This is a genomic window from Actibacterium sp. MT2.3-13A (assembly GCF_018139985.1).
Taxonomy (GTDB): Bacteria; Pseudomonadota; Alphaproteobacteria; order Rhodobacterales; family Rhodobacteraceae; genus JAGSOU01.
In genome coordinates, this window is the sequence record NZ_JAGSOU010000019.1 from 1 (window position 1) to 52,305 (window position 52,305).

40 protein-coding genes and 1 pseudogene are annotated in these 52,305 nt (G+C 69.6%); 26 read left to right on the forward strand and 15 right to left on the reverse strand.

The annotated features are described in order from the left end of the window. Positions 1 to 425, forward strand: a pseudogene (locus KCI33_RS14850) (peptidase); the annotation flags it as partial. 44 nt (positions 426 to 469) lie between these two features. On the opposite strand, the gene KCI33_RS14855 reads toward KCI33_RS14850, so the two are convergent. Further along, on the reverse strand, positions 470 to 2,905 hold the full coding sequence (locus KCI33_RS14855; protein WP_212525591.1) for a calcium-binding protein: 2,436 nt from the start codon (positions 2,903 to 2,905) through the stop codon (positions 470 to 472). 401 nt (positions 2,906 to 3,306) lie between these two features. Between KCI33_RS14855 and KCI33_RS14860 the strand changes: the two genes are divergently transcribed. Both KCI33_RS14860 and KCI33_RS18070 read left to right on the forward strand, forming a co-directional pair. Then, complete coding sequence (locus tag KCI33_RS14860; protein WP_212525592.1) at positions 3,307 to 4,062, forward strand: Stf0 family sulfotransferase; 756 nt, start codon at positions 3,307 to 3,309, stop codon at positions 4,060 to 4,062. Between the two features lie 22 nt (positions 4,063 to 4,084). Then, positions 4,085 to 5,581 (forward strand): glycosyltransferase, encoded by a 1,497-nt coding sequence (locus KCI33_RS18070; protein WP_212525593.1) that lies wholly within the window; start codon positions 4,085 to 4,087, stop codon positions 5,579 to 5,581. Here the strand turns inward: KCI33_RS18070 and KCI33_RS14870 are convergent. Both KCI33_RS14870 and KCI33_RS14875 read right to left on the reverse strand, forming a co-directional pair. Beyond that, complete coding sequence (locus KCI33_RS14870) at positions 5,570 to 9,700, reverse strand: glycosyltransferase family 2 protein (protein ID WP_212525594.1); 4,131 nt, start codon at positions 9,698 to 9,700, stop codon at positions 5,570 to 5,572. The two genes, KCI33_RS18070 and KCI33_RS14870, sit on opposite strands and share 12 nt — an antisense overlap. 77 nt (positions 9,701 to 9,777) lie before the next feature. Beyond that, positions 9,778 to 11,676, reverse strand: a complete 1,899-nt coding sequence (locus KCI33_RS14875) for a glycosyltransferase (RefSeq protein WP_212525595.1) — start codon at positions 11,674 to 11,676, stop codon at positions 9,778 to 9,780. Positions 11,677 to 11,826: 150 nt separating this feature from the next. On the opposite strand from KCI33_RS14875, the gene KCI33_RS14880 reads away from it, so the two are divergent. From KCI33_RS14880 to KCI33_RS14890, 3 genes are all read left to right on the forward strand, one after another. Further along, the gene (locus KCI33_RS14880; protein WP_212525596.1) at positions 11,827 to 12,534 is read left to right on the forward strand and encodes a sulfotransferase; all 708 of its coding nucleotides are present in this window, start codon (positions 11,827 to 11,829) and stop codon (positions 12,532 to 12,534) included. Between the two features lie 47 nt (positions 12,535 to 12,581). Then, positions 12,582 to 13,298, forward strand: coding sequence for a sulfotransferase (locus KCI33_RS14885; protein WP_212525597.1), 717 nt, complete (start codon positions 12,582 to 12,584; stop codon positions 13,296 to 13,298). Between the two features lie 105 nt (positions 13,299 to 13,403). Next, positions 13,404 to 14,165: a Stf0 family sulfotransferase gene (locus KCI33_RS14890; RefSeq protein WP_212525598.1), complete on the forward strand. Its 762-nt coding sequence runs from the start codon at positions 13,404 to 13,406 to the stop codon at positions 14,163 to 14,165. Between the two features lie 119 nt (positions 14,166 to 14,284). Here the strand turns inward: KCI33_RS14890 and KCI33_RS14895 are convergent, their stop codons facing one another. Next, positions 14,285 to 14,869, reverse strand: a complete 585-nt coding sequence (locus KCI33_RS14895) for a hypothetical protein (protein ID WP_212525599.1) — start codon at positions 14,867 to 14,869, stop codon at positions 14,285 to 14,287. 325 nt (positions 14,870 to 15,194) lie between these two features. On the opposite strand from KCI33_RS14895, the gene KCI33_RS14900 reads away from it, so the two are divergent. The 4 genes from KCI33_RS14900 (at position 15,195) to KCI33_RS14915 (ending at position 19,199) form a co-directional block, all read left to right on the forward strand. After that, on the forward strand, positions 15,195 to 16,142 hold the full coding sequence (locus KCI33_RS14900) for a hypothetical protein (RefSeq protein WP_212525600.1): 948 nt from the start codon (positions 15,195 to 15,197) through the stop codon (positions 16,140 to 16,142). Between the two features lie 16 nt (positions 16,143 to 16,158). Then, on the forward strand, positions 16,159 to 17,046 hold the full coding sequence (locus KCI33_RS14905; protein ID WP_212525601.1) for a hypothetical protein: 888 nt from the start codon (positions 16,159 to 16,161) through the stop codon (positions 17,044 to 17,046). Between the two features lie 87 nt (positions 17,047 to 17,133). Beyond that, positions 17,134 to 18,258 (forward strand): FkbM family methyltransferase, encoded by a 1,125-nt coding sequence (locus KCI33_RS14910; protein WP_212525602.1) that lies wholly within the window; start codon positions 17,134 to 17,136, stop codon positions 18,256 to 18,258. Beyond that, the gene (locus tag KCI33_RS14915) at positions 18,258 to 19,199 is read left to right on the forward strand and encodes a sulfotransferase (protein ID WP_212525603.1); all 942 of its coding nucleotides are present in this window, start codon (positions 18,258 to 18,260) and stop codon (positions 19,197 to 19,199) included. Before KCI33_RS14910 ends, KCI33_RS14915 begins: the two co-directional genes overlap by 1 nt. A gap of 49 nt (positions 19,200 to 19,248) precedes the next feature. Here the strand turns inward: KCI33_RS14915 and KCI33_RS14920 are convergent, their stop codons facing one another. Further along, positions 19,249 to 20,544, reverse strand: a complete 1,296-nt coding sequence (locus KCI33_RS14920) for a hypothetical protein (protein WP_212525604.1) — start codon at positions 20,542 to 20,544, stop codon at positions 19,249 to 19,251. Between the two features lie 303 nt (positions 20,545 to 20,847). Between KCI33_RS14920 and KCI33_RS14925 the strand changes: the two genes are divergently transcribed. The 4 genes from KCI33_RS14925 to KCI33_RS14940 all read left to right on the forward strand — a co-directional run bounded on the left by KCI33_RS14925 (position 20,848) and on the right by KCI33_RS14940 (position 25,532). Next, entirely contained in the window at positions 20,848 to 22,635 is a 1,788-nt protein-coding gene (locus KCI33_RS14925; protein ID WP_212525605.1) for a glycosyltransferase, read from the forward strand. Beyond that, a complete protein-coding gene (locus KCI33_RS14930) occupies positions 22,635 to 23,786 on the forward strand; it encodes a glycosyltransferase family 1 protein (protein WP_212525606.1) in 1,152 nt (383 codons plus the stop codon). Before KCI33_RS14925 ends, KCI33_RS14930 begins: the two co-directional genes overlap by 1 nt. Before the next feature lie 13 nt (positions 23,787 to 23,799). Continuing rightward, positions 23,800 to 24,765, forward strand: a complete 966-nt coding sequence (locus tag KCI33_RS14935) for a GDP-mannose 4,6-dehydratase (RefSeq protein WP_212525607.1) — start codon at positions 23,800 to 23,802, stop codon at positions 24,763 to 24,765. Positions 24,766 to 24,848: 83 nt separating this feature from the next. Continuing rightward, on the forward strand, positions 24,849 to 25,532 hold the full coding sequence (locus KCI33_RS14940) for a hypothetical protein (RefSeq protein ID WP_212525608.1): 684 nt from the start codon (positions 24,849 to 24,851) through the stop codon (positions 25,530 to 25,532). 18 nt (positions 25,533 to 25,550) lie between these two features. On the opposite strand, the gene KCI33_RS14945 is transcribed toward KCI33_RS14940, so the two are convergent. Then, entirely contained in the window at positions 25,551 to 26,345 is a 795-nt protein-coding gene (locus KCI33_RS14945) for a sulfotransferase domain-containing protein (RefSeq protein ID WP_212525609.1), read from the reverse strand. A gap of 143 nt (positions 26,346 to 26,488) precedes the next feature. Here KCI33_RS14945 and KCI33_RS14950 point away from each other — a divergent pair, with 143 nt between their 5' ends. Then, positions 26,489 to 28,423 (forward strand): GSCFA domain-containing protein, encoded by a 1,935-nt coding sequence (locus KCI33_RS14950; RefSeq protein ID WP_212525610.1) that lies wholly within the window; start codon positions 26,489 to 26,491, stop codon positions 28,421 to 28,423. A 36-nt stretch (positions 28,424 to 28,459) separates the two neighbouring features. Here KCI33_RS14950 and KCI33_RS14955 read toward each other — a convergent pair whose 3' ends face one another. Beyond that, the gene (locus KCI33_RS14955; RefSeq protein ID WP_212525611.1) at positions 28,460 to 29,353 is read right to left on the reverse strand and encodes a hypothetical protein; all 894 of its coding nucleotides are present in this window, start codon (positions 29,351 to 29,353) and stop codon (positions 28,460 to 28,462) included. A gap of 359 nt (positions 29,354 to 29,712) precedes the next feature. On the opposite strand from KCI33_RS14955, the gene gmd reads away from it, so the two are divergent. The 3 genes from gmd (at position 29,713) to KCI33_RS14970 (ending at position 33,898) form a co-directional block, all read left to right on the forward strand. Further along, complete coding sequence (gene gmd / locus KCI33_RS14960; protein ID WP_212525612.1) at positions 29,713 to 30,837, forward strand: GDP-mannose 4,6-dehydratase; 1,125 nt, start codon at positions 29,713 to 29,715, stop codon at positions 30,835 to 30,837. 617 nt (positions 30,838 to 31,454) lie between these two features. Continuing rightward, positions 31,455 to 32,423, forward strand: coding sequence for a GDP-L-fucose synthase (locus KCI33_RS14965; protein WP_212525613.1), 969 nt, complete (start codon positions 31,455 to 31,457; stop codon positions 32,421 to 32,423). Positions 32,424 to 32,449: 26 nt separating this feature from the next. Continuing rightward, a complete protein-coding gene (locus KCI33_RS14970; RefSeq protein ID WP_212525614.1) occupies positions 32,450 to 33,898 on the forward strand; it encodes a mannose-1-phosphate guanylyltransferase/mannose-6-phosphate isomerase in 1,449 nt (482 codons plus the stop codon). Positions 33,899 to 33,925: 27 nt separating this feature from the next. On the opposite strand, the gene KCI33_RS14975 is transcribed toward KCI33_RS14970, so the two are convergent. The 3 genes from KCI33_RS14975 to glf form a co-directional block, all read right to left on the reverse strand. Beyond that, a complete protein-coding gene (locus tag KCI33_RS14975) occupies positions 33,926 to 34,237 on the reverse strand; it encodes a hypothetical protein (protein ID WP_212525615.1) in 312 nt (103 codons plus the stop codon). Between the two features lie 10 nt (positions 34,238 to 34,247). Beyond that, positions 34,248 to 35,381 carry a DUF2793 domain-containing protein gene (locus tag KCI33_RS14980; RefSeq protein ID WP_212525616.1) on the reverse strand — a complete coding sequence of 378 codons (1,134 nt, stop codon included), beginning with the start codon at positions 35,379 to 35,381 and terminating at the stop codon, positions 34,248 to 34,250. A 95-nt stretch (positions 35,382 to 35,476) separates the two neighbouring features. Then, entirely contained in the window at positions 35,477 to 36,580 is a 1,104-nt protein-coding gene (glf, locus tag KCI33_RS14985; protein ID WP_212525617.1) for a UDP-galactopyranose mutase, read from the reverse strand. Between the two features lie 213 nt (positions 36,581 to 36,793). Between glf and KCI33_RS14990 the strand changes: the two genes are divergently transcribed. Then, positions 36,794 to 38,761 carry a VWA domain-containing protein gene (locus KCI33_RS14990; RefSeq protein WP_212525618.1) on the forward strand — a complete coding sequence of 656 codons (1,968 nt, stop codon included), beginning with the start codon at positions 36,794 to 36,796 and terminating at the stop codon, positions 38,759 to 38,761. 57 nt (positions 38,762 to 38,818) lie between these two features. Here the strand turns inward: KCI33_RS14990 and KCI33_RS14995 are convergent, their stop codons facing one another. Beyond that, the gene (locus KCI33_RS14995; RefSeq protein ID WP_212525619.1) at positions 38,819 to 39,475 is read right to left on the reverse strand and encodes an ABC transporter ATP-binding protein; all 657 of its coding nucleotides are present in this window, start codon (positions 39,473 to 39,475) and stop codon (positions 38,819 to 38,821) included. Positions 39,476 to 39,489: 14 nt separating this feature from the next. Continuing rightward, entirely contained in the window at positions 39,490 to 40,632 is a 1,143-nt protein-coding gene (locus tag KCI33_RS15000) for a sugar transporter (protein WP_349252214.1), read from the reverse strand. A gap of 348 nt (positions 40,633 to 40,980) precedes the next feature. On the opposite strand from KCI33_RS15000, the gene KCI33_RS15005 reads away from it, so the two are divergent. Then, a complete protein-coding gene (locus KCI33_RS15005) occupies positions 40,981 to 41,709 on the forward strand; it encodes an ABC transporter permease (RefSeq protein ID WP_212525620.1) in 729 nt (242 codons plus the stop codon). Here the strand turns inward: KCI33_RS15005 and KCI33_RS15010 are convergent. Next, a complete protein-coding gene (locus KCI33_RS15010) occupies positions 41,699 to 42,694 on the reverse strand; it encodes a glycosyltransferase (protein WP_212525621.1) in 996 nt (331 codons plus the stop codon). The genes KCI33_RS15005 and KCI33_RS15010 overlap by 11 nt on opposite strands. A gap of 167 nt (positions 42,695 to 42,861) precedes the next feature. On the opposite strand from KCI33_RS15010, the gene rfbC reads away from it, so the two are divergent. From rfbC to rfbA, 4 genes are read left to right on the forward strand one after another with little or no spacing between them, the layout of a single operon-like run. Continuing rightward, complete coding sequence (gene rfbC / locus KCI33_RS15015; RefSeq protein ID WP_349252215.1) at positions 42,862 to 43,431, forward strand: dTDP-4-dehydrorhamnose 3,5-epimerase; 570 nt, start codon at positions 42,862 to 42,864, stop codon at positions 43,429 to 43,431. Further along, positions 43,428 to 44,465, forward strand: coding sequence for a dTDP-glucose 4,6-dehydratase (rfbB, locus tag KCI33_RS15020; protein WP_212525623.1), 1,038 nt, complete (start codon positions 43,428 to 43,430; stop codon positions 44,463 to 44,465). Before rfbC ends, rfbB begins: the two co-directional genes overlap by 4 nt. Then, positions 44,462 to 45,313 carry a dTDP-4-dehydrorhamnose reductase gene (rfbD, locus tag KCI33_RS15025; RefSeq protein WP_212525624.1) on the forward strand — a complete coding sequence of 284 codons (852 nt, stop codon included), beginning with the start codon at positions 44,462 to 44,464 and terminating at the stop codon, positions 45,311 to 45,313. The genes rfbB and rfbD overlap by 4 nt, the downstream gene beginning before the upstream one ends. A 1-nt stretch (position 45,314) precedes the next feature. Further along, entirely contained in the window at positions 45,315 to 46,196 is an 882-nt protein-coding gene (gene rfbA, locus KCI33_RS15030; RefSeq protein WP_212525625.1) for a glucose-1-phosphate thymidylyltransferase RfbA, read from the forward strand. A 131-nt stretch (positions 46,197 to 46,327) separates the two neighbouring features. Here the strand turns inward: rfbA and KCI33_RS15035 are convergent, their stop codons facing one another. Together KCI33_RS15035 and KCI33_RS15040 are read right to left on the reverse strand one after the other, a co-directional pair. After that, positions 46,328 to 47,380, reverse strand: coding sequence for a ParB/RepB/Spo0J family partition protein (locus KCI33_RS15035; RefSeq protein WP_212525626.1), 1,053 nt, complete (start codon positions 47,378 to 47,380; stop codon positions 46,328 to 46,330). A gap of 118 nt (positions 47,381 to 47,498) precedes the next feature. After that, complete coding sequence (locus tag KCI33_RS15040) at positions 47,499 to 48,890, reverse strand: AAA family ATPase (RefSeq protein ID WP_212525627.1); 1,392 nt, start codon at positions 48,888 to 48,890, stop codon at positions 47,499 to 47,501. A 420-nt stretch (positions 48,891 to 49,310) separates the two neighbouring features. On the opposite strand from KCI33_RS15040, the gene KCI33_RS15045 reads away from it, so the two are divergent. Then, positions 49,311 to 50,357: a replication initiator protein A gene (locus tag KCI33_RS15045; RefSeq protein WP_212525628.1), complete on the forward strand. Its 1,047-nt coding sequence runs from the start codon at positions 49,311 to 49,313 to the stop codon at positions 50,355 to 50,357. A gap of 166 nt (positions 50,358 to 50,523) precedes the next feature. Beyond that, positions 50,524 to 52,305, forward strand: a 1,782-nt coding sequence (locus tag KCI33_RS15050) for a M10 family metallopeptidase (RefSeq protein WP_212525629.1), incomplete at its 3' end; no start/stop codon positions are given.

The following is a 52,305-nucleotide window of genomic DNA, read 5'->3' on the forward strand; positions in this document are numbered from 1 at the left end:
TCGGCGGCGGCGCCGGCAACGACACGCTGTGGGGCGGGGCCGACGGCGATTCGATCTACGGCGGCAACGACGATGACGCACTGGGCGGCGGCGGCGGCGACGACAATGTCTGGGGCGGCAATGGCGACGACCTGCTGCGCGGCGGCGCGGGCGACGACACGCTGGGCGGCGGCGCGGGGGCCGACACCTTCGTCTTCGCCGCCGGCTCGGAGCGCGACCTCGTGCTGGGCTTCACCGACGACGTGGACACGCTGCGCCTGGACGACAGCCTGTGGAGCGGCACCCTGACGGCGGCCGAGGTGGTGACAAATTTCGCCACCGTGTCGGGCGGCAACACGGTGTTCGACTTCGGCGGCGGCGACCTGCTGGTGCTGCAGGGCGTCACCAACCTGTCGATCCTGGCCGACGATATCGACATCGTCTGACGGAAATTTCCCGCGCGACCGGCCCCCGGCCGCGCGGCACCTCCTCAGGCGAACAGGAAATCCGAGCCGTGCAGGCTGGCGGGATCGATCCCGTCGAGCAGGATCGTGCCGCCGCCGTAATCGATGGCGGCGCCGCCGGGCACGGCGCGCAGCGTCAGCGCCCCGAAGTTCGGAACGGGCAGGGCGATGCGGTCCTCGCCGGGGGTGAAATCGGTGATCCGGTCGATCCCCGCGCCGGGCGCGAAGATGAAGGTGTCGGCCCCCGCGCCGCCGGTCAGGCGGTCATTGCCGGCCTCGCCGATGATCCGGTCGTCGCCCGCCCCGCCATCGGCGGCATCCGCGCCCTCGCCGGCCCAGAGCGTGTCGTCGCCGCCCTCCGCGTCGAGCCGGTCGCCGCCCGGCCCGCCGAACAGCAGGTCGTCGCCGTCGCCGCCCCAGAGCACGTCCGCCCCGCCGACCCCGCCCAGCGTGTCGTCGCCCGCCCCGCCATGGGCGGTGTCGTCATCCGCCCCGGTCCAGACCTCGTCATCGCCGTCCCCGGCCCAGATCTCGTCGTCGCCCGCGCCGCCGCCCAGCCTGTCGTCGCCCGCGCCGCCATAGGCGGTGTCCTCGCCATCCCCGGCCCAGAGCGTGTCGTCGCCGGGGCCGGCGCCGATCCGGTCGGCCCCCGCGCCGCCATAGAGCAGGTCGCCGCCGAGGCCGGCCCAGACCTGGTCATCGCCCGCCCCCGCGCCGATCGTGTCATTGCCGGCGCTGCCATAGACGGTGTCGCGGCCCTCGCCGGCCCAGGCCGTATCATGGCCGATGCCGGTCCCCATCCGGTCGGCCCCCGCACCGCCATAGAGCAGGTCGCGGCCCTCGCCGGCCCAGAGCTCGTCATTGCCGGCGCCGCCGAACAGGGTGTCATGCCCCGCCCCCCCGGTCAGGCGGTCGGCCCGGGGGGTGCCGGAGATCCGGGCGCCCGCCGGGCCGGGCGAGAGCACCAGCACCCGGTCGGGGCCGCCGAGCCCCGCGCCGAAGATGTCGGCGGCGGTCAGCGGCGCGCCGTCCCGGCTGTGCAGGCGGATCTCCTGGCCGCCATAGGTGACGCGCGCCCCCCCGGACCAGGAGCGCACCGTCAGCTGCGAAAGCGCGCGCAGCATGGGCAGGCCGCCGAGGTCCAGCCGGTCCAGGCCGGGCTCGAAATCGACGATCCGGTGCGGGGCGCGGGCGCTGCGGATCACGAAGATATCGGCCCCCGCGCCGCCCGCCATCACCGTGCCGCCGGGGCCCGAGACCAGGATGTCGTCGCCGCCGCCGCCCGCCAGCGTGTCGCGGCCGGTCCTGCCGGCGACGATCTGGTCGTCCCCGGGGGTGCCAGAAAGGCGGCTGTCGCCGCCGCCGCCGTCGCGGAGGACATCGCCGAGACCGGCGAGCGGAACCGAGAACAGCCCGATCCCGGGCCCTTCGGAGGCGACGTAGATGTGCAGCGCGCCGCCCGCCCGCAGCGCCTCAATGTCGGCGATGTCCTCCAGCCCGTCGCCGGGGACATGGCGCAGGCTGTCGAGATGCAGCAGCGTGCCATCGGGCAGCAGGGTGAACAGGCTGAGCCCGTCGTCGGCGCCCCCGGCCAGCACGAGGACATGGCCGTCCACCTCGATCACCTTCAGCGCCTGCACCCCGCCGAAGCGCGTGTCCCGCGTGTCGAGCACATGGTCGGTGGCCTGCAGCTCGCCCGCGGCGGTCAGGCGCATCACGCTGAGCGAGGAGCTGCCGGCGGCGGCCAGCACGATCCAGGTGGCGCCATGGGCGGCGATCACCTCCATCGCGGTCGGGGCGTTGACGCCCAGCCCCTGGGCCATGCCCAGCCCGTCGGTCAGCTGCAGCGCGCCGCTGCCGGTGTTGATCAGGTAGCTGCTGATCCCCTGCCGCCCGAGATCGGCGGCCAGCAGGAAATGCCGCCCGCCGACCGTCACCGCCTCCAGCCCGGCGGCCGCGTGCAGCGGGGCAGGGGTGCTGCCGGGCGGGCGCGACAGGCCCGCGCCGGCGGCGCGATAGGCGGCCAGCTGCCCGCTGCCCTCGTCGGCGAGGTAGAGCGTCGCCCGCCCGCCCGGCCGGGCCCAGAGCATGGCCGAGATCCGCGCGGTCGCGCCCTCCAGCCCGGGTGTCGCGGTCAGCGCGCCGAGGCGGCCGTCCTCTTCCAGCGCGTAGCCCGCCAAGCCGGAGCCGTCGCCGCCGAAGACGAGGACGGAACGGCCATCGGCCCGGATCACCTCCAGCTCGCCGGCCACGAGCGGGGCGAGGCGGGCGGGGAAATGGCGCGCGCTGGCCAGCGCCGGCCGCCCGCCGCCGTCCAGCGCATAGCCCGACACCCCGCCATTGGCGCCCGTCGTCGCGAACAGGACCGGGCCGCCGGGCAGCCGGACGATCTCCAGATCGCGCAGGTCGGTATCCAGCGCGATGTCGCCCGAGCCCCGGTGTCCCTCCCGCCGCAACTGCATGCTCTTGCCCCCTTGATCACGCATCGCCCGGGAGGGTGGGCAGGGGGCCGGGCCGAAGGGGCGCGGAAATCCGGCAAAACCGCGGCCTTTGCCCCGAGTTTTCGTAAAAATCCATCGACCGGCATGAGGACCGGAAACAGGCTGGTAAGAGATATTATGTGAATAGGATGCCGGCGCGGGAACATGGCCGCCATGACGAGGCGCGGGGGCGGCGCGTCACCCCGGTCCGGCTCACCGGCTTCGGTGCAACGCGCGCCATCCGCGCGCCGGTCCGCCCGGCGAAAGCCGGAGCGGCCGGGGCGTTCCGAGCCGGCCACTATCGGCTTGATCGCCCCTGCCCGCTATCCCATAGTCGCCGCGCATCGGAACACGGCACAGCCAGGCAGAAAGCTGAACGATACATGGGCACAGAGCAGGAGAGCGGCCAGAAGGGGGCAAACCGGCGCTTCGTCATCATGGGCCTGCCGCGCAGCGGCACCACCTACCTGATGACGCTGCTGAACGCGCACCGCGACATCTATTGCAGCGGCGAGCAGTTCAACCCGCATGCGATCATCGGACCCCGCGACCGCAACGACCGCCTGAAGGCGATCACCCGGCGCGACCGGGAGGCGGTGCCCTTCATGAACAGCTTCTTCGCCCGGCACGAGGCCGAGGGCTATGCCCGGGTCGGCTTCAAGTTCATGATCGGGCACAATATCCGGGTGCTGCGGCGGCTGGAGCAGGACACCGGCATCACCCTGATCTACGTGCACCGCAAGAACAAGCTGGCGCAGGTCTCGTCGCTGATCAAGGCCGCGCAGAGCCAGAAATGGGCGCAGCACCGCGCCGATTCCCATGTCTCGCGCAAGATCAAGGCCGGGCCGCGGCAGATCAGCCACCGCTGGCACGAATACGCCACCTTCGACCATCTGTTCATGCCCTGGTTCGAGGCGCGGCCGCATCACAAGATCGCCCTCGAATACCGCGAGATGTTCGCCCCCGGCTTCGAGGCGCGGATCTGCGATTTCCTGGGCGTGGCGCCCGACCCCGGCATGAAGAGCCCGCTGGTCAAGCAGGGCAGCAACCGCATCCTGGACCGCTTCGAGGAGCCCGAGAAGATCGAGGCCTATTTCCGCGAGCTGGGGCTGGCCGCCTGGCTCGAGACGGAACTATGACCTCCGGCGGCCGCGCGCGCGCATGAAGATCCTCTATTACAACTGGGTCGATTACCTCGACGACGAGAACCGCGGCGGCGGGGTCTCGGTCTACCAGCGCAACCTGCTGCGGGCGCTGGACGGGCAGGACGACCTGCAGGCGGCGTTCCTGTCGTCGGGCATCTCCTACGATCTCGCGGGCGGGCGGCCCCGCTGGGCGCCGGTGCGCCACGGCCCCGCGCGCGACCGCGACCGCCGCTTCGAGATCGTCAATTCCGGCGCGTTGTCGCCGGCGCATCACTCCTTCGGCAGCCCCGCCCAGATCGAGCACCCGGCGACCGAGGCGGCCTTTTTCGATTTCATCGAGGCCACCGGCCCCTATGACGTGGTGCATTTCAACAATCTCGAGGGGCTGCCGGCGCGGGTGCTGGAGCTGAAGCGGCGCTGGCCGCAGACCCGGGTGATCCTGTCGCTGCACAATTACTACCCGTTCTGCCCGCAGGTGAACCTGTGGCACCGCGAGCGCGAAGCCTGCCGCGATTTCGACGCCGGGCGCAAATGCGCCGACTGCCTGCCGCACCGGCCCGACCCGCGGCTGATCCGGCTGGCCAACGCGCTGGCCTTCCGGCTGAAGCGCGCCGGGATCCGCCCCGGCACCCGCGCCTTCGACGCGCTGTTCCGCCCCACCCTGCGGGTGGGCGGGCGGCTGGCGCGCCTGCCCGGGCGCCTGCGCCGCCTGCTGCGCGGCGCGCCCGCCGCCGCCGCGCCGGGGCCCGGCCCCGCGCGCGAGCGCGCCGCCGCCTTCGCCGCGCGCCGGGCCGAGATGGTGCGCCTGATCAACGCCCATTGCGACCGGGTGCTCTGCGTGTCGGACCGGGTGGGGCAGATCGCCCGGCATTACGGCATCGCGCCGGAGCTGGTGCAGACCAGCTATATCGGCACCGAGGAGGCGCGCAAATTCGGCCAGACCGCGCCGCGCCCGGCGCTGCTGGGCGCGGACGGCACGCTGCGCCTGGGCTACCTGGGCTACATGCGGCGCGACAAGGGGTTCTTCTTCCTGCTCGACGCGCTGGAGGCGTTGCCCGAAGACATCGCCGCGCGGCTGCGGCTGGTGGCGGCCGCGCGCCGCGGCGACGCCGCCACCATGGCCCGGCTGGAGCGGCTGCGCCCGCGGCTGGCCGAGCTGACCCATGTCGACGGCTACAGCCACGACGATCTGGATCGGCTGCTGGCGCGCGTCGATGTCGGGCTGGTGCCGGTGCTGTGGGAGGACAACCTGCCCCAGGTCGCGATCGAGATGCACGCCCGCCACATCCCGCTGCTGACCTCCGACATGGGCGGCGCGCAGGAGTTGGGCCACTGCCCGGAAATGGTCTTCCCGGCCGGCAGCGCGGCGGGTTTCGCCGAGCGGGTGGCGGCGATCCTGGAGGGTCGCGTCACCGCGCGGGACTACTGGCGGAACGCCGTGGCGCCGGTCGAGATGCCCGCGCATCTGCGGGAGCTGCGCGCGGTCTACGGCGCCCCGGCCTCAGCCCGCTGACCCGGACAGCCGCGCCCGGACGAAATCGCAGTCCCGCCAGGGCACCGAGATCTCGGGGTCGTGGATCACGTCGCGCCCCTCGGAGACCAGGGCGAGGTATTTGCGGTATTCCTCGGCATCGTTGAAATGCTGCCGGCGCGAGACCTCGGCCCGGGCCTTGCGGCGGAAATCGGCGTTGTACTTGAAATGCGCGAACAGCAGCTCGCGCGGCGACAGCTTCACGTCGCCCAGGAAATGGAGCCCCGCCGAGAGCCGCATCCAGGGCTGGTAGCGCAGGAGCGCGATCTTCTGGGCCACGAACAGATCGGCGCGCGATCCCGGGATCAGCCTGTGGCGCAGCGCGCTGGTCCAGGTCGGCATGTTGGAATAGGGCCCCTGCCCCGGCCAGCGGGTCAGGAAGGGCACGCGATCGACGAAGCCGGCCTCGGCGAAGGGATCGCCGCTGGCGAAATCGGCCTCCTCCAGCCGGCCCTGCGGATACATGTCCAGCATGAACAGGCGCACGGCCTCGGCGGTTTCGAAATCGGGGCCGGCCAGCAGATCGGGCAGGCTGCCGCCGGGGCCGTCCTGCCAGACCAGCAGCTCGTCGGCATCGGCCACCAGCGACCAGCGCCCGACCCGGAAGGCCGACAGCAGCGCCTGCTGCCAGGCCACCCCGTAATGCGACAGCCGGTAATCGGTATCCACCGAGAACAGCGCCACGTCGGGCTGTTCGGCGAGATATTCCAGCGTGCCGTCGTCCGAGCAATTGTCGGCGATCAGGAAGCTCTCCACCCCCAGACGGCGGTAATGGGCCAGGAAATGCGGCAGCATGAACATCTCGTTGCGCATGCAGGCCACCACCGCCACCGGGGCGGTCCTGGCGCGCTCCAGCCGGTCCTGCGGGCCGATCATCTCCAGCGCGTTGCTCTGGTAGCCCAGTGTCACCGGCTGGTAGCTGGGCCAGATCTTCTTCGGGGTCAGGCGGTCGCCCTCCAGCAACTCCATGGCTGCGGCCTGCGGCGCGTGGGCGTCGAGATGCACCAGCTTGACCGGCGCGGCGCGGCTGGCGTCGAAGCCGTTGACCCAGAGCGAGACCGGGGTCGCCCCGGCATGGGTGCGCCGCCGGATCGAGATCCGGTAATCCTCGTCCGCCGGTCGGATGCCGCGCAGCGCCAGCAGATCGCCCAGGAGCTTGTCCTCCATGAAGGAGACCTGGATCAGCTGCCGCCCCTCGGGGCTGTCGGCCGCCGCCAGCGCCGCCGCCATCGCCCGGCGGCTGAGCGTGTAGCCCGAGCCGCCATCGGCATAGGTCGAGGGTTCGGGCGATTTGTCGAGCTCCATCCGGCCGCGCGCCGAGGTCGCCTTCTGGCAATGCCAGGCGCGGTCCATCTGGCCCGGCCTGCGGGTCAGGATGCGGCCGTAATAGTCGAACTTGCGGTAGCTGAGGCTGTGGAAGAACTCGGCCGGGTTCAGGAAACAGTCGTCGTCGATCTTCAGCATGTAGGTGAAGGCGGTGTTGTCATGCACCCAGCGGATCGCGGCCAGCGTCTTCTGCGGCAGCCCCTCGTAATCGTCGGGGGCCGCGACATGCACCACGTCGCCCTCGCGCCGGCCGTCGCCGTCGCCCACGATCACCACATAGGGCACGCCCACGGTCCTGAGCAGCGACAGCCAGCCCGCGCGCATCGCCGCGACCCGGCTGTCGAGATTGGGCCTGCAGGAGAACACCGTGACGATGGTGTCCAGGATCGGCGAGGCATGCGGCCAGCGCGCCACCCCGTCGGGCGGCAGCGGCGGCTCGTGCCGGGCGCATTCGGGGAACAGCGTCAGCGCCTCGCCGGCCAGCGACGGGCCGCCCGCGCGCGCGGTCTCGCGCAGCCCGTAGAAGGCCGAAAGCACCGCCGGGGCCCAGGACAGGCGCTCCAGGCTGTCCTCGGGCAGCGCGGCGCGCATCTGCGCGATATGCTCCAGCAGCCGCGCCGCCGGCTCCTGCGCGCCGAAGCGGACCAGCGCGTTGATCAGCCCCAGCCCCAGCCCGATCCCGAGGAAGCGGCTGCGCGGCCCGGCCAGCACGCTGAGATCGGCGGCCAGCGCGTCGATCTCCCAGTCGGCGGGCGGCTGGCCCGGCGCGGCCACCCGCGCGGCCAGCGACACCACCCGGCGGCTGACGCTGTGCTGCAGCCGGTAATAGGGTGCGCGCGGCACCTCGGCATAGCCCTCGGCCATGGCCTCGGCCGCCTCCCGCGCCAGGGCGGCGCCGCCCTCGGGCGCGCCGGGAAAGGCCATGTGGCGCAGCGCCGCCTCGCCGGGCGCGACCCCCGCGAGGCGCAGCGCGGCGGGCGTGGGGGCGGCATCGGGGGACGCGGCGATGCCCGCCGGCCCCAGCAGCTCGCGCCGCAGCCGCGGCGCGTCGGGATTGCCGGCGCGCTCGAACAGCGTCAGCGCCGCGGCGAGAGCCTCCCTGGCCGCCGCCCCGTTTCCGGCCTCGGGCGGCCCGGCATGACCCCGGATCACCCCGAAGGCCTCGCGCGCGGCGTGGAGGTCGGCCGACAGCCATAGCCGTCCGGCCGCGACCGCCTCGTCCACGGCCTCCCAGAACTGCCGCGACAGCCCGTAGCTGCGCAGCGCGCAATCGCAGACATGGCGCTGCAGGTGATCGGTCAGCCGGTCGCGGGCGGCCAGCAGGTGCACCGTGGCGCGGGTCAGCGCCAGGCAGGGGGTGCGGCCCCAGTAATCCCCGGCCCGCCGGTCGACGAAGCCGGTGAAGCCGTAGACCAGATCCTCGCGGTCCGTCCCGGCCAGGTGCGGGGCGTCCAGCGCGGCGCGGATCACCCAGGCCACCGCCGGGGTCACGACCCAGCCGCCCGACGGCTCGCCCAGGTTCCACAGCAGCTCCCGCACCCCGCCGATCTCTCCCTTCATCCACAGGAAGGGCAGGATCGCGCTGTCATGCCAGGGCTCTCCGCGGGGCGCGAAATCGGCCAGGCCCGCCTCCTCGGCCAGGGCGAAGAGACCGGCGAAGGCGTCGCGCGTGCAGAAATATTCGCTGAACATCAGCAGCAGCAGGCGCCGCCCGGCGGGCGGCAGGTCGGTGTCGCGCAGCAGCGCCACCGGATCGGCGCCGGGATCGGCGCGCAGGGTCTCGGTGATCCGGGCGTGGGCCTGCCGGACGGCCTCCTCCCCGGGGTCGGGGGCGGCGCGGGCGACCAGATCCTCGGGCACCACCGCCTCCAGCGCCGCCGCGGCGCCGGCGCCGGGATTGAGGAAACCGTGCAGCCCGTAGAACTCGGCCACGCCGGCCAGCGCGGCGCGCGCCCGGGGCGAGAGCCGCGTCTCCAGCCCGGCGAAGCGCACATGCTCGGCCACCTGCATGGCGGCAAGGGCGTCGCCCTGCAATTCGGCGCGGGTCAGCACGCGGTCGATGCGCGCGGCGATCTCGTCGCGGGTGATGCGCAGGGCGCCGCCGCAGGCGCGGCCGTCCGCGCGCCGCAGCTGCAGCTCCAGCGCGGCGTCGCCGGGCACCGCCTCCCAGACCCGCCCCGGCAGGATCGCGCGCAGGTCGGTCGCGGCGCCGCGACCCGGCCCGGCGGGCCGCGGGCGCGCGATCACCGCGCAGGCCAGCGCGCCGCCGGAGACCTCCAGCCGCAGGTCGCGCGCCTCGGCCTCGGGCAGGCCGACCTGGCCGCGGATCTCCAGCCGGTCGCTCAGCGTCAGCCCTTCGCGGGGCCGCGCGCCGCTGTCGTCGATCTCGACGCTGCCGGCCGAGATCCCGCCCTGGAAATCGACATAGCCGATCCGGTGCAGATCGGGGAAATGCGCCCGGCGCAGCGGGCCGGAGGAGAAGCGGAACAGCCGGCCGCCGTCCAGATGCACCGCGACCTCGGGCGGGGTGAAACGGATCTCCACCTGCACGCCGTCGCGGGGCAGCTGGACCTTGCGCGGGCGCTCGCGCGACCAGTCCTCGGCGCCGGAACCGCGCCGGTTGCACACCGCCAGCCCCTCGTCGGCGCGCAGCGACAGGTGGAACAGGATCTCGCGCTGTTCGCGGTCGTAGAAGGAAATATTCGCGAAAGGGTCAGCCGAGAAATCCGCGCGGTAGAAAAAACGGGCGCCGTCATGGGGCTGAAAGGTCATCATCGGAATACGGATCCTGAACTGGCTAAACCGGCCTGAACCGGGTTATGGAGCCTGCCCCGGGGGGATGCAACACGGCTTTAGCCGCCGGTTCCGCGCGCGCGCACCGCGCCCAGGATCCACGCCGTCCGCCTGTCGATGTAAGGGTCCAGCGCGCCGCGTTCGCGCGCGATCCCGCGGCGCCGGGCCTGCCAGGCCACCCCCAGGGCGAAGCGCAGCCGCGCCCGCCTTGAGGGGTGGTTGGCGAAGCTCAGCTTTTCCCAGGCCGCCCGCGCCCAGAGCCGCCTCCGCCAGCCCGGCGGCAGGGCCGCCGCCCGCTCCGGGCCCAGGTCCGCCGCCAGCGCGTCCAGCGCCCGGGCCAGGTCGCGGGCCGCGATCGGCGCGCGCCACAGCGCCCGCGCGGCCGGCGCCTCCGACACCTCGACCCCGGGCGTGGCGAAATAGAACGCGCGCCGGGCGGCAAGCGCGGCGCGCAGCGTCACCTGCCATTCGGGAAAGGCCCCGGCGCCGAAGCCGATCCCGGCCTCCCGCAGGAAGGCGCGGCGGAAGATCTTGGCCGAGGGGTGGGCGTGCAGGACCGCCGCCTCCGCCCCGCCCAGGCGCAGCGGGCCGGTCGCCGGGCCGTCCGCCGCCTGCCCGCGCATGTCGTGAAAGCCGCTGTGCACATGTCCCTCGCCCAGCCCGACGCGGAATTGCGACAGGCCGAAATCGGCCTCGGCGCGCAGCATCCTGTCGGCCCAGTGTTCCAGCGCCCAGGGCATCAGCCGGTCGCCGGCATCGAGGAAGACCACCAGCTCGCCGCGCGCCCGCGCCAGCCCGTGGTTGCGCGCCGGCCCCGCCCCCTGCCCCTGCCCGGGCTGCACCAGCACCTGCCCGGCCAGGCCCGCCCGCCGCAGCGCGCGCTGCGCCTCGCCGGCCCGCGCGGCCCCGTCGCAGACGATCAGCAGCTCGAAATCGGGCATCAGCTGCGCTTCCAGCGACGCCAGCGTGTCGGCCAGCAGCTCCGCGCCGCCGCCGAAGGGCACGATCACGCTCAAGGGCAGCGCGCCGGCGATCGTCCGGCCCCAGGCGGCCGAGATGTCGGCGTCCCAGCCGGGGCTGTAGCGCAGCCCGTGGCGGGCGAGGAAATCGCGGCAGGCGGCGGCGAAGCGCACCCGGCGGGCGGGCGTGCGCAGCGCGGTGGAGCGTTCGAACATCAGCCGGGTGGCGATGCGCTCGAACCCCTCCTCTGCGCCCGGCTTGTCCGCGCCCGCCATGATCGCGCGCAGCGTCTCCAGCACCGAAAGCTGCTCGAACACCTGGTCGCTGTCGGTGGCGGTGATCTGCCCCTCCCGCCCGCGGGTCTGCAGATAGAGCGGCTCGGGCAGGTGCAGCAGGTGATCGGTGCGGCAGGCGGCGCGGTAATAGAAGGCGTGATCCTCGAACCAGGTGCCCTCGTCGAAGCGCAGCCCCTCGATCAGGGACCGGCGATAGAGCTTGTTCCAGGCCGAGGGGAAATGCCGGATCACCTCGCGCCAGTCGCCCAGGGAATAGCGCCGCGGCGCGGGATGGCCGGCCAGATCCGGCGCGCCGTGGATCGCCGAATGGGTGGTCGAGCCGCCGTCGGGATGGCAGAAGCGGATGGCGCAGGCCACCCAGTCGGCGCCGCTGTCCTCCAGCGCGCCATGCAGCCGGGCGAGGTAGTCGGGCGCCACCCGGTCGTCGCTGTCGACAAAGGCGATGAAGGCGCCGCGCGCCAGATCCAGCCCGGCATTGCGCGCCCCCGACAGGCCGCGGTTCTGCTGCGCGACGAAGCGGAAGCGGGCGTCGTCCCCGGCCGCCGCGCGGGCCCGCGCGGCGCTGTCGTCGGTCGAGCCGTCATCGACCACGATCACCTCGAAATCGGCCAGGCTCTGGCCGCGCAGGCTGTCGAGGCAGGCGGCCACATGGCCGGCCACGTTGTAGACCGGCACGATGACCGAGATCAGCGGCGCCGTCATCTGCGGCGCCTCGGGGGCTGGGGGGCGGCTCTCATGAGGGTTGTTTTCCCCCAGGCCGCGGCAGGGGTAAAGGGCATTTCCGGATTGAGAAGCCCCCGGCCCCTCTGTAGGTATGACGGGAACGGCCGGAACGGCCAAAAGGAGTTGCGCATGACCGGGCAGACCCCCCCCCTGCACGCCCCCGGGGATGGCCATGTCTTCATCGTCACCTACGGGCGCTCGGGCTCGACGCTGCTGCAGAACCTGCTCAATTCCATCCCCGGCTACTGCATCCGCGGCGAGAACAACAACACGCTCTATCACATGGCCCGGGCCTGGGAGGCGGTCAGCGCCTCCGAGGAGATGCGCGGCCAGCGCCGGAGCGGCCAGCCCACCACCCGCGAGCATCCCTGGTACGGCGCCGAGCTGGTGGACCCCGACGTGCTGGGCCGCGACCTGGCCGAGACCTTCCGGCGCGACGTGCTGCGCTCCCCCCCGGGCACCCGCGTGGCCGGGTTCAAGGAGATCCGCTTTCACCTGGCCGGGGCCCATACCGGGGCCTATCTCGATTTCATCGAGCGCTTCTTCCCCGGGTCGCGCTTCGTCTTCAACACCCGCGACCACGCGGCGGTGGCGCGCTCGGGCTGGTGGGCCAGCATGGAGCCCGCGGCCGTGAAGCGCGAGCTGGAGACCGCCGAGAAGGTCTTCGCGCGGATGCGCGACCGGCTCGGCGACCGCGCGCTGGCGCTGCATTACGACGATTACGTGGGCCGGCCGCAGGCGCTGAAACCGCTGTTCGATTTCCTCGACGAGCCCTTCGACGCCGCCCGGGTGGCCCAGGTGATCCAGCGGCGGCTGACCCATTCGGGGACAGACTGAGCCGCGCCCGCGCCGGAGTGCAGAACAACCATGCCAGACCGAATGAAATGAAGAAATTTCCCTCTCTCTACAGGCCCGCGGACGGCTATGTCTTCATCGTCACCTACGGGCGCTCGGGTTCGACCCTGCTGCAGAACCTGCTCAATTCCATCCCCGGCTACTGCATCCGCGGCGAGAACAACAACACGCTCTATCACCTGGCCCGGGCCTGGGACACGGTCGCCCAGGCCAGGGAGATGCAGGGGCTGCGCAAGCGCGGCGCGCCCTCGGCCCAGACCCATCCCTGGTACGGCGCCGAGCTGACCCGCCCCGAGCACTACGGCCGCACCCTGGCCGATGGCTTCGTGCGCGAGATCCTGCGCCCCGACCCGGGCACCCGCGTCGCCGGGTTCAAGGAGATACGCTTTCACCAGGATGAGAAATTCTTCCGCCAGTACATGAGTTTCATGCACCGCTTCTTTCCCAAGGCGCGGTTCATCTTCAACACCCGCGACCACGCGGCGGTGGCCCGTTCGGGCTGGTGGGCCGAGAAGGACCCCGCCGAGGTCGCCGCGCAGCTGACCCGGGCCGAGAAGCTCTATGACGCCTATGCGCGCGCCTTTCCCAAGAAGTCGCTGCAACTGCGCTACGAGGATTACACCGGCAATCCCGACGGGCTGCGCCCGCTGTTCGACTTCCTCGGCGAGCCCTTCGACGAGGCGATGGTGGCCCGGGTGCTGGGCCAGAAGCTGGACCACCTGAAAAGCGGAACCGCCGCGGGCTGAGGGCCGGAGGGCTCAGGCCCTGTCCGGCTGCTCTGCGCTATCTTGTCCCCCATAAGCAGAGCCGGTAGGGTTCGGCAACGAACTAAAAGAGCAGTGTATAAGAGCATGAGCAGCCCGTTCATCATCTGGACCATGCGCCGTACCGGCGGCACGACATTGACCGGTCTGCTGATGGGGCTGTCCGAACGCCCCAAGGTCGAACACGAGCCCTTCAACCGGGATCGTGCCTTTGGCTGGGTGCCGGAGCAGTGGAGGGAAACGCACGACCGTCAGGCACTCGGCATCGCGATGTCCCGGGCGCTGCGCAACAGGCCGCTGATCAAGCATTGCTACGAACTCGCGGCAGCGCCCATCAACTCCGCGTTACTCGAGGCGGCCTGCCGCGAATCCTATTGCCACATCGTACTGGACCGGCGCGCCGAGGTGGACCGAATCCTGTCGCTCGAGTTGGCCAAGATCACCGGAGCCTGGGGGCCCAAGCAGGCTGCCGAGCGCTACAGTCGGTTCGAGAGTGGTGAAGCGCAGGCCGCGTCGATCAATATCGCGGCCGCACTGAAGCACATGGCCAAATGTCAGCAGAACCGCAAAAATCTGGACACACTGTTCAAGCGTGCAGGTGTAACGCCCTATGTGGTTTATTTCGAGGATCTCTACAGCAATCCGGATTCCGGGCGGGCCGAGGTCGGCAAGCTGCTCGACTTCATAGGTCTCGATCCGGCGGCTATCCCCGATTACGAGCAGCGCCTCACCAATGCATTACTGCACAAAGGGCAGAACTCAGCCCGGATGATGGAATGCATTCCCAATATCGATGAAGCGCGCAGCCGCCTCCAGGAGGCGTTCGAGCATTACGATTTCCGTTTTTGAAAGCAGCACGATCCGGCTCCGATAACGCCCACCCACCGTAGGGTCGTGGAACAAGGCGAGACGAAACCTGACCCGGGACAAAAATTCCGGGTTGATGGCACGGCGCTGCCGGCGCGGGGCTACGCCTGGCCGCCGAAGCTCGACAGGGTGGCCGGCTGGCTGCGCTGGCCGCGCGCGGCGGGCAGGACAAAAAACCGCAAATCGCGGATCGCGAGAGCGAAATCCCGTTTCGGCAGACGCATGACAAGGGTGTGGAAGGCGGGCTCCCGGCTCAGGAAATCGGCCGCGTCCACGGTATGCAGAACCGTTCTGACGACCCTGTCCTCCGCCCCCTTCAGGCTGTCCTGCAAGACCGTGTCGCCGATTTCTCCGTTCCGCGTGCTGCGGATGACCAGCGGGAAATCCTCGGCCGCGCCGCCTTCCAGCTCGACGGCCATGCCCAGCACGTCGCCGGGGGCGAACAGGGCCTTCCCAAGCGAGAGGTTGAAGGAGAACCAGCGCGGCGGTTTGGCGACACGGGCCTCGACCCGGACCAGCAGGCCCGGCCCGGACGTCAGCTTCAGCGCCGCCTCGCCCCCGCTCGTGTCCCAACTGAAATAGACCCCGGGAACGATCGGGGCGTCGGTTTCCAGGCGTTCTGGAAGGGACGCCTCCCGCAGGGCGGCGATGGTTTGTGCAGCGAACTGTTCGGAGGGATGTGTCACGCGGGATATCCTGCCTTCACGTTTCTTCGGACGGGTCCGGGCTGTTGCCTGCGGCCGGCCCGGCGCCGACTTTGCATGGCGCCGGCGGCGTTGTCGAGGGCGCGGCACGGCGGCGGGCGCGCGATTTGCAGAGCTTATCTGGACCAACGGCCCAGGTTGTGCTTTCAGTGAGGGCATTGCATGGCCGGAATTTTTCGCATGCCAACAGGAAATGCCAATGCCCCAGACCCGCCCCTCCGAACCGTCGATGTCCCAAACCGATGCGGAGCCTCTTGTCGTTGCAAATCCTGATAACCGGGCCCTCCCCGAGAGCCTGGAAAAGATCGTGGCAACCGCCGACCCGGCCCGGCGCCTCGTCCTGTTCGACGATATCGAAAAAGCCCTGGCCGCCCGGCCCGGCGCGCCTGTGCTGGTGCTGCTGAGCGCGCCGGCCAGGAGCCTTCTGGGCGCAATGCAGGCGGGAACGCGCCCCTCGGCCGCCCTGCGCCGCTGGATGGCGGCGGCCGAGGCGCAGCTCGCCGTCCTGCGCCGCGCGCGGCGGCATATCATCGCGCTGGAGCACGACGCGCCGTCGACCGATCCGCAGGGCTGCGCCGAGATGCTGGCGGCGCGTTTCGGTGCGCGCTTCGCGGCGCCCGCCGCGGGCGCCGTCCCCGCGCCGGACGCCCCGCTCCTGGCGCTGATGGCGGAGGTGCTGCTGGACAGCGATCCGCGGGCGCGGGCGCTGGCCGACGAGATCGAGGCCATGTTGGCCTGCGCGCAGGCGCCCCTGGAGATCGGCGCGGCACAGATCGACCGGGCTTTCGCCGCCCTGCAGGAGCAGGACACCGCCCTCGCCGAGCTGGAGATGGAGCGCGAGCTGCTGCGCGACGGCATGGCGCAGGGGCTGGAGCAGCTCGATCGCGCGACGGTGGACACCCGGCTCGAACATGCCGCGACAGAGGCGGCCGCGCGGCAGATGGCGGCGCTGAACGACACCCGCCTGCTGCGCGAATCCGTGCTCGGCGCCGCGCTGCTGGAGCGCGCCGCCCTGCTCGAGGCGCGGGAGGCCGAGATCGCCGCGCTGAAGGCCCAGGCGCAGGCCGCCGCCGAGACCCATGCCGGGGAGAGCGCCGCGCTGCGCGCCCGGCTCGACGCGCAGGCGCAGGACCTGAAGGCGCGCCAGGACGAACTGGAGGCGGCCCGGTCCGAGCTGGAGGCCGTCTACGCGTCGCGCTCGTGGAAGGTCACGAGCCCCATGCGGGTCGCGCGCCGCGGCCTCGGCAAGGGCTGAGTGCCCGCCGCGCTCCATGCTCCAGACCCCGACATATCTGTCGCGCAGGCCGCGCCTGTTCATCGACGTGCAGCACGGGCTGTGCAACCGGCTCCGGGCGATGGCCTCGGCGGCCTCGATCGCGGCGCGCACCGGGCGCGAGCTGGTGGTGATCTGGCGCCCCGACCACCATTGCGCGGCGCGGCTGTCGGACCTGCTGGCCTATGACGGGCCGGTGATCGAGGACGGCACCGCCGAGCTGTGCCGCCGGCACGCCGCGGCGGTCTGGAATTACATGGAGATCGAGCCGGGGTCCTGTTTCCAGGCCCCCATTCTGGCCGGGGACGACCAGCATGACGGGCAGGATGTCTACATCCGCTCGGCCTATACGCTGAACAGCCCGCACCGGCGCCTTGCCGATGAGCAGCGCTTCCTGCGGGCGCTGCGGCCGACCGGGCCGGTGCTGGAACTGGTGGCCGGGGTGCGCCACCCCAACCGGGTGGCCGCGCATGTCCGCATGGGCACCGGGCCGGCGCATGATCACCTGAGCTATGAATCCCCCGAGAACTGGCCCGCGCATCGCCATGCCGAGCTGACCGCCTGGCGGCAGAAAAGCCATGCCCGCCACTTCATGACCCGGATCGACGCGCTGATCGCCGAGGGCCGGGCCGAGACGATCTTCCTGGCCGCCGACCTGCCCGAAACCTACACCCAATTCGCCGAGCGCTATGGCGCGCGGCTGGCCTTCCTGCCGCGCGACCGCTTCGACCGTTCGGTCCGCCAGCTGCAATACGCGCTGGCCGATCTGCTGCTGCTGACCGCGGCCGATCTCTTCCTGGCCAGCTCCTGGAGTTCGTTCTCGGAACTCGCGCAGCGCCTGGCCCGCCCGGGCCGCCCCTTCGAGCAGAGCGGCCGGGATTTTTGAGCCTCCCCGCGCATTGCAAATGCGTCCGGGATATGGCCTAACTCTCTATCGGCATTCTGCCCGTTCCTACCCCGGTGGTGAAAAAACATGCCCGACCAAGCATATGCGCCCCTCCCCGCCGCGCTGATCATTCTCGGCCCGCCGGCCCCGGAGGCGCTGGAGGCGCTCCTGGCGGAGGGCATCTCCCGCGTGGTGCTGGTCGAGCCCGACCCCGACCGCGCCGCCCGGCTGGAGATCCGGTTCGGCGACCGGCCCGGCCTCGAGGTGGTCGCCGCGGCGGTGGCCGGGCAGGAGGGGCCGGCCGAGCTGGCCGAGTTCAATTTCCCCGGCCTGCGCAGCCTCCATGCCCCCTCGCCGGCCCTGCGCAGCCTGCTGCCCGGCCTGCGCGTGCGGGCGCGTCACGCGGTCGAGGCGATCACCCCGGCCGGGCTGCTGGCGCGCCTCGGCGATCTGCCGCGCCCGGCCCATCTGCGCATCGACGCCCCCGGCTCCGAAGCGGCGATCCTGCAGGGGCTGCAGGCGGAAGGCGCCCTGGAGCGGTTCGACCGGATCTGGCTGCGCTGCGGCGCCGAGCCGATGTTCGAAGGCGCCCGCGACTGCCGATCCGTGCAGGACTGGGCGCACGCGCAAGGTTTCGAGACGGCCGGAATCGACGCCAGCGATCCGGACTGGCCCGTCCTGTCCCTTGCGTTCGATCAACGCGGACATGAGTTGAAAGCCCTGCGCCAGCGCAGCGCCGAGCTGGAGGCGCAGGCCGGCGCCCTGACCGAGCAGCTGCACCAGCGCGACGCCGCGCTGGCCGAGGCGCAGGCCGCGGCCGCGGCCGGGGCGCAGCGCAGCGCCGATCTGGAGGCGCAGGCCGGCGCCCTGACCGAGCAGCTGCACCAGCGCGATGCCGCGCTGGCCGAGGCGCAGGCCGCGGCCGAGACGGCGCGGGCGGATCTGGCGGTGGCGCTGCGCATGCAGGTCCTGGCGCAGTCCGACCTGCAGGACCTGCAGGAACGCTACCGCGCCTCCGAAGAGGCGCGCGCGACCCAGGCCGAACTGCTTCGGAAGCTGACGCCCCGCCTGCAACAGGCCGCGCAGCAGCTGCAACAGCTGGCCCTGGCCGAGGACACCGCCGAACCGGAAGCGCTGACCGCGGACAAGCCCAGGCCCCGGAGCAAGCAGGCCCCCCCGCGCAAGCGCGCCAAGGCAGAGTACAAGGGCTGATGCGAACCCCGCCTTCCGCCGACACCCTGCGCCACAATCTCGAAGAGGCGCTCGACCTGCTCAAGGATTACGCCCCGGAGCCGCTGCCGCAGGCGCGCCTGGTCGAGCCGCTGCCCAGCCTTCTGGAACAATGCGAGACGCTCTGCGCCGCGCTGCCCGAGACCGAGCCGCTGCGCAGCGTCCACCACATGGCCTGCACCGGCGGCACGCTGCTGTCCAAATGCCTGGCCGTCATGCCCAATGTCACCCTGCTCAGCGAGATCGACCCGCTGAGCACGTTCATCCTGCCCAAGCGGCACGAGGCCCGGCGCTTCGCGCCGTCGGATGTGATCTACGGCGCGCGCACCGCCCTGCGCCCGATCGACGACGCCACCGCCGAGGCCGTGTTCGCCGCGTCGATCGAGGCGCTGCACGGCGCGCTCTGTGCGCAAGGGCAGCGCCTGGTGCTGCGCGACCATGCCCATTCCCAATTCTGCACCGACACCGATTTCGCGCAGCGCCCCACCCTGCGCGAGATGCTGGCGCGCCGCCAGCCGGTGCTCTCCGTGGTCACGGTGCGCCACCCGCTGGATTCCTTCCTGTCGCTGCACGCCAATGGCTGGAGGAATTTCGCCCCCTTCACGATCGAGGAATACGCCCGCCGCTACGCCGCCTTCCTGGCCCGCCACGACCGCATCCGGGTCTGGCGCTACGAGGATTTCCTCGACGACCCCGACGGCGTGCTGGAACAGATCTGCGCCGCGCTGGACCTGCCCTTCGTCGCGGGGGCCGAGGATCTTCTGAGCCTGGTTTCGCTGTCGGGCGACAGCGGGCGCTCGGCCAACCGGATCGGCCGGCGGAAGCGGCGCGAGGTGCCCGAAGAGATCCGCCGGGAGGCCGCGCAGAGCGCCGCCTACGCGGAACTTTGCGACACCCTGGGATATGCCCCCGAAACCGGCTGAAAGGGCCGGGCCGCCGGCCGTCGCCCCATGAAGCCCACCCGCCGGCGTCTCACGCCGCGCCCTGCGCGCGCGCGGCGTTCAGCGCGCGCTCGAAATATGCGACGACCGCATGCCCGTCCCCGAGCTCGGCCCGCGCGGCCTCGAGCGCCTCATGCAGCACGCTCGCGGCCTCCAGCCGCGGCAGAACCCCGCCCGGATCGAGCTGCAGCCGCGCCGCCACGGCCCGCAACAGAAGCCGCGCATTGGCCCCGGCGTCGGCCCGTGTCCGGCCGGCCAGCCGGTCCAGCCAGTCGCCGCCTTCGGGGAGGGGATCGGCCGGGCCGGCCGCCGGCGCGGCGCGGCGAAGCGGCGGGACCGGCGCGCGTGGCGTCTGCGCGGGCGCCATGCGGTCGATGGCCTCGAAGATGCTGTCCTTCGGATGATCGAGAAGCCGGGCGCTCAGCGCCTTCATCGCCGGGCCGTGGAAAAACACCGGGGTGCGGCCCAGACGCGCGAATTTCTCGAATATCCTGCTGTATGCCTGCACGCCTTGCGGCGGCACCAGCAGGTTCACGATGAACGGGTCGGCATGGAAGAAACCGTCGAAGGTCTGGAACAGGAACCAGGACTCGTTCGCGGCCCGCGCATTGGCCTGGGACCGTTCGAGCGCCCACCAGCAATCATAGGCAAGATCCGGCCGGCGCTGCACATGCGTCTGTATCCGGGGCATCCAGACCCCGGACAGGAAGGACTGGAAGGCGCCGTCGCCGGTCCTGTAGAGCGCATTGCCGTTCAGATGCGACTGGAGCCAGGTGTCGAGCTCGCCGACGCCGGCATAGACCGAACCGATCACCCAGGCGCTGGCATGGCCGGCGATCACCTCCTGCGCCGCCTCGATCCAGCCGGCCTGCACCGGCAGGCAGTCGAGCTCGACCTGCAAGGTGAAGCCGCCGTGCCGGCCAGCCTGCTCGAGCGTCCTGTGAAACAGGAAATTCGGGCCGGCCCGCGTTCCGAAGGCCCCCTTCCGCGCCGCGCGCCCGCGGGCATAGAGATCCCGGTCGCCGCTGAGCCCGGCGCTATGCGCCGAGAACCCCGAAAAGCAGCGCCCGAGCCTGGGATGGGCGCGAAAGATCGCTTCGGCTTCGGCCAGCCGTTCGGGGGTGGCATTGTTGGCCATGACCATCAGATGCGGCCGCGGGGTCCGCGGGTCGAGCACCGGGAAGAAGCGGTCGTCCGACCACAGCGCCAGAAGCGCGGCCAGATTGGACCCGATATCCCGCTCGATCAGCGGGACGGCAACGCAGCGCAGGACGGGGTCGGCGGCGCTGGAGGCGGCCGCGGGCGGCAGAGACAGGTTCATCGTCATGCGTGGCCTTCGTTCGCGATGGAGCCCCGGGGGGCGATCCGCCCTCCGCTGAGCCTGCGGCGCACCCTGCGCCCGTCTTAGGCGTGCAACCGGCAGCTGTCCAGCATCCGCGCACTGCACAATATCCGGGCATAGGGCGGTTGCGCTTGCGCCTGTGCACATGTTATCGCGGCGACATGGCTTTTTCCCAATATGCCCGGCGGTAACCTATTGGCATTGGGGGGGTTTGTTATATCCCCGTTTCATGGGGCCGAAGCGCGCTGCAGGTGACATAGGTGGACAGATGTTTGTCGAGTCGATTGGATGCTGAAAACCAATTTTACCGATGAGCGGCAGGTGGCGTGGCTGGATGTGCTGCTTCGAAGCCTGCCGCCCGAGGCCCGCGCGCCGCTCCTTGATCGCCTGACGCAGCCGACCCTCGCCGCCGAGCGCGGGGACGATCCCATCCCGGCACTGTCACAAGGCCGGGGGGCGGCCCCGGCGGCGCTGCGGTTGCTGGCGTTTTACATCGCCCAGGCCCAGGCGCGCAGCGCCTCCGGCGATCCGGCGGCGCGTGACGCGGCGCAGCGGGATCTCGAATTCATCCACACCCGCCTGGCGGAGGACGCCAGCCGCGGCCAGCCGCAGCCCGCCGGGAGCGGCGCGGCGACGGCAGACCCCCGGCCCGACCCGGCGGCGCCCGCCCCGCCGGCCCAGGGCGCCGCCCAGTCCCTCGACGAGGCCATTCGCCTGGCCTATCGGCTGGCCGTCAAACGCGAACCCGTGGAGGACGAGATCCAGATCTGGCAGCGCAATTTCGCCAACGGCCTGCCCTTCCACGAATTTCTCCTGGGCATGTCCAAAGGCGCCGAGGCCAGGGCGCGCCAGGCCGCCGAACACGTCGGCGGGGACATGAGCGATGGCGATTTCGTCCTCGCGCTGTTCCGGATCGTCAGGGGGCGCGGCTGCAACGCCTACGAGCTGCAGGCCGTCCGCAAGCGCCTCGAAAGCGGCGCCGCCACGCGGCCGAACCTGCTGGCGGAGTTCTTCTCCGAGGCCGTCAAGGAAGAGCGCAGCGGCGCCGACCAGGCCGTGCATGACGGGCTGTCCTGTTCGATCATGGGCACCGCGCGGTTCCTGACCCTGGCCGAATGGCAGAAGAAGGCAGAGGACACCGAGGCGCTGGCCGCGGCGCGCGCGGCGCTGCGCCCGGCCACGCCCTTCACCCTCAGGGCCGAGGCCGGGCTGCGCGTCAGCGCCATCACCAGCCTCTATTGCGGCGGCGATTTCATCGAGCAGTTCATGGACAACATCACGTCCCAGACCTGCTTCGACCGCCATTGCGAGCTGATCATCGTCGATGCCGACTCGCCCGAGAACGAGGCGGAGACCATCGCCCGCTATCTCGACCGGCACGAGAACATCCGCTACCAGCGGATGAACTCGCGCATCGGCATCTACGAGGCCTGGAACGTCGGCGTGCAGATGGCGCGGGGCCCGTATCTGACCAACGCCAATCTCGATGACCTGCGCCGCGCGGATTCCTTCGAGATCCAGGCCGGCGCCCTGGACGCGCTGCCCTTCGCCGATGTCGTGTACCAGGATTTCTACTATTCCTTCGATCCCCGCCTCGACTGGGAGGGGGTGGCCGCCTTCGGCTACAAGAGCGCGCTGCCGGTGGTGACGCCGCACAACATGCTGCGCTTCAACTCGCCCCACAACGCCCCGATGTGGCGCAAGGCGCTGCATGACGAGCTGGGCCTGTTCGACGCCAATTACAAATCGGCCGGCGATTACGAGTTCTGGCTGCGCTGTCTCGCGGCGGGCAAGACCTTCTACAAGGTCAACGAGCCGCATGTGGTCTATTACCAGAACCCCAAGGGGCTCTCGACGCGGGCCGACACCCGCGGCATCATCGAGGGCAAGGCCGTGACGCGCAAATACGCCCCGCTGCTGATGCCCGAGGAGCTGACCTGCGATTTCGACGATTTCGTGACGCGGTTCCTGGGCGGCGACGCGGAGCCGGAGCAGTTTCCGAATCATGACCGGCATGTCGCCGTTCAGAAAACTCTCCGCGACCTGACGCGGCGTTTCAAACAGGGGAAACCGTGATGCGGCTGGTTGTCGATGGCGTCTTCTTCCAGTTGAACAACACCGGCATCGCCCGGGTCTGGGAGACCGTTCTGCAACTTCTGGCGGCGCGGGCGGAGTGGGAGATCTTCCTGCTCGACCGCGGCGGCGCGCCCCGGATCGAAGGGATCACGAATGTCCCCTTCCCCGCCTACAAGGCCGGCGACGTGGCCGCGGATTCGCTGCTGATCCAGAAGGTCTGCGACCACCTGGAGGCGGAGGCCTTCACCTCGACCTATTACACCACGCCGCTCTCCGTGCCGATGGTGCTGATGGTCTATGACATGATCCCCGAGCGCTTCGATTTCGACATGAGCCTGCGCGGCTGGATGGAAAAGGAGACCTCCATCGCCTACGCGCAGCGCTATCTGTGCATCTCGGAATCGACCCGCCGCGACCTGCTGCATTTCTACCCCGAAATCCCGCCGGACCACGCCCGGGTGGCCTATTGCGGCGTCGATACCGCCACCTTCGCCGAGCGCCCCGCCGGCGAGGTGGCCGCGTTCCGCGAGGCGCATGGCCTCGACCGGCCGTATTTCCTGTTCGTGGGATCGCGCGTGCAGCACAAGTCCTACAAGAACAGCGACCTGTTCTTCTCGGCGCTCAAGCAGATGACGGCGGTGGATTTCGATATCTTCTGCGTCGGCGGGGAAAAGGAGATCGAGCCCCAGGTCCTGGACAGCCTGCCGGAGGGCGTGCGCGCCCAACGCGTGGTGCTGAGCGACCATGATCTCTCGCTGGCCTATGCCGGCGCCGCCGCGCTGGTCTACCCCTCGCTCTACGAAGGGTTCGGCATGCCGGTGATCGAGGCCATGGCCTCGGGCTGCCCGGTGATCACCACCCGCCGCGGCTCGCTGGCCGAGGCCGCCGGCGACGCCGCCCTGTTCGTCGAAGGCACCTCGGTGCCCGAGATGGCGGAGGCGCTGACCCGGGTTCAGGACCCGGCCGTCCAGGCCGACCTGCGCGCCCGCGGCCTGGCCCATGCCGCGCGCTTCCGCTGGGAACCGATGGCCGAACTGCTGGCCGGGCAGGTCGAGACCGTGATCGCGGCGGGGAAGACCCCGGAGGCGCAGGCGTTCTTCGGCGAATGGGCGCGGCTGCGCAACATTCAGGCCAACGTGGACTATCTATAGGGCGGGGACGGACATGCGGCGCGCACTGATCTGCGGCATCGGAGGACAGGACGGCAGCTATCTGGCCGCGCTGCTGCTCGACAAGGGCTACGACGTCTGGGGCACCTCGCGCGACGCGCAGGCCGCCAGCCTGGCCAACCTGCATGCGCTGGGGATCGCCGGGCGCGTCCGGATCCTGTCGATGGCGCCCAAGGACTTCCGCAGCGTCTTTCTCGCCGTCGAGCGCAGCAACCCCGACGAGATCTACTACCTGTCGGGGCAAAGCTCGGTCGGGCTGTCCTTCGAGCAGCCGGCCGAGACGCTGGAAAGCATCGTCTCGGGGGTGCTGAACATGCTCGAGGTCGTGCGCCTGCGCGACGGTCAGGTGCGGTTCTACAATGCCGGCTCCAGCGAATGTTTCGGCGACACCGGCGACCGGCCCGCCACCGAGGACACCCCCTTCCACCCGCGCAGCCCCTATGCGGTGGCCAAGGCCTCGGCGCATTGGCTGGTGGCCAACTACCGCGAGGCCTACGGGCTGCACTGCTGCACCGGCATCCTGTTCAACCATGAATCCCCCCTGCGCCCGGCGCGCTTCGTCACGCGCAAGATCGTCGCCGGGGCGGCGCGCATCGCGGCGGGAGAGGACGAGCGGCTGGTGCTGGGCAATCTCGACATCGCCCGCGACTGGGGCTGGGCCCCGGAATATGTCGACGCGATGTGGCGGATGCTGGCCGCCGAGACCCCCGAGGATTACGTGATCGCCACCGGCGAGACCACGCGGCTCGAGGATTTCGTGGCCGAGGCCTTCGCCTATCACGGGCTGGACTGGCGCGACCATGTCGACACCTCGGCCGAATTCGCCCGCCCCAGCGACATCCAGGTCAGCCGCGCCGATCCCACCCGCGCCGCCGAGCGCCTGGGCTGGCGCGCGCAGACGCACATGCGCGACGTGGTGCGGAAAATGTGCGCGGCAGAGGCCCGGCGCGGGCTGAACTGACCTGCCGGTCGCAAGGCCGTTTTGTCGTCGACAGACGGTCGCGGCATGTTATGAGACCTTCAAGAAACAGAGCAAAGATGGCCATGCCCAGCGAAGAAAACATCCAGATCCTGCGCGACAACCTCGCGCAGAGAAACCACCCTGCCCACCACATCTGCAAACCGACAACCCGGCTGGTGGTCGAGGGATACCCGCGCAGCAGCAATTCCTTCGCGGCCGAGATGATCGCCGTATCGGCCAACGGCATATTGCAGCGGGCCGAGATAGCACATCACACCCACGAGGTCGCCAATCTGCAGATCGCCGAGCATCTTGGCATCCCCAAGATCATCCTGATTCGTGAACCCGAGAACGCTATCCTGTCGTTCCACATCTATTCCGAGGCGCCAATCGAACGCTGTGCGGAGGAATATGTCGCCTTCTACAGCGGCGCGCTGAAGCTGATGGACAAGACTGCGGTGGTTCATTTCCGCGAGGTGACTGACGATTTCCGCACCGTGATCGAACGCATCAACGCCATCGGCGGCTTCGGCATTCCCGAAGACCAGGATTTCGCCGCGATCCGCGAGCAGGCGCTGGCGCTGGTGCGCAGTCTCGCCCCGAAAAACAACGCGGAGGACGCGATGCGGCAGGTCGCGGCCCCGGATGAAAAGCGCGAGCAGATCAAGCAGCAGCTGCGCGGCGAGGTGCAGGCCTATCTGGCCGCCCACCCCGAGGTGCAGCAGGTCTACGAGCGCCTGATGGCGCGGGCCGGGCTGACCCTGTAACGGGCCGGCCTTTGCCTTTTACAGCGCGTAGCCGTAGAAGGCGCCGACCTCGCGGAAGATGTCGTTGAGCTGCGCGATCGTCTCCGGGGCCAGCTTCTCCGCGTGATCGCCCGGGGTGCCCTTGCGGATATGCCTGGTCTCGTCTTCCTTTTCGGGGCGGATGTCGTGTTTCTGCGCCACCTGCGCGATGACCCCGGCCGGCACCTCGATGCCGAAATGATCGAAGATCTCGCCCAGGAAGGTTTCCTTGTCGAAGAAGATATCCTCGTAGCGGCGCAGCAGCCCGAGGTCGAAATTCAGCGAGTCGCGATAGGCAAGCAGCTTGTTTTTCAACTGGCGCGACGCGCCCAGAACGTAATCGTCGATCGGGCGCTCCTTCTTGCTCTCGCGGGCCGCTATAAACGCCTCGGCATTCTTCTTCGGCAGGGCGTGGCTGCCCGACTTCGTGCCATAGGAGAAATATTCCGACACCAGCGCATCGCGCGGATCGCGCACCAGCAGAACGAAACGGCGCTCGGTTAGCGGGAAGCCGGTCGTGCACAGCACCGGGGGCAGAAAACGGAAGCCATAATATAGCATCCGCTTTTCGAAGACCGGCAACAGCTCGGGCGCATTCATCCACTGCGCCGCCGGAATGCCTTCGGAAAACATCACATCGGGCACCGACACGCTGGGAATGTCCTGCTGCTCGCAGACCTCTCCGATCATCCTGTTCATCATCGTGCTGCCGCACTTGTGGATCGAAAAGGCAAAACAGGGATCGAATTTCGCTTCCTTCTTGGGAAGCGCGGAAAAAACTGCGTCGAAATCCATTGCCCACCTCTGCTCTCACGATGTGCCGCGACAATAGGCCGTCGCGCAAGCCGCTGCAACGGCTGGCCGGGGCCGAGGGCGCGCCGCCTTGCCTGTTTCCATTCCCCCCGTATGATCGGGGCTATTCTGGCTCGGAGGCTTTGATGAAATTACTTGTGGTTGCAAATTGCCAAGGTCAATCCATCCGGCAAATTCTCGAAGCCGGGAGCGACCACAACGCCGAACATGTGGTGGTGCACACGGTCGATGCCTCACGGATGACCGGGGACTATCTGGCCGGGTTCGATGCCATCGTCGCCCAGGATATCCGCCCGGATCGCAGTGACCTGTGGGAGCGTATCGACAGTCATCCCCGTCTCATCAGGGTCCCGGCCCTGATCTTCAACGGTTTGACGCCGGACCAGGCGGTTGTGCAGCCCCTGCCCTCCGCGCCTGCGGGGCTCTGGGGCAATGTCTCCCGCATCATGCTGGCCGCCTGGAAACGCGGGCTGTCGCGCGCGGAGACAAGGCGGCTGTTCAACCCCGAATTCATCGACGCGATGGGCTATCGGAGCGATTTCGCCACGCATCGGCGGCTCTTTCTCGAAACCCTGTCGCGCTACACGCCGCGCGCCGAGTACCTGTTCGGCAAGTGGTTCGACCGCGGCGTTTTCTTTCACATCGGCAACCATCCGAAATCCTTCGTCGTCGAGGATATCCTGCGCGACGTGCTGGAGCCGCTTGGCATCGCGCTGCCCGCGGCGCCGGTGTCCGATCATCTGCCCGATCCACTTGCGCGCGACGTGATAAACCCCAACCTCAACCACCCGGCCGCCCGCAACCTGCTGGACCGGCCCGATCACGTCTACAAGTCCGGCGATCGTGTCTTCTCCCTTGAGGCCATGATCGCCCGCACCTTCCGCCAGCTCGATGCCGCCGACGGCCATCTGCGAATCAACGACCGCGACCTCGAGCGTTTCGACGCCGCCCATGCCGCATGGGCCGGGCGCGCGCCCGAGCCCTTGCACAACCCCTACATGCGCCGCCCGCCCCATGCCTTCTGGTCGCGCGCCGTGGCCCGCCCGGCGCCGCAGGACGTGCGCCCCGGGCCGCAGATCACGCCGGTGATCGGCCGCGACACCCGCGTCGCCACCGCCGGCAGCTGTTTCGCCCAGCATGTGGCGCGGGCGATGGTCGCCGACGGGCTGAACTACTATGTCGCCGAGCCCGCGCCCGAGGGCATGTCCGGCGAGACCGCGCAGGAGCGGGGCTATGGGCTGTTCTCGGCGCGCTACGGCAACATCTATTCCACCCGGCAGCTGCTGCAGCTGATCCAGCGGGCCTATGGGACCTTCGCCCCGGTGGAGACCGCCTGGGAGGTGGAGGGCGGTTTCATCGACCCGTTCCGGCCCAATATCGGAGAGACCTTCGCGACCGTCGCGGCGCTGGAGGCCGCGCGCGCCGAACATCTGGCGAAGGTGCGCCGGATGTTCGAGACGCTCGATGTCTTCGTCTTCACGCTGGGCCTGACCGAGGGCTGGATCGACCGGCGCGACGGCGCCGCCTATCCGGTCACGCCGGGGGCCGTCACCAAGTCGGCCGACCCGGCGAATTTCGCCTTCCTCAACCTCGGCCATGCCGCGGTAAAGGCCGATCTGATCGCCTTTCTGGGGGAGCTGCTCAGGGTCAACCCGAAGGCCCGCGTGATCCTCACCGTCTCGCCGGTCCCGCTGATCGCCACCTACGGCGATCAGGATGTCCTCAGCGCGACCACCTACAGCAAGTCGGTCCTGCGCGCCGCGGCGGAGGAGGTCGCGGCCCTGTTCGACGCCGTGCAGTATTTCCCCTCCTACGAGATCATCACCGGCGCCTTCAGCCAAGGCGCCTATTTCGAGAAGGACCTGCGCGGCATCCGGCCCGAAGGCGTGGCCCATGTCATGGATGTGTTCCGCCAGCGGCTGGTGAAAGGCGCCGGGGCCGAGGCCGCCGCAGCCGGGCCCGCGCCCGCCCCGGAACGCAGCCGCGACGACATCGCCGACGAGATCTCACGGCAGATGTCCGTGGTCTGCGACGAGGAACTGCAGGTCCGCGACACCTGACGCGGCGGCGGGCGCGGCCCGGCCGGGGCGGCATTCTCAGGCGCCGGGCTCGTTCCCGGCGTCGCCCGGCGCGCCGGCCTCTCCGCGGCGGGCGTCGCGCAGCAGCATGGCCCCCAGCACGGACTCGCGCCGCTGCCGCTGCCGTTCGCTCGCGGCGAGCCGCTGTTCCAGCGCGTCATTCAGCGTTTCGAGAAGATGCTTCTGCGCGACCGCCTCGCGCAGAAGCGCGACCTGGCGCTCGGCGTCGGTCCGGGCCGCGTCCAGTTCCTCGGCCTCGGCCAATGTCTGCGCCAGGCTTTCACGCAGCAGACCGCATTCCCGCCGCAGGGCGGCGGCGCTGTCGGCGGGGGACCCGGCCGGCGCGCGGGCGGCGGCGGCCAGATCCGCCCAGATCGCCTCGAACGCGGGCAGGTCGAGCACGGGGTCGGGCCGGGGGCCGTGCAAGACGGCCTCGAGCCTCCCGAGCAGCGCCTCGGCCGCCGGATCGGACCTCAGCACCGCCATCGCAAGCAGCAGCATGAGCCCGGGCCGGGGCTGGCCGTCGCCCGCGTCCTCTGCCGGCTCCGGGCGGGGGATCTGCAAGCCGAGCCGCGCCTCCAAGACGGCCAGGCTCGCCGCGTTTCCCCGCGCCAGTTCGGCCGCATCCATCAGGACAACCCGCCGCCTGGCAGGGCGCCAGGCCGCCAGCAGCGCCTCGGCCTGCCCTTTCCAGGCCTCGAGCGCCTGGCGCGGCGGCTGGCCTGTCGCCAGGGCCGCGGCCAGCGCCCGCGCCGGGGCCGTCACGGGCACGATGACCGGCCCTTCGCCCGCCGCGGCGAGGGCCGCGGGCAGATCGGGGAAGAGCGCCAGCTCATGGGCCGGGTGCAGGGAGGCCGCGATGGCCTCCAGCCGCTTGCGGGCCGGGCACCCCGCGGTCAGGACCGCCGCCATCATCGGCGCCGGGGCGGCCGGGAGCCGCCGTGTTTCGCCAATCCGGTTTCTTGCCATGACCTGTCCTGCCCGCCGCCGTCTCAGTCGGTGTAGAAAACATATTTCGCCGCGCCAGACCAGAAACATTGCCGGGCCACCGCCCCCGGCCCCCGGCCGGCCCGGGCCGCGCGCGCGGCCGCCAAGGACCGGCGGCGCGCGCGGATTTCGGGTCGCGCATTCCGGGGCCACGCCCCCGGTTTCCCGCTTTTAGGTTGCGTTCAGCATGTGCTTTGGCTACCCGAAAATGGGTTCAGAAATCATCTTTCTCGATTGCGTCCATCTCCCCGGGGCGGGCGCAACCAAAAAGTGGGTATGCAGCAATGACGAAAAAAGCCCTCATCACAGGCATCACAGGGCAGGACGGATCCTATCTGGCGGAATTTCTTCTTGAAAAAGGCTACGAAGTGCACGGCATCAAGCGCCGCGCCTCGCTGTTCAACACCCAGCGGATCGACAGCATCTATCAGGACCCACATGTCAACAACGCGCATTTCAAGCTGCATTACGGCGACCTGACCGACACATCGAACCTGACCCGCATCCTGGCCGAGGTGGAGCCGGACGAGGTCTATAATCTGGGCGCGCAATCCCATGTGGCGGTCAGTTTCGAGGCGCCGGAATACACGGCCGATGTCGACGCGATCGGCACCCTGCGCCTGCTTGAGGCGATCCGCTTCCTGGGGCTGCAGGACAAGGCCCGTTTCTACCAGGCCTCGACCTCCGAGCTTTACGGCCTGGTGCAGGAGATTCCGCAGAAGGAGACCACGCCGTTCCACCCGCGCAGCCCTTACGCGGTGGCCAAGATGTACGCCTACTGGATCACGGTGAACTACCGCGAGGCCTATGGCATGTATGCCTGCAACGGCATCCTCTTCAACCACGAGAGCCCGCGCCGCGGCGAAACCTTCGTGACCCGCAAGATCACCCGCGGCCTGGCCAATATCGCCCAGGGGCTCGAGCCCTGCCTCTACATGGGCAATATCGACGCGCTGCGCGACTGGGGCCATGCCAAGGATTATGTGCGCATGCAGTGGATGATGCTGCAGCAGGACGCGCCGGAAGACTACGTCATCGCCACCGGCAAGCAGTATTCGGTGCGCGAGTTCATCACCTGGTCGGCGGCCGAGCTGGGCATCACCCTGCGTTTCGAGGGCGCGGGCGTGGATGAGGTCGGCATCGTCGAGACGGTCGAGGGCGAGGACGCGCCCGCGGTCAAGCCCGGGCAGACGATCGTGCGCATCGACCCGCGCTATTTCCGCCCCGCCGAGGTGGAGACCCTGCTGGGCGATCCCACCAAGGCCAAGGAGAAACTGGGCTGGGTGCCGCAGATCACCACCCAGGAAATGTGCGCCGAGATGGTGGCCGAGGATCTCAGGACGGCCCGGCGCCACTCGCTCCTGAAACAGCACGGCTACGAACTGCCGGTATCCCTGGAGAACGGTTGAGGGCCGAAAGGGCCTGTGCCGCCAGACCTCGAGATCCCGAACACCCGGAACAGGGGCCCCGGAGCCATGCAAACCGTCTCTCTCGTCTCCCATCCCCGCGGCGGGCAGCCTTGCACCCAGAGGCTGCTCGGGCGGGTGAGCGCTGTCGAAGACGACTGCGGGCCCGCCCGACGCTCCCCCTGCCCGCGCACCGCAGGCTCCAGAAGATCCGCGGCCCCGATCCCAAGTTCGAAATCCCGTGGGATCGTCTCGGCCTTGCCTTGTTCCGCCGCCCGATGTTTTCCTTCACATCGCAGCCGGGATCTTTCGAAAGTCGGATATCCGTTGCATGAAGAACCGGTCTCCGGGATTCGCGGGACGGGAGGTGCAAGGACGCTGGAGCTTGCAGGTGACGACGATGTGCTCTGAGCGCCGCCGCGCCGGGCAGACGGTATCGCTTGCACGGCCCATGAAAGGAGATGTTTCCATGACCCGGGAAACCGACACCAGAACCGAAATTTCCGAGGCGGATCTCCGCGCGCCGGGGATTTTGCGCAAACAGGGCCACGGCCTGGCAAAACCGGCGGACTGAGAGAATGGGGCGGACTCCGACAGGTTTCACAGAGCAAAGGGAAGCCATGCGTATTTTCATCGCAGGTCATCGAGGAATGGTGGGCGGCGCGATCCTGCGCCGGCTCGAGGCCCGCAAGGCCGCGGGCGAGGCGCTGGATCTGATCACCCGCACCCATGCCGAGCTGAACCTGACCGACCAGGCCGCCGTGCGGGACTTCATGGCAGCCGAGAAGCCGGACGTGGTGATCCTGGCCGCGGCCAAGGTGGGCGGCATCCACGCCAACAACATCTACCCGGCCGATTTCATCTATGAAAACCTGATGATCGAATGCAACGTGATCCACCAGGCCTTCGCGGCCGGGGTCACGCGGCTGCTGCAACTGGGGTCGAGCTGCATCTATCCCAGGGCGGTGCCGCAGCCGATGCGCGAGGATGCGCTGCTGACCGGCACGCTGGAGCCCACCAACGAGCCCTATGCCATCGCCAAGATCGCCGGCATCAAGCTGTGCGAAAGCTACAACCGCCAGCACGGCACCGATTACCGCAGCGTGATGCCCACCAACCTTTACGGGCCGGGAGACAATTTCCACCCCGAGAACTCGCATGTCCTGCCGGCGCTGATCCGCCGCTTCCACGAAGCGCGCGAAGCCGGTCTCGACGAGGTGACGATCTGGGGCACCGGCACGCCGCGGCGCGAGTTCCTGCATGTCGACGACATGGCCGAGGCCTCGCTTTTCGTGCTCGACCTGCCGCGGGAAACCTACGAGGCCAACACCCAGCCGATGCTCAGCCACATCAACGTGGGCTCGGGCACGGATATCTCGATCGCCGAACTGGCGCGGCTGGTGGCCGACGTGACCGGCTTCAAGGGCCGCATCACCTGCGACACGTCCAAACCCGACGGCACCATGCGCAAGCTGATGGATGTGAGCCGCCTGGCCGGGATGGGCTGGCGCGCGCGGATCTCGCTGGAGGAGGGGCTGCCGGAAACCTACCGGTGGTTCCTCGACAACCAGGATGTCTTCCGCCGCTAAACGATTTTACATGAAGGATTTCGATCATGACGCAGGCCATTCATCCCCTTCTTCTGTGTGGCGGCTCGGGCACACGGCTCTGGCCGCTCTCGCGCAAGAGCTACCCCAAGCAGTTCGCCCAGCTGACCGGGGATGAGAGCCTGTTCCAGGCCTCGGCGCGGCGGCTGTCGGGCAAGGGGTTTGCCGAGCCGATCGTGATCACCGGCTCGGATTTCCGCTTCATCGTCACCGAGCAGCTGGCCGCGATCGAGACCGGCCCCGCCGCCACCCTGATCGAGCCCGAGGGCCGCAACACCGCCCCGGCCATCCTGGCCGCCGCCCTGGTGCTGGAATCCCATGCCCCCGGCGCATTGATGCTGGTCGCGCCCTCCGATCATGTGATCGAGGACGGCGCGCGGTTCCGCGCCGCGGTCCAGGCCGCGGCGCCGACCGCCCAGGCCGGGCAGCTGGTGACCTTCGGCATCCGCCCCGACCGCGCCGAGACCGGCTATGGCTGGCTGGAGATGACCGAGGCCCCGGGCGCGGATTTCGCGCCCGTCGCGCAGAAGCTGAAGCGTTTTGTCGAAAAGCCCGACGCGACCGCCGCCCAGGCCATGCTGGAGGGCGGTCAGCACCTGTGGAATGCCGGGATCTTCCTGTTCTCGACCGATGCCATCATCGCCGCCTTCGAGACCCACGCGCCCGACATGCTGGAAGGCGTGCGCGCCGCGGTCGAGGGCGCCGAGAAGGACCTGTCCTTCACCCGGCTGGCGCCGGAGCCCTGGGGGCAGCTCGACGACATCTCGATCGATTACGCGGTGATGGAAAAGGCCGACAACCTGTCGGTCGTGCCCTATGGCGGCGCCTGGTCGGATCTTGGGGGATGGGACGCGGTCTGGCGCGAGACCGGGCCGGATGCCGACGGCGTGGTGACCTCGGGCCCGGCCACGTCGATCGAGTGCCGCAACACCCTGCTGCGCGCCGAGGATGCCCACCAGCGCCTGGTGGGCATCGGGCTGGACGACATCATCGCCGTGGCCATGCCCGACGCGGTGCTGGTTGCGCACAAGGACCGCGCCCAGGACGTCAAGAAGGCGGTGGCCGTGCTCAAGCACCAGGGCGTCGCCCAGGCCGAGACCCTGCCGCGCGATTTCCGCCCCTGGGGCTGGTTCGAGAGCCTGGTGGTGGGGCCGCGCTTCCAGGTCAAGCGGATCGTGGTGCATCCCGGCGCCTCGCTCAGCCTGCAAAGCCACCATCACCGCGCCGAGCACTGGATCGTGGTCGAGGGCACCGCGAAGGTGACGATCGACCACGAGGTCAAGCTCGTGACCGAGAACCAGTCGGTCTATATCCCGCTGGGCTCGGTCCACCGGATGGAAAATCCCGGCAAGGTGCCGATGGTGCTGATCGAGGTGCAAACCGGCAGCTACCTGGGCGAGGATGACATCATCCGCTACGAGGATGTCTACGCCCGCGGCCAGGGCGCCAAGGGCTGAGCGCCACCCCGCCGGTTGCGGCCCGGTTCAGGCCGAAACCGGCGGGTGCGCGTCGCCCGGCAGATGGATCGGCGCGTCGGACAGGATGATCGGCTGCGGGAAGGTCACCGCCTCCGGCGCATCGGCCCCGTGCGGCAGGATCAGGGTCAGGCGGATCGCCCCGCCCACCCGCGCCACGTCCGACGCGAGCCAGTCGCACGCCACCGCCTCGCGCGGCAGGACGGCGCCCTCCGCCAGATCCGAGAAATCGAAATCCGCGCCGTTGACGGTCAGGATGTCGCCGCTTTTCGACAGGTTGAGCGTGTCGTCGCGGCGCTGCGGGGAAAAGCTGATATGCATGCGTGTCTCCTCAGAACCAGCGGCCGAGGGCGTGGCAGTCGAGCTTCGGCGCGTCGGCGGCGCCGAACGCGGTTCCGCTGCGCGCCCAGACCTGCGCCGACAATGCGGTGGCCGTATTGTTGCCCCGCACCGGCGTTGCATCGCCGCGGCTCAGACCGGAGGGGACATCCGTGCCCCAACTGTCCCCGGCAAGGGTGATCTGCGAGACGGGGGGCGCGGCGAAGGCGGCGGGGAATGTCCAGTTCGCCGCGCAGTAAGAGCCGCTGATATAGGCCGTGGTCTTGCTCACCCAGCAGATCTGCGTCCCGTCCGCGAGCCGGACATAATCGCCGTTGGCGTTGCTGCCGCGCTCGATCACGGCGCCGGTGGGGGTGCCGGCGGATTGCGAGGCGGTGCCAAGCAGGTTTCCCGGCCCGTAGACGTGATCCGCCCGGGCCAGCCGCCCGGCGGTGGTGTCCGTCGCCGCCTGCTGAACCGCGTCCCCGGTGACCTGTCCCGTCACCTCCAGCCCGCCGGGCAGGCTGGCCCGGCCGGTCGCCGCCTCGAGGCGCAGCCCGGTGACCCAGGCCGTCCCGTCGGCGCTGAGCCTGATGCTGAAATCGTCCGATCCGGCGGTCCCCATCTCGGCCCGGCCCGACCAGCCGGTCTGGAACAGCAGGCTGGCGGTGTCGGCCCCCGCCGCCTTGTTGATCTTCATCCGGTGGTCCGCGCCCTCATGGGTGAACAGCGTCGCCGGCGCGGCCACCGCCAGCCGGTTGGTCGCGTCATAGCCGGTCTGCACGCCGATGCCGTCGAGCCCGGAAAGCGTGGGCAGATCCCAGGCGGCGCCGGTCCACAGGCGCAGCGCCTGCCCGGCCTTGTCCGCGGCCCGCCAGCCCGGCCGCGGCGCGATGAAGGCCCACGCGCCCTCCACCCAGGCCGCCAGTTCGTCGGCATGGCCCGCCCAGTCGCCCACCGGCGCCGCCCCCAGCGCCCAGACCTGCCCCTCCTGCGGGCTGACGGGCGGGGTGGAGGCCCCGAAGGCCTCGACCGCAAGCTGCACCAGCAGGTCGAGCCGCAGCAGCGCCTCGTTATGGGTCACATGTTTCTGCGCCTGCGACGGCATCAGCAAGGGGAGGGACAGCCGGGCAGAGGTATCGGGCATGGATGGCAACTCCAGAGCGGACAGGATCGCCCGCAACCCTGGGAGCAATTGGTTGTCATCCGGAAAACGCAGCGCGCGGAGCCCCCCGGGGGGCCTCAGCCCCGCCCGAGGAAGCCGCGCGCCACGTCCAGCGCCTCGCGGATGGTCACGTCCATGTCGAGATAGCGGTAGGTGCCCAGCCGGCCGACGAAGCTGACCCCTTCGGTCCCGGCGGCCAGCGCCTCGTATTCGGCCAGCAGCACCTTCTCCTCGACCAGGCGGATCGGGTAATAGGGGATGTCGCCCTCGCCCGCCGCGCGGCTGTATTCGCGGTAGCAGACCGAGCCCTCGTGGCTTTCCCAGGGGCTGAAATGCTTGTGCTCGGTGATCCGCGTGTAAGGCACGTCGCGGTCGCCGTAATTCATCACCGCGCAGCCCTGGTAGTCGCCCTGGTAGGTGAAGCGCTCGAAATCCAGCGTGCGGTAGCCCAGCCGCCCCAGCCGGTAGCCGAAATAGCCGTCGAGCGGGCCGGAATAGAAGACGTGGTCGTAGCGCCCGGCCCGGTCGGCGTCGAAAAAGGTCTCCAGGTGCACGTCAATCGCGGGATGGTCGAGGATGCGCGCGATCATCGCCGTGTAGCCCTCTTCGGGCATGCCCTGGAAGCGGTGGAAGAAATAGTTGTCGTCGTAGTTGAAGCGCACCGGCAGGCGTTTCAGGATCGAGGCCGGCAGTTCGGCCGGCGAGCAGCCCCACTGCTTTTCCGTGTAGCCCTTGAAGAACGCCTCGTAGAGGTCGGGCCCGACGAAGCGCAGCGCCTGCTCCTCGAAGCTCTGCGGATCGGCGATCGAGCGGTCGGCCTGCGCCTCGATGAAGGCGCGCGCCTCGTCGGGGCGCAGGGTCTTGCCGTAGAACTGGTTGATGGTGTGCAGGTTGATCGGCAGCGAGAACACCTGCCCCCGCGCGGTGGTCTTCACCCGGTTCCGATAGGGCAGGAACGTCGCGAAGCGGTTGACGTAATCCCAGACCTCGGCGTCGTCGGTGTGGAAGATATGCGGCCCGTAGACATGGACCATGACCCCGGTCTCGCCGTCGCGCTCGGTATGGCAGTTGCCGCCGATATGGCGCCGCCCGTCGATGACGGTGATCTCGTGCCCCGCCTCGGCCAGCTGCCGCCCGATCACCGCGCCGGACAGGCCGGCCCCCACCATGAGAAGTTTCATCGCGCCCCTTCCAAGTTTCCCGGATCCCCTCAGGCCATAGGCAATCGCCCCCCCGGGCGCAACCGGGCGCGCGGCGCGGGCGGCGGGCCGTCGGCAGGGAACCGCCTCTGGAAACTAAAAAGAACCGAACTTGACACGGATCAAGGAAAGCGGGAGCACTCGGGAAATAACCTTTACCTTGACATGCTTTAAGCTTTTTTATGGGAGACCAGTATGGCTGTTATCAATGGCACAGGAGCAGGCGACGTCCTGTTCGGCACACGGTATGACGACCGCATTTCAGGAAACGCCGGCAACGACATCATCGCGGGCAGCGACGGCTATGACCAACTGTTCGGCGGCCTCGGCGCCGATGTCATCGACGGCGGCTCGAACCCCGACCTGATCCTTGGCGGTCCGGGCAATGACGTGCTGTCAGGCGGCACCGCCGGCGACACGATCTACGGCGACAACCGGGGCAGCAGCAGCGGCGGCAGCACCGCGCCGGTCACCACCTCGAATTCCACCACGATCCCGTCCTCGGGGCAGGATTTCTCGGTCAGCCTGACCGCACCGGATGCCTCGGGCGCCTCGTCCTACGCGATCAGCGGCTTCGTCAGCACCGGCGCCGTGACCAGCGGCCAGGTCAATATCGCGCTGGCCGTGGACGTTTCGGGCAGCACCGGCGGCACCTATAGCGGCACCCCGGTGGGCGACGTGAACGGCAACGGCACGGCCAACGAGATCATCGACGGCGAGATCGCCGGCGCGCTGGCGCTGCTCAATTCGATCCGCTCCGCCGGCTTCGGCAATGCCAATGTCAACCTGATCACCTTCGACAGCAGCGTGCAGCAATCGCTGACCATGCGGGCCAACGCCGACGCCAACAGCAACGGCATCCCCGACCTCAACGAGGCGCTGCGCGGCCTGACGGCCCTGGGCGGCACCGATTTCGAGCCGCCCCTGCAGCAGGCGATCAGCTTCTTCAACAGCCAGACCAACGGGCAGAACTACGTCTTCTTCCTGTCCGACGGCGTGCCCTTCAGCACCACCAACTACGCCGACGAGGTCAGCACCCTGATCAACCCCTCGGGCATCGACGCCACGATCCGGGCCTTCCCCATCGGCAGCGGCTCCAGCCCGCAGTCGCTGGACATGCTCGATGACGGCGTGGACAACGATTCGGCGCCGCAGATCACCGACCCCGGCGCACTGAGCGCGGCGATCACCGGCAGCGGCCTCACCCCCGCCGACGTGCAGGAGGTGCGGATCTTCGTCGACGGCGTGCGGGTCGCCACCATCCCCTCCTCGGCCCTGACCGCGACCCCGTTCGGCCTGCGCTACGAGGCCACGCTGACCGGGCTGAGCACGGTCAACCCCGAAACCGTCCGGGTCGTCGCCGTGGCCTCGGATGCTGCGCACACGGCCGTGGGTACCAGCCAGGTGGTCGAGGCGCTCTCCACCGACGGCAATGACGTGCTCTTCGGCGGCGACGGCTCGGACGATCTGTTCGGCGAGGGCGGCAACGACCTGCTGTTCGGCGGCGAGGCCGACGACCGGCTCGACGGCGGTCTCGGGGCCGACACGATGCACGGCGGCGAAGGCGAGGACGTGCTGCTCGGCGCGGGCGGCGACGACGTGCTCTGGGGCGGCGTCGGCAACGATCAGGCCTTTGGCGGCGCCGGCAACGACACGCTGGGCGGCGCCGAGCAGGACGACGGGCTGTTCGGCGCGGGCGGCCGCGACGTGATCTACGGCGGCGACGGCAACGACGCCCTGGGCGGCGGCGACCTCGGCGACACGCTCTATGGCGGCGCCGGCGCCGACGGCCTCTATGGCGGCGACGGCTGGGACGTTCTCTATGGCGGCGCCGGGGCCGACAACATGTGGGCCGGCACCGGCAACGACATCCTGAACGGCGGCGCCGGCAACGACTCGCTGGCCGGGGGCGCGAACGCGGACGTCTTCGTCTTCGGCGACGGGTTCGACCGCGACGTGGTGCGCGACTTCACCAACAATGTCGACACGCTGCAGCTGAACGACAACCTGTGGAGCGGCACCCTGACCGCCAGCCAGGTGGTCTCCAGCTTCGCCACCGTCTCCGGCGGCAATGCGGTGTTCGACTTCGGCGGCGGCGACGTGCTGGTGGTGCAGGGCGTCACCAACCTGTCGATCCTGGCCGACGACATCCTGATCTTCTGACCCGGATACATAGCCCCCGAGGCCCGGCGGAGCCCCACTCCGCCGGGCCTCATCGCATCAGCGGTTCATCAGTTCCAGATGCAGCTCGATCGCCTCCTCCAGGTCGTCGAAATACTGCAGGTGGCCGTTTTCCAGCACCACCCCCGCATCGCAGAACTGCCGGATCTGCGGCATGCTGTGGCTGACCAGGATGGCGCTGGAGGATTTCATCCGCTCGCGGAACACCGCCTCGCTCTTGCGCTTGAAAAGCGCATCGCCCACCGCCGTCACCTCGTCCACCAGATAGGTGTCGAAATGGATCCCCATCGAGGCCCCGAAGGTCAGGCGCGAGCGCATCCCCGAGGAATAGTGCCGCACCGGCATGTGGAAATGCTTGCCCAGTTCGGCGAAATCCTCGACGAAGGCGAGCAGGCTGTCGGTATCCACCCCGTAGATGCGGGCGATGAAGCGCACGTTCTGCGCCCCGGTCAGATCGGCATGGAACGAGCCGCTGAACCCCACCGGCCAGGAGATCGTGCCGTCGCTGACGATGCGCCCGCTGTCGGGGCGCATGGTGCCGGCGATCATCTGCAGCAGCGTCGACTTGCCCGCGCCATTGCGCCCCAGCAGCGCCAGCGACTTGCCCGTGGGCAGGGTCGCGTTGAGGTCGTCGATCACGACCTTGCGGCTGCCCCGCACCCAGAACCCCTTGCTGAGGTTCTCAAACCGGATCATCGCACGCCCCCGCCCTATCCTCGGTCGCGGATGCTGTAATAGACCAGCACCAGGATGCCCCAGACCATGACCAGGAACAGTGCCGCCAGGCCGAACATGACCAGCCGCTGCGGATATTCCGAGCTCTGCGCCAGGGTCGGCCGGATATAGGTGGCCAGGTAGCGGCTCTGGCGCGAGGCCTTCTCGCGCGCGATATCCAGCGCCGCCAGCGCCGCGCGATAGGCTTCCTCGGCATATTCGCGGTCCACGATCAGCCCCTCGTATTCCGAGATCAGCGTCGGGTAATCGGCGCCGATCCCGGCCACCTCGCCCCGGGCGAAGGCCTGCCGCTCGACCGCAAGGCGCTCGCGGATCACGTCGATGCGGCGCTGCGCCTGGGTGACGCGCGGATCGCCCGGGTTGGAGCTGCCGGTCAGCAGGTCGAACTCGACCAGCGCCTCGGCCAGCTGCTGCTGGAGATTGTTGATCACCCCCATCTGGCCCTGGATGTCGGCCTCGGGATCGACGATCTGGGTCCGGGTGCGGAACTCGGTCAGGGCCTGGCGGGCCGTCTTCAGCCGCGACACCGCCTCGGCGAGATCGGCCCGGGCATAGCGGATCAGGTCGTCGCGGGCGGCGGCGTTGATCTCGTTGATCATGTTCTGGCTCTCGGCCACGATCTCCTGCGCCACGCGCCGCGCCACCTCCGGCGAGAAGCCGCGCACCCGCACATCGACCAGCCCCGACCCCTCGTCGTAGGAGACCCGCACCAGGCGGCGCCAGTACCACAGCAGATCCTCGATGCTGGCCGAGGGCCAGAGCGCGAACAGCGGATCCTCGGGCCATTTTTCGGAATAGAGCGCGACCAGGTCCAGCCGGTCGTCGATCGCCTCGACGATCTCCTGGCTCTGGATGAACTCGTAGAGGATGCTGGAATCCGACGAGCCGCCGCCGCCCGCGAACTGGGCCAGCCCGCCCAGCAGCTCGGTCGCGCTCCCCCCCTCCTCCTGGCGCACGGTGAAGCCGGTGCGCGAGACATACTGGTCGCTGCTGACCCCCCAGAGATAGATCGCGGCCGCCGCCAGCGGCGCCAGCACCAGCACCAGGAAGCTGAACATAATTCCCCAGTGCCGCCGCTTCATGCTGGCCGGCTGGGCCAGCGGCTTGATCTCGATCACCGAGGCCGGCGGCGAATCCGGTTTCTGAGCTTGCGGGGCCTTCCCCTGCTGAGGGGTCCACTGCCCCTCATTCTTCCTGGTCTGCCCTTGCCCGGACTGGGCCTTGCCCCCGCCCGCCTGCGGCGCAGCGTTGCCCCCGGGCTTCTTCGGTGCAATATTTTCTTTTGAGGTCAAAAGCTTGCCTTCCCATTAAGGGATTTGAACTCCTTGACTTTTATCTACATACTTCACCGGCAAAACACCAGCCCGTTCGAGGTCTCCTTGCCCAGCTCTCCGCCCCCTGCCCCCGCGCGCCCGGCGCTCCGGCCGAACCGCCACTATGCGCCGCTGCGCACGATAGCGGCCCTGATGCTGCGCGAGATGTCCACCCGCTACGGGCGGACGCCGGGCGGCTATATCTGGGCGGTGCTCGAACCGCTGGCCGCGATTGTGATCCTGGCCATCGGGTTTTCGCTGCTGCTGCGCACCCCCTCGCTCGGGACCAGCTTCATCCTGTTCTACGCCTCGGGCTATCTGCCCTTCAATCTCTACCATAACATTTCCCTGATGGTCTCCGGGTCCCTGAAATTCTCCAAGCCGCTTCTGGCCTACCCTTCGGTGACCTGGATCGACGCGATCCTGGCGCGGTTCCTGCTGAACCTGCTGACCGCCTCGATGGTGGCCTATATCCTGCTGACCGCGATCCTGCTCCTCACCGACACCCGCACCGTCCTGGACGTGCGCCCGATGATCGAGGCCATGGCCCTGGCCGCCCTCCTGGGGCTGGGGATCGGCACCATGAACTGCGTCCTGTCCGGGCTCTATCCGACCTGGATCATGGTCTGGTCGATCGCCACCCGGCCGCTCTTCCTGATGTCGGGCGTGATCTATATCTACGAGGATCTGCCGCAGATGGCGCAGGACATCCTGTGGTACAACCCGCTGCTGCACATCACCGGGCTGATGCGCACCGGGCTCTACCCGATGTACAACCCCGAATATGTCTCGGTGCCCTTCGTCGTCTACACCGCCCTGATCCTGCTGACGCTGGGGCTGATCCTGCTGCGCCGCTACTACCGCGAGATCCTCAACGCCTGAGCCCCTGCCCTGCCGCCGCCAGCACCCGCTCATGCGGCATGTCGGTGCGGCGGCGCAGCCCGTGCCAGACCGCCAGCCCCAGGAGCCGCAGGAAGGGGCGCAGCTCGCCGCGGTGGTGGCGCGCCTTCAGCAGCCATTTCGGCAGCACCACCAGCAGCAGGGGCCAGAACATCCAGCCCGCCGCCATGCGGTAGAGGAACAGCAGGTTGCGGTGGTAGTAATAGATCTTCCACAGCGGCCGGAACCGGCGGTCCCCCTCGAAGGTCGAACAGTCATGCTCGAACCGCACCTGCGGCAGGAACCCGATCCGCCCGCCCGCCTGGCTCAGCGCCAGGGTATAGAGTCCGTCCTCGCCATAGACGAAGAGCCGCCCGTCGGGGTAGCCCACCCGCGCGACCGCGCCGCGCGACACGAACAGCCCCACGAAGGAGGAGATATCGACCTGCCGCGCCGCGCCCTCATAGGCTGCGGGGGTGATGTGGAACCCGTCGCGCCCGCCGGCCTGCCCCAGCGTGCGCAGGAAGACGCGGGCGTGCCAGAACGGGTTGCGCGACGGGCGGTTCATGTCGCAGATCCGCCCGTCGGGGTAATAGACCGCCGCGGCCACCGCGTCCCAGCCGGCGAGGTCCTGCGCGTGGAATGCCGCCAGCGCGCCCGGCTCGGGGCGGCCGTCGTCGTCCATGACCACGATCCAGTCGGGGTCCATCTCCCCGACCACCAGGCGCATCCCGGCCTCGAACCCGCCCGCGCCGCCGAGATTGGTTTCGCTGCGCAACACCCGCAGCCGCGGGTCGTCCTGGCGCGCCAGCCATTCGGTCGTGCCGTCGGTGCAGGCGTTGTCGACGATCAGCACCGCCTCCAGCGCCTCGCGCGGGGTCTCCAGCAGCCGCGCCAGCGTCTTTTGCAGCATCGCCAGCCGGTTGTAGGTGACCACCACCGCCACCAGCCGCCCGGCGCCGCCGCCCTGTTCCCTGCCTGCCGTCATCGCGCTGCCCCGCCGCCTGCCCGCCGGCCCGCCGGATGGCAGCCGGATCGCGGCGACAGAGGTCACAAATCGCGCCCGGTGTCAAACCGCCGCCCGGCCCTGCGCGAGTGACAGGAAGGCGCCCGGTTGCTAAGCAGAAGGAAACGGGCACAGCAGGAGCGGGCGGGGTGAAACTCGAAGACACAGCCATCGCGGGCGTGAAGATCCTCACCCCCGCGCGGTTTTCGGACGAGCGCGGGTTCTTCTCCGAAAGCTGGAACCGCGCGCGGCTGGCCGCGGCCGGGATCGGCATCGACTTCGTGCAGGACAACCATTCGCTGTCGCGCCGCAAGGGCACGGTGCGCGGGCTGCATTTCCAGGCCCCGCCGCATGCCCAGGCCAAGCTGGTGCGCTGCGGGCGCGGCGCGCTTCGCGACGTGGCGGTGGACATCCGGCGCGGCTCGCCCACGTACGGGCGGTGGGTGGCGGCTGAGCTGAGCGCCGAGAACGGCCGCCAGATGCTGATCCCCGAGGGCTGCGCGCATGGCTTCGTCACGCTGAGCGACGACACCGAGATCATTTACAAATGCAGTGACTATTACGCCCCGGAATGCGACCGGGCGCTGCAATTCGACGACCCAGAGATCGGCATCGACTGGGGCGTGACCCGGGACGAGGCGCTGCTGTCGGACAAGGACGCCGCGGCCCCTGCCCTGCGCGATCTCGGCAGCCCCTTCACCTGGGAGGGCGCGGCATGAAGCTGCTGGTCACCGGCGGGGCGGGATTCATCGGCTCGGCGGTGGTGCGGCTGGCCGTCGCCCGGGGGCATCAGGTGGTGAACCTCGACGCGCTGACCTATGCCGCCTGCCTCGACAACGTGGCCAGCGTTTCGGACAGCCCCCTTTACGCCTTCGAAAAGGCCGATATCCGCGATCCGGCGGCGTTAGAGACTGTTTTCGCCCGCCACCGCCCCGACGCGGTGCTGCATCTGGCGGCCGAAAGCCATGTCGACCGCTCCATCGACGCGCCCGGCGCCTTCATCGAGACCAACGTGACCGGCACCTACAACCTGCTGCAGGCCGCCCGCGCCCACTGGCTGCGCGAAGGCCGGCCCGAGGGGTTCCGCTTCCACCATGTCTCCACCGACGAGGTCTATGGCGCGCTCGGCCCCACGGGCCAGTTCACCGAAGAGACGCCCTACGCCCCGAACAGTCCCTATTCCGCATCGAAAGCAGCCTCCGACCACCTGGTGCGGGCCTGGCACGCGACCTACGGGCTGCCGGTTCTGGTCACCAACTGCTCCAACAATTACGGCCCCTACCAGTTCCCCGAAAAGCTGATCCCGGTGGTGATCCTGAACGCGCTGGCAGGCCGGCCGATCCCGGTCTACGGCCGCGGCGAAAACGTGCGCGACTGGCTCTATGTCGAGGATCACGCCGAGGCGCTGCTGCATGTTCTGGCGCGCGGCGCGGTCGGGCGCAGCTACAATATCGGCGGCGAGAACGAGGTCCGCAACATCGACCTGGTGCGGACGATCTGTGCCCTGCTCGACGAGATGCGGCCGGCGGATCGTCCCTATTCCAGCCTGATCGCCCATGTCGAGGACCGGCCCGGCCATGACGCGCGCTATGCGATCGCCCCCGCGCGCATCCGCGACGAACTGGGCTGGCGCCCCTCGGTCACGCTGCGCGAGGGGCTGGAACGCACGCTGCGCTGGTATCTCGACAACGAGGGCTGGTGGCGCGCCCTGCAGGCCCGCGAAGGCCTGGGCGAAAGGCTGGGCCGGGCATGAGGATCCTCGTCTTCGGCACGACCGGCCAGGTGGCCACCGAGCTGCGCCGCCAGGGCGGCGAGGCGGTCGTCGCACTCGGCCGTGACCGCGCCGACCTGACCGACCCCGAGGCCTGCGCCGCGATCGTCGCGCGGACCGATGCCGAGGCGGTGATCAACGCCGCGGCCTATACGGCGGTGGACCGCGCCGAGGAGGAGGAGGCGCTGGCGACCCGCATCAACGGCGCCGCGCCCGCCGCCATGGCCCGCGCCGCCGCCGAGCGCGGCGTGCCCTTCCTGCATGTCTCCACCGATTACGTCTTTGCCGGGCAGGGCGCCACGCCGCACCGGCCCGACGCGCCCCCGGCCCCGCTCAACGCCTATGGCCGGTCGAAACTGGCGGGCGAGGCGGGCATCCGCGCCGCGGGCGGGCGGCATGTCATCCTGCGCAGCTCCTGGGTGTTCTCGGCGCATGGCGCGAATTTCGTGAAGACCATGCTGCGCCTGGCCGAAAGCCGCGACCGGCTGGACGTGGTGGCCGACCAGATCGGCGGCCCGACGCCCGCCGACGCCATCGCCGCGGCGCTGCTGTCCATGGCCCGCGCGCTGCGCGAGGGGCAGGGGGGCGGCACCTATCACCTGGCCGGCGCGCCCGCCACCAGCTGGGCCGGTTTCGCGCGCGAAACATTCGCCCGGGCCGGACGCGCGGTCGCGGTCCGCGACATCGCCAGCGCCGATTACCCCACGCCGGCGCAACGGCCGCTGAATTCCCGGCTCGATTGCGCCACGCTGGCGACAGATTTCGGCATTACCCAGCCGGACTGGCGGGCCGGGCTGGACCGGGTTCTGAGGGAATTGGAAAGGGCGTGAGATGACGAAGCGCAAGGGCATCATCCTGGCAGGCGGCGCGGGCACGCGGCTTTTCCCGATCACGATGGGCCTCTCCAAGCAGCTGCTGCCGGTCTATGACAAGCCGATGATCTATTATCCGCTGTCGGTGCTCATGCTGACCGGCATCCGCGAGATCGCGATCATCACCACGCCGCAGGATCAGGACCAGTTCCGCCGCCTGCTGGGCGAGGGGGGGCAATGGGGCCTGTCCTTCACCTATATCGCGCAGCCCAGCCCCGACGGGCTGGCGCAGGCCTATCTGCTGGCCGAGGAATTTCTGAACGGCGCGCCCTCGGCGATGGTGCTGGGCGACAACATCTTCTTCGGCCACGATCTGCCGCGCCGGCTGGCCGAGGCCGACGCGCAGCCGCGGGGCGGCACCGTTTTCGGCTACCGCGTGGCCGACCCGGAGCGCTACGGCGTGGTCGATTTCGGCCCTGACGGCACCCCCCGCGCCATCGTCGAGAAACCCGAGGTGGCGCCCTCCCCCTATGCCGTGACCGGGCTCTATTTCCTCGACGGCACGGCGCCCGAGCGCGCCCGCGGCGTGCGCCCCTCGGCCCGCGGCGAGCTGGAGATCACCACCCTGCTGGAGATGTATCTCGCCGAGGGGCTGCTGAGCGTGCAGCAGATGGGGCGGGGCTATGCCTGGCTCGACACCGGCACCCATGGCAGCCTTCTCGACGCCGGCAATTTCGTCCGCACCCTGTCGGAGCGCCAGGGCCAGCAGGTCGGAAGCCCCGAGGAGATCGCCTTCGCCAAGGGCTGGATCACCCCCGAAGAGCTGGCCGAACGCGCGCGGATGTTCGCCAAGAACAGCTACGGCGCCTATCTGGAACGGCTGCTGCAGGGCAAGCACTGAGCCCGCCCCGGCCGGATGTTTCGCGCGCGAAACATTTCCGAAATCCCATCCCTCGCGTTTTGCATGTTCCATGCAAAGGGCCGGATCAGGCACTGATCCGGCCCAAAATTTTTCGCCCCGCGGGAAGGCGGTCAGCCCTGGCGCGACAGCCAGTCGAGCAGCCGGGCGCGCAGATCCCCGGTCACGCCCGGGCCGCTGAGGGTCAGGCGGCCGTCGGCATGGGGGGTGACGCGCACGCCGGGGCAGGGCTCGGCCACGGGCGCGAGGGGCTGTTTCGTCTCTATCCCGGCCTTTAGTGACTGTTTTTGAGCCGCGGGCGGGGTCAGCACCGCCTCCAGGCAGGCCCGCTCGGCCGCGGCGTCGGCGGGCTGCGCCCGGTCGAGCGCCGCGCGCAGGCGCGGGGCCAGGTCGGGCTCTTCCTCCAGCCGGCGGGACAGGATCAGCCCGGCGCGCTCTCCCATCGCCTCGGGAAAGCGCAGCGCGCCGTCGAGCGCCTGCACGATGGTCAGGAAACTGCGGATCTTGGAACGCTTGGCCCGCGAAGCGGCGTGGTAGAGCCGCAGCAGCGCCTGCTTTTCCGTCTCGAACACGCCCTGTTCCACCGATTTGGCGGCAATGCGGGCGCGCTCGTAATAGCTCAGCCCGACGCGGATCTCGTTCTCCTCGACCATCGCCAGATAGGCGTCGGAGGACTCCTCCGGTCGGCGCAGCAGGGCCAGGACCGTGCCGTATTTCCCGTCGCCGGTCTCCGCCTGCAGCCGGCGCAGCGCGTGACAGCGCCGCCAGCCCGAGATCAGCCCGTAGCGCTCGCCGCCCAGGGCCGCGACCTCGATCGGGGTCTGCTGGCCGCGCGCGCGCAGCGACTCCATCAGCGTGGTCATCTCGCCGTCGTCCACAGCGATCCGGTCGCGCACGAGATAGTCAAGCTGCACCGCCTCCAGCGGCAGGCTGAGCACCATGCGCCCCTCTTCGCGGGCGCGGGTCAGGCTCTGCGTCACCTCGTTCAGCGCCGCGGTCGCGGAGGCCTCGGCGGCCACGTCGGCGATCGGCGGGGCGGGGCGGGCGCGGCCCCCCGGCGCCACCCCCATGGGATAGAGCGCCTTGGTCTCCAGCCCGGCCTCGGGGGCGGGCGGCGCGCCCAGGTAATCGGGGTTGGGCGGGGTCAGGCGTTTGCGCTTGGCCATGTCTGGATCTCCTTGCACTCGGGGGCCGCGCCGCAGGATGCCGGCAAGCCCTGAACGGGCGGTGAGCGGCGCGCGCGCCGGGGGAGGGGGCGAATGTTTCGCGCGCGAAACATCCCGCTCATTCCGCCGCCGCCCGCGCGGCCAGCTCGTCGCGCCGCCAGCTGCCCAGAAGCAGGCCCTTGACCGCGGCATAGGTGGCGTCGAAGGTCTCGCGCCCGCGGACATAGGTCTCGCGGTTGAAATCGCGGTAATCGGCCTCGTAGATGCCCTGCACCTGCTCGCCGGCCTGGCCGATCAGGGCGGTGAAATCCTGCCGGTGGGGCGACAGGGTCTGGCCCAGATAGGCCTGCATCAGGGCGGCCAGCTCGGCCTGCTGGGTGCCGTCGTAGCGGGTCACCACCGCGCGCACCGCGTCCCACTGGAAGGCCAGCCCGTCGCGCCCCAGCGCGCGCGCGGCCATGTTCTCGGCCTCCTCGATCGAGGAGAAGGTCGAATGCAGCATGTCGAAGAAACGCCCGGTGGAATCGAATTCGAGGAAGGAGGCGCCCATCGGCACCAGCAGGATATCCGCCGCCGCCAGCCCGTTGATGGTCAGATAGCCGAGCGCCGGCGGCGTATCGAGGAAGATCACGTCATAGGCGTCGAGCAGCCCGTCCTCGGCCAGGGTGTCGGTCAGCGCGTCCCACAGCTTCCAGCCGCGGCCCTGCATCCGCCAGACCGGGATCTGGAACTCGGCCCAGTAGAGGTTCAGCTGCGCGCCGAGCAGGTCGATATTGGGCCAGTGGGTCTTCTGCACCAGGTCGGGCGCCCGGACCTCCAGCGCCGCGCCCAGGGTGTCGTCCAGCGGCACCGGCGCCTCGCCGCGGTCGATCCGGCGCTGGTTCTCGGCGCGCAGATGGGTGGCGTAATGGCGCGCCAGCAGCGGAAAGACGGTCTGCCATTCATCCTCCACCCTGCCGCCGAAGACCGAGGTCATCGAGCCCTGGCTGTCGAGGTCGATCACCAGCACGCGGTAGCCGTCCAGCGCCGCCGACATCGCCAGATGCGCCGCGGTGCTGGTCTTGCCGACGCCGCCCTTGAAATTGGCCACCGCGACCATCTTGGCGGGCAGGCCGGCGGGGCGGTAGGGGAGGTATTCCTTGCTCTTCGAGCCCTCCTGGCCGAAATGCGCGCGCAGGCGCAGCACCTCGTCGAGGGTGAACCATTTCGCCCCGCCCGGGGTCTCGCTGCGGCCCTGGGGCAGGTCGGGGTTGGCCTTCAGCACGCGGCGAAAATGGCCGGTGGCCACCGGGATCAGGTAGCGGGTGATCTCCCAGGTCGAGAACAGGCGCAGGCTGCGCCGGCCGTCCTGTTCCAGGCCGCGGCTGGCAAGGTCGTCGCGCCCGGCCGCGCAGGCCCGCGCGATGCGGTCGAAATCCGACGTGCCGGTGGGCGCGCCGAGCTGGGTCAGCGCCTGATCGGGGTCGATGTTGAAATAGGGAGGAAGGCTGTCCCGGAGATCGGCTTTCATCTGCTGCGCCTCGATGTTCGCATTTTTTGCCAACATATCACAAAAGCGCACACATGAAAGGATTTTGGAGACATCCCCTGATTTTCTCAGCAGATTCGGGGGTTTTGCGGCCCGCGCTGCGCCGGAGGCGGGGCAAATTCCGCCGATGGGATGTTATTTTTTTTGTTATTTATAGGTTACGGCAAAACGGGGCGTCACGAAAACCCTGCTTTTGCACGGGGTTCGGCCGGGTTTTCGCGGAGGGGGCGATTCCGAAACCCCGATCTTTCGATTCCGATCCCACGCTGGGCCGACTCCGATCCGCCGAAGCCTGACTGGACGCGGATTGGGGATAACCTTAGGGTGAGTGTCACTGAAACCCCGATAAGACGCGCAAGAACGGGTGGGGGCAGGGGCGGCAACAGGGCAGGGCGGTCGGACATGGCAGGGCAGGGCGATATCTCGCAACGCGCAGGGGGGCTGCTGCCCGACCGGCACCCGACGGGCGATTTCTTCATCTGCGATATCTTCGATGCCTCGCCCAAGGACGACTTGGGCTCGATGGAGCATCCGATCTTCTCGCTCTCGACCCGGCCGGACCGGCGCATCCTCAGCTATGTCCACAACGGCATCTCGGTGCAGGTGACGCCTTCGGTGAAGGGGCGGGCGACGATCCACGACAAGGACATCCTGATCTACTGCATCAGCCAGCTGATGGCGGCGCTGAACGCGGGGCGCGAGATCGGCCGCACGCTGCAGCTCAAGGCGCACGACCTGCTGGTGGCGACCAACCGCGACACCTCCGGCGACAGCTACGCCCGGCTGCGCGAGGCTTTCGAGCGGCTGGCCGGCACCCGGATCACCACCAATCTCGCCACCGGGGGGCTGGAGACCACCACCGGCTTCGGCCTGATCGAGAGCTGGGAGATCCTGCGCCGCTCGCGCGGGGGGCGGATGATCAGCGTGACGGTGACGCTCAGCGAATGGCTCTACCGGGCGGTGCTGTCGAAATCGGTGCTGACGCTGAACCGCGACTATTTCCGCCTGCGCAAGCCGCTGGAGCGGCGCATCTACGAACTGGCGCGCAAACATTGCGGGCGCCAGCCGGAATGGCGGGTGAGCGTTGCCACCCTGCACAAGAAATCCGGCAGCGCCGCGCCGCTGCGGGTGTTCCGCGCCGCGCTGCGCCGGATGATCGCGGAGGCCCATCTGCCGGATTACGCGATGCGCGAGGATCCCGGCGACCTCATCGTCTTCAGCCGCGCCGGCCAGGTGGTCGAGACCGCCGGCGCGCCGCTGCTGCGCGTCGAGACGCTGGAGGCGGCGCGCGCGCTGGCGCCGGGGGCGGATGTCTACGCGCTGGAGGCCGAGTGGCGCGACTGGTGGGCGGCGAAGGGTCGGGCGCGGCTGCACGCCCCCGACCGCGCCTTCCTGGGCTGGGTGAAAACCCGCCTGGCGGGCGGGGAGGCGCCGGGCGGTAAGGGTTGAGTCATATTCAGGCCATACTTGTATGGCCCATGCGGCTTGCGTAGCGTGCCGGCGCGGCAGTGGGGGCCTTCGCGACGGCCGGGCATGACGGGGCATCTGGCGCGCGGAGACCGGGGACGGGGACCCGCGGCCGCGGCGTGAAAGAGCAAAGAGAGATCAGTCATTCATGTGCACCATTTGTACGACCTTCAATCCCTTTGAAACCACCTGCGTTTACGCCGCCCCCGAACGGGCCCGTCTGATCGAGGCGGGGGACGCCCCGGACGGCACGGCAACGACCTACAGCCTGCAACCCGGAGACGTGTTCGCCGGCACGCTGAGCGCGCTGGGGGACCGCGACTGGGTCGCGGTGCAGCTGAGCGCGGGCGAGACCTACCAGATGACGCTGCGCGGCTCGGCCTCGGGCAGCGGCACGCTGTCGGACCCCTATCTGCGGCTCTATGACAACGGCGGCAGGCTGCTCCAGCAGAACGACGATGCCGGCGGCACGCTGGAATCGGCGCTGCGCTTCACCGCACCGCGCAGCGGCACCTATTACGTCGCCGCCGGGGCCTATGCCGATGCCACCAGCGGCAGCTACGAGATGAGCGTCACGCGCGCCGCCCCGGTGCAGGCCGCGTCGATCGTCGAACTGGCCGATTACCTGGCCACCGACTACTGGCAGGGCGCCACGCGCAGCTTCGACACCTCGGCGAGCAACCTGATCACGGTGAACCTGGCCGGGCTGACCGCGGCCGGCCGGCAGCTGGCCCGCTGGGCCCTCGACGCCTGGGAGACGGTGGCCGACATCCGGTTCGCCGAGGCCACCGGCACCGCCGACATCACCTTCGGCGACGACCAGCCGGGCGCCGGCACCGCCACCGCCTATTCGGGCAGCACCATCCAGTCGGCCGATGTGAACATCTCGGTCAACTGGCTGAACACCTATGGCACGACGATGGACAGCTACGCGCTGCAATCCTACATCCACGAAATCGGCCATGCCCTGGGCCTGGGCCATATGGGCCCCTACAACACCGATGGCATCTACGGGGTGGACAACATCTTTTCCAACGACAGCTGGCAGATCTCCAGCATGTCCTATTTCAGCCAGACCGATAACACCTCGATCCGCGCCAGCTACGCCTATCTGGTGACGCCGATGATGGCCGATATCGTCGCGATACAGAGCCTCTACGGCGCGCCCGGCGCCGGCAGCGCGACGGACGGCGACACCACCTACGGGGCGAATTCCAACCTCGGCGGCGCCCTGGGCGTCCTGTTCAACCAGGTCTTCGGCAGCGGTGCGAACCCGGCGGTCTATGACGGCGGCCCGGTGGCGCTGACCCTCTATGACCGGGGCGGGATCGACACGCTGGACCTCTCCCCCAACCAGAGCAACGACCGGATCAACCTGGGGGCCGGCACCTTCTCGAACGTGAACGGTCTGCGCGGCAACCTCGGCATCGCCCCGGGCAGCGTGATCGAGCGGGTCGTGGCCGGATCGGGCAGCGACACCGTGCTGGGCAACGCGGCCGACAACACGCTGCTGGGCAATGGCGGCCATGACAGCCTGTCCGGCAATGGCGGGCGCGACCAGATCTATGGCGGGGATGGCAACGACACCCTGCGCGGCGGGACCGGCGCCGACACGCTGGGCGGCGGCGGCGGCGACGACCAGGTCTGGGCCGGCGATGCCGACGACCTGCTCTATGGCGGCGACGGCGCCGACACGCTGGGCGCGGGCGCGGGCAATGACACGGTCTGGGCCGGGGGTGGCGGCGACCTGATCTATGGCGGCGACGGGGCCGACTCGCTGGGTGCCGGGGGCGGCAATGACACAATCTGGACCGGGGCCGGCGCCGACCTGGCCTATGGCGGGCCGGGCATCAACCGGATCGGCGGCGGCGCCGGCAACGACACGCTGTGGGGCGGGGCCGACGGCGATTCGATCTACGGCGGCAACGAC

What these genes read in the sequence shown, in the direction of transcription:
- KCI33_RS14855 (WP_212525591.1), bottom strand. Translation starts at nt 2,905, where the DNA reads ATGCAGTTGCGGCGGGAGGGACACCGGGGCTCGGGCGACATCGCGCTG.
- KCI33_RS14860 (WP_212525592.1), top strand. Translation starts at nt 3,307, where the DNA reads ATGGGCACAGAGCAGGAGAGCGGCCAGAAGGGGGCAAACCGGCGCTTC.
- KCI33_RS18070 (WP_212525593.1), top strand. Translation starts at nt 4,085, where the DNA reads ATGAAGATCCTCTATTACAACTGGGTCGATTACCTCGACGACGAGAAC.
- KCI33_RS14870 (WP_212525594.1), bottom strand. Translation starts at nt 9,700, where the DNA reads ATGATGACCTTTCAGCCCCATGACGGCGCCCGTTTTTTCTACCGCGCG.
- KCI33_RS14875 (WP_212525595.1), bottom strand. Translation starts at nt 11,676, where the DNA reads ATGACGGCGCCGCTGATCTCGGTCATCGTGCCGGTCTACAACGTGGCC.
- KCI33_RS14880 (WP_212525596.1), top strand. Translation starts at nt 11,827, where the DNA reads ATGACCGGGCAGACCCCCCCCCTGCACGCCCCCGGGGATGGCCATGTC.
- KCI33_RS14885 (WP_212525597.1), top strand. Translation starts at nt 12,582, where the DNA reads ATGAAGAAATTTCCCTCTCTCTACAGGCCCGCGGACGGCTATGTCTTC.
- KCI33_RS14890 (WP_212525598.1), top strand. Translation starts at nt 13,404, where the DNA reads ATGAGCAGCCCGTTCATCATCTGGACCATGCGCCGTACCGGCGGCACG.
- KCI33_RS14905 (WP_212525601.1), top strand. Translation starts at nt 16,159, where the DNA reads ATGCTCCAGACCCCGACATATCTGTCGCGCAGGCCGCGCCTGTTCATC.
- KCI33_RS14910 (WP_212525602.1), top strand. Translation starts at nt 17,134, where the DNA reads ATGCCCGACCAAGCATATGCGCCCCTCCCCGCCGCGCTGATCATTCTC.
- KCI33_RS14915 (WP_212525603.1), top strand. Translation starts at nt 18,258, where the DNA reads ATGCGAACCCCGCCTTCCGCCGACACCCTGCGCCACAATCTCGAAGAG.
- KCI33_RS14920 (WP_212525604.1), bottom strand. Translation starts at nt 20,544, where the DNA reads ATGACGATGAACCTGTCTCTGCCGCCCGCGGCCGCCTCCAGCGCCGCC.
- KCI33_RS14925 (WP_212525605.1), top strand. Translation starts at nt 20,848, where the DNA reads ATGCTGAAAACCAATTTTACCGATGAGCGGCAGGTGGCGTGGCTGGAT.
- KCI33_RS14930 (WP_212525606.1), top strand. Translation starts at nt 22,635, where the DNA reads ATGCGGCTGGTTGTCGATGGCGTCTTCTTCCAGTTGAACAACACCGGC.
- KCI33_RS14935 (WP_212525607.1), top strand. Translation starts at nt 23,800, where the DNA reads ATGCGGCGCGCACTGATCTGCGGCATCGGAGGACAGGACGGCAGCTAT.
- KCI33_RS14940 (WP_212525608.1), top strand. Translation starts at nt 24,849, where the DNA reads ATGCCCAGCGAAGAAAACATCCAGATCCTGCGCGACAACCTCGCGCAG.
- KCI33_RS14945 (WP_212525609.1), bottom strand. Translation starts at nt 26,345, where the DNA reads ATGGATTTCGACGCAGTTTTTTCCGCGCTTCCCAAGAAGGAAGCGAAA.
- KCI33_RS14950 (WP_212525610.1), top strand. Translation starts at nt 26,489, where the DNA reads ATGAAATTACTTGTGGTTGCAAATTGCCAAGGTCAATCCATCCGGCAA.
- KCI33_RS14955 (WP_212525611.1), bottom strand. Translation starts at nt 29,353, where the DNA reads ATGGCGGCGGTCCTGACCGCGGGGTGCCCGGCCCGCAAGCGGCTGGAG.
- gmd (WP_212525612.1), top strand. Translation starts at nt 29,713, where the DNA reads ATGACGAAAAAAGCCCTCATCACAGGCATCACAGGGCAGGACGGATCC.
- KCI33_RS14965 (WP_212525613.1), top strand. Translation starts at nt 31,455, where the DNA reads ATGCGTATTTTCATCGCAGGTCATCGAGGAATGGTGGGCGGCGCGATC.
- KCI33_RS14970 (WP_212525614.1), top strand. Translation starts at nt 32,450, where the DNA reads ATGACGCAGGCCATTCATCCCCTTCTTCTGTGTGGCGGCTCGGGCACA.
- KCI33_RS14975 (WP_212525615.1), bottom strand. Translation starts at nt 34,237, where the DNA reads ATGCATATCAGCTTTTCCCCGCAGCGCCGCGACGACACGCTCAACCTG.
- KCI33_RS14980 (WP_212525616.1), bottom strand. Translation starts at nt 35,381, where the DNA reads ATGCCCGATACCTCTGCCCGGCTGTCCCTCCCCTTGCTGATGCCGTCG.
- glf (WP_212525617.1), bottom strand. Translation starts at nt 36,580, where the DNA reads ATGAAACTTCTCATGGTGGGGGCCGGCCTGTCCGGCGCGGTGATCGGG.
- KCI33_RS14990 (WP_212525618.1), top strand. Translation starts at nt 36,794, where the DNA reads ATGGCTGTTATCAATGGCACAGGAGCAGGCGACGTCCTGTTCGGCACA.
- KCI33_RS14995 (WP_212525619.1), bottom strand. Translation starts at nt 39,475, where the DNA reads ATGATCCGGTTTGAGAACCTCAGCAAGGGGTTCTGGGTGCGGGGCAGC.
- KCI33_RS15005 (WP_212525620.1), top strand. Translation starts at nt 40,981, where the DNA reads ATGCTGCGCGAGATGTCCACCCGCTACGGGCGGACGCCGGGCGGCTAT.
- KCI33_RS15010 (WP_212525621.1), bottom strand. Translation starts at nt 42,694, where the DNA reads ATGACGGCAGGCAGGGAACAGGGCGGCGGCGCCGGGCGGCTGGTGGCG.
- rfbB (WP_212525623.1), top strand. Translation starts at nt 43,428, where the DNA reads ATGAAGCTGCTGGTCACCGGCGGGGCGGGATTCATCGGCTCGGCGGTG.
- rfbD (WP_212525624.1), top strand. Translation starts at nt 44,462, where the DNA reads ATGAGGATCCTCGTCTTCGGCACGACCGGCCAGGTGGCCACCGAGCTG.
- rfbA (WP_212525625.1), top strand. Translation starts at nt 45,315, where the DNA reads ATGACGAAGCGCAAGGGCATCATCCTGGCAGGCGGCGCGGGCACGCGG.
- KCI33_RS15035 (WP_212525626.1), bottom strand. Translation starts at nt 47,380, where the DNA reads ATGGCCAAGCGCAAACGCCTGACCCCGCCCAACCCCGATTACCTGGGC.
- KCI33_RS15040 (WP_212525627.1), bottom strand. Translation starts at nt 48,890, where the DNA reads ATGAAAGCCGATCTCCGGGACAGCCTTCCTCCCTATTTCAACATCGAC.
- KCI33_RS15045 (WP_212525628.1), top strand. Translation starts at nt 49,311, where the DNA reads ATGGCAGGGCAGGGCGATATCTCGCAACGCGCAGGGGGGCTGCTGCCC.